The sequence below is a fragment of the Nocardia sp. NPDC056100 genome (genome assembly GCF_042266325.1).
Lineage (GTDB): Bacteria > Actinomycetota > Actinomycetes > Mycobacteriales > Mycobacteriaceae > Nocardia.
Map to the genome: position 1 here is coordinate 518,665 of NZ_JBHJVY010000003.1, position 57,132 is coordinate 575,796.

A 57,132-nucleotide genomic window follows, 5' to 3' on the forward strand; every position below is an offset into this window, starting at 1 on the left:
TCTGCAGGGTGTCGCCGGTGCGACGCTGATGCCCGCCACGCTCGGTCTGATCCGATCCATGTTCACCAACGCGCGCCAGCGCACCCTCGCCATCTCGGTCTGGGGTGCGATGGCGGGTTCCGGTGCGGCCATGGGTCCGCTGCTGGGCGGCTGGCTGCTGGAGCATTTCTGGTGGGGTTCGGTGTTCCTGGTGAACCTGCCGGTGATGGCGCTGCTCATCGTGCTCGGACCGCTGCTGGTACCGGAGTCGAAGGATCCGAATCCGGGCCGCTTCGACCTGATGAGCGCGGGCCTGTCCATGCTGGCGCTGATCCCGATCGTGTACGCGGTCAAGGAGTTCGCCGCGCACGGACCGGCGCTGAATCAGCTGATCGCGGGTGTGATCGGTGTGGTCGCGGGTGTGGTGTTCATTCGCCGCCAGCGCGGGCTGACCGATCCGCTGATCGATCTGGAGCTGTTCCGGCTGCCGCCGTTCCGGGCCGCGGTGCTGACCAATCTGCTGTCCATCTTCGCGCTGGCCGGCGTGCTGTTCTTCGGTTCGCAGTATCTCCAGCTGGTGCTGGGGCGCGCGCCGTTGCAGGCGGGTCTGCTGTTGATCCCGGGCACGTTCGGCAGTATGGCCGGTTCATTGCTGGCGGCGTGGCTGGTCGGTCGCTGGCGTCCGGTGAGCGTGCTGTGCGGTGCGCTGGTGACGGCCGCGGCGGGTGCGTCCCTGTTCTGGCTGCTGGAAGCCGATCCGTCGGCGTCGGTGCTGCCGTTCATGATCGGATTCCTGTTGATCGGCCTGGGTGTCGGTGTGGCGCTGACGGTTTCGGCCGACATGATCATCACCACCGCTCCGGCCGAGCGCGCGGGCAATGCCGCCGCCATTTCGGAGACGGCGCTGGAAGCCGGTGTGGCACTTGGCGTCGCGGTGCTGGGCAGCGGTGTGATGGCCGCGTTCCGGCACGGCCTGGACCTGTCCGCGGTTCCGGCCGCGCACACCGACGCGGCGCGGGAATCCCTGGGCGGTGCGGTGGAAACCGCACGCTCCCTCGGTGAACCGGCGTCGAGCTCACTGCTGGAGGCCGCGCACGGCGCGTTCGTGGACGGCATCCACCTCGCGGCCACCGGCACCACGCTGATCCTGTTGGTCACGGCGGTCATCACATACCGCGCCGCGACGAGCAAGCGCAAGGCGCGTAGCAACTGAAAAAGGCTGTGGCCCGGCTGTTTCCGTGTTCAACGTGAAACATGCCGGGCCACAGCCCTGTTCGCAGGTCCTATTGATCTTTCGCGGGCGGCAGTTCGCGCGGGCCGCGGTATTCCAGTTCCGGGTTGTACCGGCCCGGGATCGCGCCCTGATGCGGTGCGGCGGGCAGCGGATATCCGGGCTCGACGACCTGACCCTGCGGCAGCGCACCGTAATTCGGGTACTGCTGCTGATACGGCTGATCGACCACCTGCGAGGCGACGCGCTGCGCGTACACCTGCTGCGGCGCACCCGGCGGCAACTGGTACCCGTACTGCGGTTGCTGCTGATACATCTGCTGCTGCTGCGCCTGCGCCCCGGAATCCGAGGAATCCACCGTCACCTTGCGGGTCCGCTTGAGCGTGAAGGTGATCTCCTCCGCCTCCTCGAACGCCTGGCGCACGGTGCGCAGCGGATGCGTGGCGGTATCGATGGCATTGGCGACGAAGGACGGCACCAGTGGCCGGATCCAGCGGGCGGCGGTATCGGTGAACGGCACCGTCCCGATGATCGGAAGTTCCAGTCCGCCACCCTTGTTCGCGGGTGCGGGCTGCGGTGCGGGTGCGGGCACCAGTGCCGCGCCCGGGCCGATCGGCGCGAGTCCGCCGCCCTGGCCGAGCTGGGCGGGCAGGTTCGGCGTCGGTGTCACAATCCCCTCCTGGGACACGGAGTCGTCCTTTCGGACCGCGGCCGGAAGCTCATGCTGTGCGGCCCGGTCGAATTCGTCGATGGCGCGCTGTTGCGCGGGTTCGGTGATGCCGATCTGGAAATTGCCGATGGCCGCGATGATGCGGGTGCGCTGGCGCTCCCGGTCGATGGCGGTATCGGCGTGCAGCGCCAGTTTCGCGGCGGTGAGCTGTTGTTCGGCGCGCAGTTTCTCGGCTTCGACGCGGACCTGCGCCTGGGTTTCCGCGATGGCGACCTCGGCGGCCTGTTCGACCCGGTCGGTGGCGGTGCGGGTGGCGATATCGCGGTCGAAAGCCGTTTCGCCGCGCCAGAATCGGAGCAGCAGCGGCAGTAGCGCGAGCACGATCAGCAGCAGTGCCACGGCCAGGCGCAGCACGAACGGCCCGGCGTGATCGGTGGTGTAGTCGTTCATGGCGACCCAGCGCGCGCCGAGTCCGCGATCGCCGTCGGTGTAGGCGTCGGCGCGGGCCGTGCCGAGCGCCTTGTCCTTATCGCTGACCTTGGTATCGAGTCCGTCGATCTTGGCGCGCGCGGCGGTGAGCTGCGCCCGCGAATCGTCGAGCATCTGTAGCGCGGTGCGGGCCTCCGCGCCGTATCCGGGCACCCGGGTAATGCGGGTTGCCGGGCACTGCGGGTCCGGATTGGTCTCGCAGCGCGCGATCACCAGTGCGGTGTCGACATCGGTCTGCGCCTTGGCGATCTGCTGATCCAGGTCCTTGCGATCGGCGCGGGCCTGGTCGAGTTCGGTGCGCGCGGTGATCACGGCGGGCGCGGATTCGACTCCGCGCCGGGAGGTTTCGTCGAGCAGCCGGTTCACGGTGCCGCCGAACAGGACGGTGCAGGCCAATTCGGCGATGACGATGCCGACGAGTACGGCCACTCCGGCGCGGGCGCCGAATTCGGCTCGTGCCCGGCGGCTTTCACCGCGCGCGGGTGTCGACGCGGTGGCCAGCGTGCGAGATACCGCCCCCACCAACAGGGTTGCGATCAGGGCGACCACGATCACCGCGGCCAAGGGCCATTGCGCCGCGCTCGTGGTTAGTGCAGTGATTACCCCGGCTGTCAGCGCGAACAACGCCACCACGGCACCGGTAACCGAATACCCCGTGCGCTCGTGCCGATCGGTGACCCCCGCGTGCGCTCCGCCGAGCCAGGTGAGCAGAACGGTCATGGGAGCTCACATCCTCTAAGTCCCAGGCTTATTCGGGTTCTCTAAACCGTCGCTGATTCGTTGTTTCAGCGTGACAGGAAGGGGGCGGTTACACCGAGTGTGGTGGCTGTGATGTGTCCAGCCTCACATCTGACGGCTTCCCAGCCGTGACGTGGCATTGATCACGCAGGTATCGGCCGCAGAATCCCTGAAGTAGTGACTTACCGCATATTCACTGTTTGCCAGACGTGTGCCAAATCCCACGTTTAAGAAAGATTCCGTACGGTCGGATCATTGCATTGGCTTGTCGCCCGGACCTCCGAACCGCTTCCCGGAGGTCTCCGGAGAATTAGCCGCAGCACGCCCGGTTTGCCGGATGCCCTTGTGGGGAAGTCTGTTTCATTGCAGGTAGGAGGCTGTCCCGGGGCCGCGCCGGGGCACTCGGCCACCTCCCTCGCGCGCGCGGAGAACTATGGGCAAGTCAACTGCGGGTCCCCCGCATGCCTGCTTTACACTGGACAACGCGCAGGTACTGGAGGATCGATGAAGAAGCCCAGCTAGACGCTGGTATTAGTGCAACCTAAGTTGGTTGGGCTCGAGTCCTGACTTATCGTTTGCTCTTACGCCGGATGCGACAAGTTCGGCATATCGCCCCATACCGTCCAGAGGCCCGATCGGTGCTCAGCGTAATAGGCGAGAACGGCGCGGTTGGTAGCTAACACGTAAGCGTTCGGTTACCGCCGAGCACCCGACGAAAAATCGAAACGGGTGAAAACAACTGGAGAGTTGACTGCACGGGACGACCATCAGCGCCGCTGGTCTCCGAACCGCCTGGGCGCAGTCTGACGGAGGCGTTCGACGAAGGCCGCAATTCTTCGAAGGCCTGTTTTTTGTGAAGGCAGAGGCATGACGCAACTTCCCGGCCACAGGTCCCCCACCGGCGGTGCCGGCTATGGGCACGGACCCCGCGGGCTCTATGACCCGGCGAATGAACACGACGCCTGTGGCGTCGCATTCGTCGTCGACATGCACGGCCGTCGTAGCCGCGACATCGTCGACAAGGCTATTACCGCCCTGCTGAACCTGGAGCACCGCGGCGCCGCGGGTGCCGAACCCAACTCCGGTGACGGTGCGGGCATCCTGATTCAGCTCCCGGACAAGTTCTTCCGTGCGATCGTCGACTTCGACCTTCCCGCCGAAGGCTCCTACGCCACGGGTATCGCCTTCCTTCCGCAGGCTCGCCGCGAGGCCGCTCGCGCCGGATACGGCGTCGAGAAGATCGTGCGCGAAGAGGGCCTCGAGGTCCTGGGCTGGCGCGAGGTCCCGATCGACGAATCCTCGCTCGGTGCGCTGTCCCGCGACGCCATGCCCACCTTCCGGCAGATCTTCATCGCCTCGCCGAAGGATGCCGCCGAGCAGCTCTCCGGCATGGATCTGGAGCGCCGCGTCTACGTCATCCGCAAGCGCATCGAGCATCAGCTCGGCAAAGCGGGCGCCGGTGAAGGCAGCGTCGGCAAGGAATCGGTGTACTTCCCGAGCCTTTCCGGTCAGACCTTCGTCTACAAGGGCATGTTCACCACGCCGCAGCTGCGCGCCTTCTACCTGGATCTCCAGGATGATCGCGTGGAGTCGGCGCTGGGCATCGTGCACTCGCGCTTCTCCACCAACACCTTCCCGTCCTGGCCGCTGGCGCACCCCTTCCGCCGCGTCGCCCACAACGGCGAGATCAACACCGTCTCCGGTAACGAGAACTGGATGCGGGCGCGTGAGGCGCTGCTGAAGTCGAACGCCTTCGGCATCGACTCCGAGGGCAACAACCGCCTGGAGAAGATCTTCCCGGTCTGCACCCCCGGCGCGTCCGACACCGCTCGCTTCGACGAGGTGCTCGAACTGCTGCACCTGGGCGGCCGCAGCCTCCCGCACGCCGTGCTCATGATGATCCCGGAGGCGTGGGAACGCCACGAGTCCATGGATCCGGCCCAGCGCGCCTTCTACCGCTACCACTCGTTCCTGATGGAGCCGTGGGACGGCCCGGCCTCGGTGGCCTTCACCGACGGCCGCTTCGTCGGCGCGGTGCTGGACCGCAACGGTCTGCGCCCCGGCCGCATCTGGGTCACCGAGGACGGCCTGGTCGTGATGGCCTCCGAGGTCGGCGTGCTCGACATCGACCCGTCCACCGTGGTGCAGAAGACCCGTTTGCAGCCCGGCCGCATGTTCCTGGTCGACACCGAACAGGGCCGCATCATCAGCGATGACGAGGTCAAGTCGACGCTGGCGAACGAGCACCCGTACCAGGAGTGGCTGGACAACGGCCCGACCAAGCTGTCGGACCTGCAGGACCGCCCGCACGTGCACATGTCGCACGACCGCGTGCTGATCCGCCAGCAGATCTTCGGATACTCCATCGAAGAGCTGAACCTGCTGATCTCGCCGATGGCGCAGACCGGCGGCGAGGCGCTCGGCTCGATGGGCACCGACACCCCGATCGCGGTGCTGTCGGCGCGTCCGCGCCTGCTGTTCGACTACTTCTCGCAGCTGTTCGCGCAGGTCACCAACCCGCCGCTGGATGCCATCCGCGAAGAGGTGGTCACCTCGCTGCGCAGCATGATCGGCCCCGAGGACGATCTGCTGAACCCGGGCCCGGACTCCTGTCGTCAGATCACCCTGACCCAGCCGATTCTGGACAACGACGAGCTCTCCAAGCTCGTGCACATCAACGATGACGGCTCGCGCCCCGATCTGCGTTCGGTCGTCGTGCACGGCCTGTACCCGGTCAAGAAGGGCGGCAAGGGGCTGCGCAAGGCCATCGAGGCTGTGCAGCAACAGGTTTCGACCGCCATCGACGGTGGCGCGCGCATCATCATCCTGTCCGACCGCGAATCCAACGAGAAGCTGGCGCCGATCCCGTCGCTGCTGCTCACCGCGGCCGTCCATCACCACCTGGTGAAGGAGCGCACCCGCACCCAGGTCGGCCTGGTCGTGGAGGCCGGTGACGCCCGCGAGGTGCACCACATGGCGCTGCTCGTCGGTTTCGGTGCGGCCGCCATCAACCCCTACATGGCCTTCGAGTCGATCGAGGACATGCTGGAGCGCGGTCAGCTGCAGATGCCGGGCAGCACCGGCGATCATGCCGAGGACTTCAAGAAGGCCGTCTACAACTACAACAAGGCCGCCGGCAAGGGTGTGCTGAAGGTGATGTCCAAGATGGGCATCTCCACCATCGCCTCCTACCGCGGCGCCCAGCTGTTCCAGGTCGTGGGCCTGTCGCAGGAACTGGTGGACGAGTACTTCACCGGTCTGCGCTCGCCGCTGGACGGTATCGGCCTCGACGACATCGCGGCCGAGGTCGCCACCCGGCACAAGGTCGCGTTCCTGGAGAACCGCAATGAGCGCGCGCACCGCGAGCTCGAGGTCGGCGGCGAATACCAGTGGCGGCGCGAGGGCGAATACCACCTGTTCAACCCGGACACGGTGTTCAAGCTGCAGCACGCCACCCGCTCGGGCCAGTACAAGGTCTTCAAGGAGTACACCAAGCTCGTCGACGATCAGTCGGAGCGCTTGGCCTCGCTGCGCGGCCTGTTCCAGTTCAAGTCCAAGGGCCGCAACCCGATTCCGCTGGACGAGGTCGAACCCGCCAGCGCGATCGTGAAGCGTTTCTCGACCGGTGCGATGAGCTACGGCTCCATCTCGGCCGAGGCGCACGAGACCCTGGCCGTGGCCATGAACCGGCTCGGCGGCCGCTCCAATTCCGGTGAGGGCGGCGAGCATCCGGCTCGCTTCGAGCCGGAGGAGAACGGCGACTGGCGTCGTAGTGCGATCAAGCAGGTGGCCTCGGGCCGCTTCGGCGTGACCGCGCACTACCTGACCAACTGCACCGATATCCAGATCAAGATGGCCCAGGGCGCGAAGCCGGGCGAGGGCGGACAGCTGCCCGCGCACAAGGTGTACCCGTGGGTCGCCGAGGTCCGGCATTCGACTCCGGGCGTGGGTCTCATTTCCCCGCCGCCGCACCACGACATCTACTCGATCGAGGATCTGGCGCAGCTGATCCACGACCTGAAGAACGCGAACCCGCAGGCGCGGATTCACGTGAAACTTGTCGCGGAGCCCGGCGTCGGCACCGTCGCCGCGGGTGTGTCCAAGGCGCACGCGGACGTGGTGCTGATCTCCGGTCACGACGGCGGCACCGGCGCTTCGCCGCTGACCTCGCTCAAGCACGCGGGCGGTCCCTGGGAGCTCGGCCTGGCCGAGACCCAGCAGACGCTGCTGCTCAACGGTTTGCGCGACCGCATCGTGGTGCAGGTCGACGGTCAGATGAAGACCGGCCGCGATGTCATGATCGCTGCCCTGCTGGGCGCCGAGGAGTACGGTTTCGCGACCGCGCCGCTGGTGGTCTCGGGCTGCATCATGATGCGCGTGTGCCACCTCGACACCTGCCCGGTCGGCGTCGCCACCCAGAACCCGGTTCTCCGTGAGCGTTTCACCGGTAAGCCGGAGTTCGTCGAGAACTTCATGCTCTACATCGCCGAAGAGGTGCGCGAACTGCTCGCCTCGCTGGGGCTGCGCACGCTCGACGAGGCCATCGGCCGCGTCGACCTGCTCGACACCACGCAGGCCAAGGAGCACTGGAAGGCCGCCAAGCTGGATCTGTCCCCGATCCTCGACGATGTCGAGACGGCGTTCATGATGCAGGACCGCCGCAACACCAAGGGCCAGGACCACGGTCTGGACAAGGCCCTGGACAACCAGCTCATCGCGCAGGCCGCGGATGCGCTGGAGCGCGGTAAGCCGGTCAAGTTCGACACCAAGATCACCAATGTGAACCGGACCGTCGGCACCATGCTCGGCCACGAGGTGACCAAGCTGTACGGCGGCGTCGGCCTGCCGGACAACACCATCGACATCACGTTCACCGGTTCCGCCGGTAACTCGTTCGGTGCGTTCGTCCCGGCCGGTATCACCCTGCGTGTGCACGGCGACACCAATGACTATGTCGGCAAGGGTCTTTCGGGTGGGCGCATCATCGTGCGGCCGTCCCTGGACGTGCCGGAGGAGTTCGTCGCGGAGCGGAACATCATCGCGGGCAACGTGATCCTGTTCGGCGCGACCAGCGGTCAGGCCTTCATCCGCGGTGTGGCCGGCGAGCGCTTCAGCGTCCGCAACTCGGGCGCCACCGCGGTGGTCGAGGGTGTGGGCGACCACGCCTGCGAGTACATGACCGGTGGCAAGGTGGTCATCCTCGGCGAGACCGGCCGTAACTTCGGTGCGGGCATGTCCGGCGGTATCGCCTACATCTACAACCCGAACGGCACCTTCGAGAAGAACCTCAACGGTGAACTGGTCGACCTCGAGCAGCTCTCCGCCGAGGAGACCTCGTGGCTGCGGGACACCATCTCCCAGCACCGCGACGAGACCGGTTCGGCTGTGGCGGAACGCATCCTGGGCGACTGGTCGCAGCAGGTGAACCATTTCGTGAAGGTCATGCCGCGGGACTACAAGAAGGTCCTGCTGGCCATCTCGGAGGCCGAGAAGGCCGGCCGCGATGTCGACGCGGCGATCATGGAGGCCGCTCGTGGCTGACATGACCTGCACCGGATTTGTTGGGTGCGCCCGCGTTGGCGCGAAAGTTGGAGTCGTAAATGGGTGACGCACAGGGCTTCCTGAAGCACACGAGTCGGGAACTGCCGAAGCGCCGTCCGGTCGAACTGCGCCTGCTGGACTGGAAAGAGGTCTACGAGGAGAAGTTCTCCCACGAGACGCTCCAGAAGCAGGCCAGCCGCTGCATGGACTGCGGTATCCCCTTCTGCCACAACGGTTGTCCGCTCGGGAACCTGATTCCCGAATGGAATGACCTGGTGTACAAGGGTTCCTGGAAGGAATCGTTCGACCGGCTGCACGCCACGAACAACTTCCCGGAGTTCACCGGCCGCCTCTGCCCCGCGCCCTGCGAGGCGTCCTGTGTCCTGGGCATCAACCAGGATCCGGTGACGATCAAGCAGGTCGAGGTCGAGATCATCGAGAACGGTTTCGACGAGGGCTGGGTCACCCCGGTGTACCCGACCCGTCTGACCGGCAAGAAGGTCGCCGTCGTCGGCTCCGGCCCGGCCGGTCTGGCCGCCGCGCAGCAGCTGACCCGCGCCGGTCACACCGTGACCGTGTTCGAGCGTGACGACCGCATCGGCGGCCTGATGCGCTACGGCATCCCGGAATTCAAGATGGAGAAGCGCTTCATCGATCGCCGGATCGCGCAGATGGAAGCCGAAGGCACCGTCTTCAAGACCAGCGTGAACGTGGGCGTCGACATCACCGCCGATCAGCTGCGCGAGCGTTTCGACGCCGTGGTGCTGTCCGGTGGCGCGACCATCGCGCGTGATCTGCCCATCCCGGGCCGCGATCTGGACGGCATCCATCAGGCGATGGAGTTCCTGCCGCTGGCCAACCGCGTGCAGCTGGGCGATCCGATCACCGATGAGGACGGCCTGCCGCGCATCAACGCGCGCGGTAAGAAGGTCATCATCATCGGCGGCGGCGACACCGGCGCGGACTGCCTGGGCACCTCGCACCGTCAGGGTGCGGAGTCGGTCCACCAGTTCGAGATCATGCCGCGCCCGCCCGAGGAGCGCGCCGGTTCCACCCCGTGGCCGACCTACCCGCTCATGTACCGGGTGGCGTCCGCGCACGAGGAGGGCGGCGAGCGCCTGTTCTCCGTCAACACCGAGCGCTTCGTCGGCACCGACGGCAAGGTCACCGGGTTGCAGGCGCACGAGGTGTCGATGGTGAACGGCCGTTTCGAGAAGGTCGAGGGCACCGACTTCACGCTCGAGGCCGATCTGGTGCTGCTGTCCATGGGCTTCGTCGGACCGCAGAAGAACGGTCTGCTCGAGGGTCTGGGCGTGGGCTACGACCAGCGCGGCAACGTCAAGCGCGATAACGACTGGGCCACCACGGTTCCCGGCGTCTTCGTCGCCGGCGATATGGGCCGCGGTCAGTCGCTCATCGTGTGGGCCATCGCCGAGGGTCGCGCGTGCGCGTCCGCGGTCGACAAGTTCCTCGAGGGCGAGACGGCGCTGCCGTCCCCGATCCGCCCGACCGATGTCGCCCAGCGGTGATGTTCGTCCCAGTGTGAGCTGATTTGTGAAGCGGCCGCGGATCTTCGGATCCGTGGCCGTTTTCGTTTGCGCGATGTCTCGTACAGGGTTTTCCGGCCACCGCACAGGCCGCGTCATGAGTGGCGGCACCCTGACCTGACGTGCCGAATAGGGGTCGAAATCGGACAACTTGTCCTGGTCGCGTGGCGCGCGGACAAGGTCACCTTTATTGTTATCGGCGTTGTGTCGCTGATCTCTGTCTTGCGGTCTGGTTTGCGCATCTCATACGGGGCGGTTACTTCGGTTAACCCTGAGTGCACCGGATTGTCATCCGGCGACGACACCATGATCGGGAATCGGGATGGAGAAGTTATCCCGGGCAGGCGTGAACTGGAGCAGTAGTGCGGTTGAAAAGAATAGTCGCGGCTGCGGGGGCAGCGGCGAGCGTGCTCATAACTGGAATCGTGCTGGGCAGTGGTCCCGTTACGGCGGACCCCGGATGCCCGGTCATGTACACCGTGGCCATCCCCGGCACCTGGGAGACCGGTCACGACAAGACCCCCGGCCCCGGAATGCTGTCGCAGGTTACCAACGGGCTACCCGGCGAGGTGGACTACGTGACCTACGCGGCCACCGCCTTCCCCTGGGAGGGTGACGTCTACGGCGCCTCCAAGAAGGAAGCCACCGATAACGCGCGCGGCCTGGTTCAGGCCATGGGGGCGCGCTGCCCGGGCACCAAGATCTCCATCACCGGCTACAGCCAGGGCGCGGACGCCGCGGGCGATCTGGCCGCGGAGATCGGCTCGGGACTCGGTGTGGTGCCGCCGGATCGCATTGCGGCCGTGGCGCTCATATCCGATCCGCGTCGTTCCATCACCGATGTGCAGGTCGGCCCGATCGCGCCCGGTGCGGGTGCGGGCGGTCCGCGCATGGGCGGCTTCGGCTTCATCTCCGATCGCGTGCGCACGGTCTGCGCGGTCGGCGATCTGTACTGCTCCACCGAGGAGAGCGACTTCGTCAGCCGGTTCGCCGGATTCCTGGCGCAGACCTCCGACCCGAACCCGGCCAACCTGTGGCGGTACCAGCTCGAGGTCGGCGCGATCATCAACGATCTGATGGCCCAGGGCGGTATCCCCACCCTGCAGTCGCAGCTCAGCGAGGGTGCGAACGAGCAGCGCGCCCAGCAGTTCGAGCAGTTCTTCCGCACCGGACGGCACACCAGCTACGGCAGTTACGGCGTCGGCGGCGGTCAGACCGCACTGAGCTGGATGCACAACTGGCTCGCCAACGCGGCGTAAGTCGTTCGCTCACAACAGAATACGAAAAGGCCGCTCCCACCATTCCTGGGAGCGGCCTTTCTCGTTGTCTCCCAAGGTTATCCGGCGGAGCCGGTGGCGGGCGGCTGCCAGGGCGCGGGCGGCGGGGTGTTGTCGCCCGGCTGGCCGCCCTGGTTCCAGTCGCGGTCACCGGGGTGGTCGCCGCGATTGCCGCGATGGTGGTGATCGCGATCGCCGTCGTTGTTCTGGCCGGGCCAGTTCTGATCGACCTGCACGGCGGTCGGGGTGTCGGGGGTGGCGGCGGTGGCGGGCAGGGCGACCAGGGCCAGCGGTACGGCGGCCAGGACACCGGCGGCGGCGATGCGCAGCGCCATGCGGCGGCGGGACTTGCGGGGTGACGAGGAGGCGGTCACGGTGGATCCTTTCGCGGGGGCCGGGCCGCGCTTGCGGCTCGTGGTCCCCATACAAGTGGCCGGGCCTGGGAGCGTGGTCCGACGACTCTGGGAATCGACTGCGAGGCCCCCGGGCGGCTCACTCGCGCGGCTGGCGATTCCTCGGCAACAGGTCGAAGACGTGCCCGTTCTCGTTCACCGTGGCGACCGTGCGGCGGCCGGTGCGGGAGTACAGGATTCGGGTGATCGAGCAGTAGTCGATCGGGAAGGTGAGCGGCCGTTCCAGTCCGAGCACGTCCTGCAGCAGCACGTTGATGACGCCGCCGTGCGCGAATGCGACCACGGTGTCGTCATGCTCGGCGGCAGCGGCGATGGCCGCCGCACTGCCGAGGACGCGGCCGCGGAAGGCGTCGCCGTCGATTTGCTCGGGCAGGTATCCGGCCTTGATGCGGTCGTAGACGGCGCGGAATTCCTGCTGCGCGTCCTCGATCGGAATGTAGGCGGGCAGCTCGCGATCGTATTCGGCGAGGCCGTCGATGATTTCGGTGTCCAGGCCCAGCTTCTCGGCGGTGGGCCGGGCGGTATCGCGGGCCCGCAATTGCGGACTGCTGACCACGCGGGCAATGCGATGGTGGGCCAGCGCGCCGGGTACCCGGGCCGCCTGCTCGACCCCGATCTCGGTGAGATCGGGGTCCGCCGGGCCGGTGAGCCCCTGGACGCGTCGCGGCTGGGCGTGGCGGACGAGGATCAACTGCACATCCCCACTCTGCCGCACGCCGCCGACGCGTTCCGTTCGGGGCGGGGAGGGCCTACTGTCCCTGGTTCTTCTTGTTCTGCATCAGGTAGACGATGCCGAGGATCAGCACCACGATGCCGATGCAGCAGACCGCGCCGAAGATCCAGAAGCTGCCACCCTTCTTGGACGACTTCTTCTTGGCGGCGTACTCCATGGTGGAGGTCCAGGTGTCCGGATTGGTCCACACCTGGTGGTCCAGCAGGTTGGCCTGGGTCATCAAGTCCAGGTAGTGCATGTGAAACCCCATCTCATCTATTCGGTAGCCCCCTCCCCGGGACTGCTCACAAGGTTAACGGGCAGTCCCGGTTCTGGGAGTCCACTGTGAATCGGCTGTGAACATCGAAACGTTCACAAGATCGCCGAGACTCTTCGAAACGGGTTACCCCGTACGGGGTTTCACAAGCGGGAAGGGCAGGGTTTCGCGAATACTGCGCCCGGTGATCAGCATGACCACGCGGTCCACGCCGACGCCGAGGCCACCGGTGGGCGGCATGGCGTGCTCGAGGGCCTGCAGGAAGTCCTCATCGAGTTCCATCGCCTCCGGATCGCCGCCCGCGGCCAGCATGGACTGTTCGGTGAGGCGTTTGCGCTGCTCCACCGGATCGGTCAATTCGCTGTAGGCGGTGCCCAATTCGACGCCCCACGCGACCAGGTCCCAGCGTTCGGTAACCCCCGCGATATGCCGGTGCGCGCGCGTCAGCGGGGAGACCGAGGTCGGGAAATCGATGTAGAACGTGGGTTCCTCGGTGCTCGCCTCGACCAGATGCTCGTACATCTCCAGCACGATCTGCCCGGCGTCCCAGCCCAATTGCCAAGTGATACCGGCTTTATCGCAGAGCAGGCGCAGGCGTTCGGCATCGGTCTCGGGACTGATGGTCTCGCCGAGCTTCTCCGATACCGCGCCGTGCACGGTCTTGACCGGCCAGTCGCCGGAGATGTCCACCTCGGTGAGCGTGCCGTCCGGTCCGGGCCGCATGGCCACCATCCTGCCGTTGGCCGCGAGGGCGGCCTCCTGGATGAGCTGGCGGCAGGCGTGCATCATGCGCTCGTAATCGCTGTGCGCCTCATAGGCTTCCAGAATGGTGAACTCGGGATTGTGGCTGTAGTCGACGCCTTCGTTGCGGAAGACGCGGCCGAGTTCGAACACCTTCTCCATACCGCCGACGCAGAGCCGCTTCAGGTACAGCTCGGGTGCGATGCGCAGGTACAGGTCGAGATCGTAGGCATTGATATGCGTGGTGAACGGGGTGGCGTTCGCACCGCCGTGCACCTGCTGCAGTACCGGGGTCTCGACTTCCAGGAATCCCCAGCCGTGCAGGGTGTCTCGCAGCGAGCGCACCACGGCGCTGCGCTTGGCCATCACCTCGCGGATATCGGTGTTGATGGCCATGTCGACGTAGCGCTGCCGCACGCGCGCCTCGGGATCGGCCAGGCCCTTCCACTTGTCGGGTAGCGGGTGCAGGCATTTTCCGATCATGCGCCAGTCGGCGGCGAGCAGGGATAGCTCACCGCTGCGGCTGCGCCCGATCTGACCGCTGACCTCGATGAGATCGCCGAGATCGAAGTAGGTGTCGAAGTCGGCGCTGCGTTCCGCGCCGACCCGGCCGCGGTCGATGACCAGTTGGATCTCCCCGGACCAGTCGCGCAGCAGTGCGAAGCTGACGCCGCCGTAATCGCGAATTCGCAGGAGCCGTCCGCAGACTCGCACCGTGGTGCCCTGCGGGGAGCGGCGCGCGGCGGCGACGGTGTGGGTCGGGGGATAGGCGACCGGATAGGCGTCGACGCCGGAGTCATTGAGTTTGCGCAGTTTGTCCATCCGCACCCGCACCTGTTCGGGGCGGCGCGGTCCGGATTCGGCGAGATCCTCCGGTGGCAGATCGGGCATGCTGCCGTCGGCGTGCAGTCCGGTCATGGTGTCCGGCACCGAGGAGCGCAGACCGGTGTGCGCGGAAGCGTTCTGTTCCTTGCCGATTCGCGGCAGGAAGCCCTCGGCGAGCGCGCTGGCGATGGCGACGCGCGGCAACTGGCGGCGTTCCTCGAACATGGAGAAGCGCGGCACCCAGTCCGGCTGATATTTCACATTGGAGCGGTACAGCGCCTCCAGCTGATACCAGCGCGAGAAGAACATCAGCACCGAACGCCACAGTCGCAGTACGGGTCCCGCGCCGATGCGGCTGCCCTCCTCGAAGACCGCGCGGAAGACCGCGAAGTTCAACGAGATTCGGGTGATGCCGTACTGGTCGGAGGTGAGCGCCAGTTTGGAGATCATCAATTCCATGACGCCATTGGGGCTTTGGCGATCGCGGCGCATCAGATCGAGTGAGACGCCGGTGCGGCCCCACGGCACCAGGGACAGCATGCCGAGCACGCGCTCGTTCGCATCGATGGCCTCGACCAGCAGGCAGTCGCCGTCCAGGGGATCGCCGAGCCGGTCCAGGGCCATGGAGAAGCCGCGTTCGGTCTCGGTATCGCGCCAGAGTTCGGCGCGGTGCATGACCTCGCGCATCTCCTCCGGTTCGACTTCCTTGTGCCGCCGCACGCGAACGGTGATGCCCTGCTTGGCGAGCCGGTTCACGGCCTGCCGGACCTGTTTCATCTCCGGGCCCGCGAGCGAGAAGGTGCGGGTCTCCAGAATCGCCTCGTCGCCCAGGCGCAGCGCGGAAAGTCCGGCGCGCTTATAGGCGGTCGCGCCGATCTCGCTCGCGCCCATCACGGCCGGGGCCCAGCCGTATTGGTCGGCCAGTTTCAGCCAGGCGTCGATGGCGTGCGGCCACGCCTCCTTCAATCCGATGGGATCGCCCGAGGCCAGGCAGACCCCGAGTTCCACGCGATAGGTGACCGCGGCCTTACCGCTGGGCGCGAAGACGACGGCCTTATCGCGGCGGGTGGCGAAGTAGCCGAGCGAATCCTCCACATCCGAGCGTTCGATGAGCCCGCGCAGCGCGGATTCGTCGAGCCCGGTGAGCGCGTTGGTGGCGCGCTGCGAACGGAACAGCACCATCACCGCGGCCAGCAGCGCGATCGCGCCGAACAGGCCGAGCAGCAGGTTCACCAGATGCGGCGGATGCCCGTCGAAGTCCTCGTTGCTGACCAGGATGGCTCCGGTGACCCTCGAGATGGCCCAGAGCGGCCGCTGCTCGTCCGAGGGCAGGCTGCCGGGGAAGAGTTCCACCAGGCCCCAGCCGACCACGCAGCCGAGCGCCAGGCCGCCGAACAGCACGCCGAACGAGCGCAGGATGGTGCCGCCGCGCACCCGCGTGTAGAACTCGCTCCACGCCGCGAGCAGCACACCCATCACACCGAGGTGCACGATCAGCGCGACGAGCGCGTTCACATCGCCCTCGGTGCCGAAGTCCAGTGCGTTGGCGAGCGCGTACGCCGCCATATAGCCGAACAGTAACCACCAGGCGATGCGCTTGCGGCTGGCGGTCGCGCCCGCGAGCAGGCCGACCACCAGCGCCCAGACGAGGGAGGTGTCGGGCGCGTCGAAGTAATAGGTGTCGACGTAGTGCCGCAAACCGGAGGTCAGATAGCGCAGACCGGGCGAAATACTCCACATGGCACACAGGACCGCGAAGACGCCCAGGACCAGCCCCGCAACGTGCGGGACTTCCCGGAGACGCCCGTGTCCGCGATGCGGCACTTCGGGCGACCGCGCGTCGGGTCTGTGTTCGAGTTCCCGGTGCTGCCGGTCCTGCGTCGAAGTCACCGCACCAGTGTGTATGTTGGCGTCGCTCCCGCGCACTCGGAACCCGGTTCGTGTCTTGTTGCGGGTGCCTTACCGACGGGTTGCGGGCCCGATATTTGGTCTCGGGGAACCCGCGGGTGAGGATGTAGCCATGTCGGATCCAGTCGATGTGCCGATCGAGGACGAAGTCATTCGACTCGGCCAATTCCTGAAGCTGGCGAACCTCATCGATTCCGGTTCGGAAGCCAAGAACGTCATCGCGGGCGGCCTCGTCCGGGTGAATGACGAGGTAGAGCTACGCCGCGGCCGCCAATTACAAGCGGGAGACGTGGTCACCATCGCGGGCCACAAAGCCCGCGTCGCCAACTACTGACGCTCCTGTCCGAAGCGCCCCCGTGCGCCCCGGAGCGAACGTGCGCCGGGGCGGGGAAACAGGTCGCTGAGAGTATTCACAGAGTCTCTCGAGAAGCGGGCTTCCGGGTGTCGCTGTTGGGGTTTCAGGGGCGGAGCCCCTGAGAGTTACGAGAGTTGTTCAGTCCTCGGAACGGACGACGACGCCGTCATGGTCGCTGTAGAGCATGTCGCCCGGGGTGAAAGTGATGCCGCCGAACTCCACCGGCACATCCTTCTCGCCCGATCCGGTCTGGGTGCTCTTGCGCGGGTTGGTGCCCAGCGCCTTGACGCCGATGTCCAGCGTCCGCAGGATCGCCGAATCGCGCACCGCGCCGTTGACGATCACGCCGGACCAGCCGTTGTCGACGCCGCGGCCCGCGATGATGTCGCCGACCAGGGCGGTGTGAATGCTCGCGCCGCCGTCGACGACCAGCACCCGGCCGTTGCCCGGCTCGCCGAGGGTCTGCTTGACCAGCAGGTTGTCCTGGAAGCAGCGGATGGTCACGATGCGGCCGGCGAAGGCTTCGCGGCCGCCGAATTGAATGAACTGGGTGTCGCAGCTGCGGATCTCGGGGCCGATCTCATCGGCTAGGTCGGCGGTCGCCACGATGTTTGCTGATTCGGTCACCCGCTTATCTTGTCAGGGCGAAAATACGCAAATCACGCGCGGTGCGGTTCTTGTAGGCGGTGTACGCCTGCGTGGTCTCCTCGAATCGCGTGAAGATCTCGCCCTTGCGCGCCTCGTCCTCGATGAGGCTGGCGCGCACCGGAATCCGCTGTCCCGCGATGGTGACCTCGCCGTCCGGATTGACCAGCAGGTTCCCGGTCCAGGCCGGATGGTGTTCCTGTCCGAAATTGCTGCCGATGACGTACAGCGTGTCCCCGTCGTGCACGTACAGCAGCGGGGTGGTGCGCGGCTGCCCGGATTTGCGCCCGATGGTGGTGAGCAGGATGACGGGCGCGCCGATCGGCCCGAGCACGGTGTATTTGCCGCCGGTGCGCTCGAGGATCCGCCGATCCAGCGGCGTGAGCTTGCGTATCACCAGTGACCCGAGCTTGGTCGCGGCGAACGGACTGGCAACGCGGGAAAGAAGATTGGTGCGCGAACCCCAGATACGGTCCGGAAACTGCTCACTCATGTCCGGAACATTAGTGCCCGCGACGGTGTGCTGTCCGCCCGTCGCGACGGTTCAAGGCTCGTCGTGGCCGCCTCCGCGACCGTGTCCGCGCAGGTAATTCGGTACGCCAGTACCGAGTTGCGGGCGCATACTGAAGTCGGTGGCCGCACCGGAGGAGGACCGGTTGCCATGGTGTACGCGGAGGGCATGAGGTTGGAGTCTGCGATCGACTCGGACGCTGTCGGCGAGACCCGCTCGCTGCTCACGGCGGTCGCGGCACGCTTCGCCGCGGCCTGGGAGCAGGCGGGCCGGCCACCGGAACTGTCCGAATTCCTGCCGCAGGCAACCCAATTCCGCCGCCTGTGCCTGATCGAGTTGATCAAGGTGGATCTGGAATACCGCTGGATCCGCTACGACTTCCCGAAGCGCCTGGCCGAATATCGCCTGGAATACGACGAACTCCGCTCCGGTCCGCTGCCCCCCGATCTGGCCTACGAGGAATTCCACGCGCTGCGCCGTTCCGGTCGCGGTATCGACGAGAGCGGTTATCCCACCGAGGCCGCGCTCACCGAGGTCGCCTGGGGTGAACGCGACTATCGCAGCACCCTGATCGCCAGCCCGCGCGCCCGCGCCGCCCTGGAGGGCATCGAGGTCGGTGACCGCGTCGACGATTTCGATCTGCTGGTCGAATTGGGCGCGGGCGCGTTCGCGAGGGTCTTCCTGGCCCGGCAGCGTTCCATGCAGCGCCTGGTGGCGGTGAAGGTGTCGCAGAATCACGGCACCGAATCCGAGACCCTGGCCCAGCTGGATCACGAGAACATCGTGCGGGTTTTCGATCAGCGTCTGATGGATGAGCGCGAACTCAAACTCATGTACATGCAGTACCTGCCCGGCGGCACGCTGTCGAAGGTGCTGAGCCTGGTGCGCACCCGCCCCGAGGCGGAGCGCGATGGCGGGCTGCTGCTGGAAGCGGTCGATACGGCCATGCGCGACAAGGGCGGATTGGTGCCGAGCGAATCGGCGACCCGCACCGCCATCGCCGCGCACACCTGGCCGGAGACGGTGGCGTGGCTGGGCAGCAGGCTGGCCCGCGCCCTCGACTATTCGGCGGACAACGGTGTGCTGCACCGGGATATCAAGCCCGCCAATGTATTGCTCACCGCGGACGGCATTCCCAAGCTCGCGGATTTCAATATCAGTTTCAGCCTGCACGTGGCGGGGACGAGCCCGCTCGCGTATTTCGGCGGTTCGCTGGCGTACATGTCGCCGGAGCAGCTGGCCGCCTGCCATCCGCAATTGCCGGATACCGCAGAGGATTTGGACGGCCGCTCCGATATCTTCGCGCTCGGCGTGGTGCTGTGGGAGCTGCTCACCGGTCATCGCCCCTTCGACGATGAGACCCGCGCGGGCGATTCGGAATCCTCGCTGGAACGCATGCTGCGCCTGCGGCAGCGCGAGATCGATCCGCAATACCTGGAACAGCTTCCGGCCGACTGCCCGCCGACCCTGCGCCGGGTACTGCTGAAATGTCTTGCCCCGCATCGTGACGACCGCTGGGTGAACGGCGCGGCGCTGGCGCAGCAGCTGGATCTGTGCCTGGATCACCGCGCCCGCGATCTGGTGGATCCGCCGCGAAACAGCTTGCGCGCCAGGGTCGGACCGTGGTCGCTGCTGCTGTTGGTGACGGCCGCGAGTTTCCTGGGCGATTTCCTCGGTATGGCGTACGCGAATCTGCACAACGGCCCGCTGTGGGATATCTGGTTCACCGAGACCGAGCGGCAGCATCTGCAAACGGTGGGTGCGGGTTTGGCGTTGTTCACCACGCCCGCGGCGATCATCGTCACCAATTACCTGTGCCGTCGCGCGTTCATCGTGTGGCGCGGGCTGCGCCGGGGCCGCAGCTATGACCCGGAGATTCTGGCCCGTGCGCGCCGGGACACCCTGGTCAATGGTGATCGGGTGGCACTGCTGGCATTCCTGTGGTGGGTGGTGTCGGCGATCGTGGCGGCGATTTCGCTACTGGTCTATACCGATCTGTCCACGGGTCAGCTGGTGAATCTGACCGCGACACTGCTGGTTTCGGGTGCGGTGGCGGTCGCGTACCCGTTCTTCCTGGTGACGTTCTTCGTGGTGCGCTGTTTCTATCCGCGTTTGCTGACGCACGGTGAGATGGCCGGTGATCAGGACGCGCTGCGCGCGCTGGGCCGCCGCTGCACCCGTTATCTGGCGGTGGCCGTGGCGATTCCGCTGATCGGCGTGGTGACCAGTCTGCTGTTCCTGACCCCGCACGAGGTGTCCCTGGCGATCGGCCCGATCAAATGGCTGTGCCTGGCCGGTGTGCTCGGATTCCTAGGCGACTATTGGCTTTTCCGGCAATTGGAGGCGGATTTGCGGGCGTTCGAGCGCGCGGTGTCCTCGCATTCGGATTTCCGTTGAGCCGCTCGTCAGTTCAGCATGAGCAGTGCGAACAGCAGTAGCCAGAATCCGCCCGCGGCGACTCCGGCGATGGCGAAGCCCTTGTCCTGGCGTTTGGGGTCGATGGCGATCGCGGCCGCACCCAGTGCGACCGCCGGGATGGCGGTGATACCGCAGACGAATCCGAAGAGGCCGAGCATGAACGCGGTGAGCCCCATGCCATTCCACTGCTGCTGCCGATGCTGCCGGTAGTACATCGGGGCATTGCCCGGAATCACCGACATGCCCGGCATCGGCGGCCTGGGCCGCACCACGGGCAACCCCGTGAGCACCATATCGAGGTCGGCGAAGGTGCGGGCGTTGAAGGTCTGCCCTATTCGCTCGGAGAGTTCATCGGCGGTGATCCGGCCGTCGCTGAAACACTGATTCAGGCCCTCGATCACGCGTTCCCGGTCGGCATCGCCGGCTCGCAGTTGTGCGGGATTCCAATACGGTTGCATGTGGTTCTCCGTGAACCCGAAGCGGTATAGGTCTTCTCACCGAGATTAGGCCGGTATCCACGGATCGCACCGCATTCGAGACCGGAACCACAGGGAACGCTCAGGCTCGGCCGTGCCGTTGTTCGTACGACTGTCGTTCGGCGGCTTCACGATCGCGCCGATCGGCGTCCGCGAGCGCCGGATCGAGTCCGTGCTTGATGAGTTTGTTGCGCCGGAACACATAGGTGAGCGCGACCGTGAAATAGATCAGCGGCAGATACAGCAGCGCCATCATGGCCAGGCGCATCCAGAGCGGACCGGGGATGAGCAGGAACAGGCACAGCACCGGAATGATCGGAATCAGAATGCGGAGCAGATAGCGGCGGGTGGCTCCGGGACCGATGACATCGTCGCGCACCCAGTCCGTCATCGACGGTGGCAGCGTGCGGCCGCAGATATAGCCGAGGCGCTGCGCGAGGGTCGGGGTGCTGCGTTCGGGCATGTGCCCAGCATCCCCGCCGTGGCCGAATCGGACAAATATTCGGGGGGTCGGCGGCTTTGGCGACCCCGGGCGATCAGGCGCTGGTGCGTTCTTTGTGGAATGCGGCGACCTGCGTCACCAGGTTGTGCGTCGAGCTCTTCACGGCCAGTTTCACGAACGGCTCGATGGTCTTGCCGAGCAGTTTTCCGGCGATGCCGCCGGGCACCCGGTAGTCGACGATGGCGTCGATGGTGCAGGCTTCGTCGCCCCGGTCGTGGAACAGGAAGGTGGATTCGATCTCGAAGCCCTTGATGGACTTCACCGCGATGGCTTTACCGGGTTCGTGCCGCACGATCTTGATCGTGGAATGCAGTGAGACCGGGCCCAGTCCGATGGTGCCGTCGAAGGTGGCGTCGACGCCCTCGGTCTGCTCGGTCAGCGGCTTGAAGCTGTTGATCTCATTGATGAATTTGGGCAGATTGTTGTAATCGTTGACGTAGGCGAAGGCGGATTCCGCCGAGGCGGTGCAGTCCGCGACGATCTTGACTTCGGTCATGCGCACGACAGTAACCTGTTGCAAATTCATGCGCGGATGATGAGGTGAGCGCCACATTCGGCGCGCGCCGCCGATTCCTACGCGGTCACCGCCAGCGTGCCCGCGACACCGAACACCACCGCCATCAACAGCACTTCGAAAATCGCACGGCGCAAAGAGGATTGCGCGTCCATGCGGTGATCGGCGGCCACCGGCACCCAGGTGCGCCGCCACCGCCAGCCCAGCGCCAGCAGCGCGATGAGGATCACCGTCTTGGCCAGCAGCAGCCGCCCGTATCCGGTGGTCGCCAATTCGGTGAGCCCGCCGACCCGAACCAGGCCGTTCACGATGCCCGTCAGGGTCACCGTGGCGGCCAGCGGCAGCGCCCAGCGCGAATAGCGGGGGAGCAGCACCGCCCACTCACCCCGGGTGCGCACGGTCAGCGCCAGCGCCAGCAGCACCCCGAACCAGGCCGAGGCGGCCAGCGCGTGCACCGCGCCCAGCACCGATCCGAAACTCTGCTGCGACATATGCCCGGTGATCGGGCGCAGTGCCAGGGTCACCGCGGTGAACACCAGCACCAGATCCGCCGTCACCCGATCCGGATTGCGAAAACCGAAGGCGCTGTACATCGCGACCGCGCCGCTGCCGATCAGCAGTGCGATACCGATCTGCCCGCCGCTCACCGTGGTGAGGTAGTCGCCGAACTGTCCCGCGCCCAGCTTCGCGACCCGAATGCCCTGTACCTCGGAGGCTTCCAGCACCAGCATCGCGAATTCCATGACCGCCCAGACCCCCGCGGCGACGGTGAGCAGCCGCCACGGCGGGGACAGGCGTTCGGACAGCCGCGGCAGCGCGGCCGCGCCGAGCACGATCGCGCCCGCGCAGTCGGCGAGCACCCGCACCGGCGCTTCCGCCTGGACGGGATCGTTCGCCGCGAGCGCCCAGGCCAGCGCCCAACCGCACAGTGCGAGCGGAATGACCAGCAGCAGTAGCCATCTCAGTGGACTGTCGCCGGTCGTCCCGCGCTCGCGGCGGCGATCGGTGCCCTCGGACCGGTTCACTGACGCTGCTTGCCCCGCCCGCCCAGCAGTGCGAAGGCCAGCCCGCCGCCGAACAGCACCACCGCGCCCGCGATGAACACCCACAGCGGCACTCCGCCGCCACCGGAACCGCCCGATTTGGCCGAGGAGTCGGCCTTCGGACCGGGAGTTCCGTTGCCCGCCTTGGTGAGCGTGAAGGTGCGGGTGCCGCTGACCGGATGCCCGTCCGCCGAGGTGACCCGGTACGCGATCTTGTAATCGCCGGTCGGGCCGAGCTCGCCGACCTCGATGCTGACCGTCGGGCCCTCCACCTTGGGCTGGCCCTTGGACCACAGGTTGCCGTCCGGTCCGGTGACCGTCATGGACGGGTAGCTCTCCTGCAGATTCTCATTGAAGGTGACGCTCGCCCGCGCGGGGGAGACGTTGATCTGCGAGCCGTTCTCCGGACTGGAGCCGATGGCCGCCGAATGCGCATTCGCCACACCGCCGCCCAGCAGGGCGAAACCGGTGATCAGCAGACCGGTGAGTACACCGGCGAAGAGCTTGCGGCTCATGACTTGCGACCGCGGATGACGCTGCCCAGACCCAGGGCCGCACCGAGCGCGCCCAGCACCAGGCCGATGCCGCCGAGCCAGCGGGCGGTGTTGTCGGTGCCCTTGTCTTCCTTGGCCTCGGTGGTGGTCGCGGCGTGATCGTCGTCGCCGCCACCGGCCGCCAGGGTCAGCGCGGGAGCCGGATGCTCGGGCTCGCTGCCGTCCGGGTTGTCCTTCTGATCCCAGACCACGACCTTGCCGTCGCTGTAGGTCTGGGTGGCAGGGAAGGCGACCTTCTCCTGCTTGGGCAGCGCGACCGACAGCACGAAGCGCTGGAACTGACCGGGCGCGACACCGGCATTGCCGGGATCGGCGGTCCAGGTGACGGCGACGGCCTCACCCTTGTCGTTCTTGTCCACCTTGGCGGTCCAGCCCGGCAGCGGTTCGGTGCGGGCGCTCTTCAAATTCGGCAGCACCACACTGACTTTGGTGGTGGAGGCGGTATCGGATTCGGTCGGCACCTTGAAGGTGGCGACCGCGTACCCGCCCTGCGACGCGCCCGGCGCGTCGACGGTGACATGCGCGGACGCGATTCCGGTGCCCAGCAGCGTCAAACTCGCGGCCGCGACGACCGTGCCGAGCGCGCGCGAAGAGGAAATAAGCATGAGTGAATGGCCTTTTCTGGCAAAGGGTTACGGGTGCGAGGAAGTCACGCCGCAACCGGCGGAGCCCGAGACCCATTGGCCCCCACCGCGAGCCGCCCCAGCGACTCCACCCCCGCGGCCCAGCGAGCAGCCGCGCGCCCGATGACGGGCGCGGCGGGGCGGGCGAGCACCGCTCGAACCGCCTGCGAGACAAGCCCGTACAGCCGCTCGGCCGCCAGAATCAGCACCGCGAACAGCACGGCCGCCACGGCATGCGCCGCGAGCATGACGCCGTCGTTCACGAAATCCATTGCCCCCGAGACGTGCCCGTGATGGGCCGCGCCGCTCAACGCCAGATGGCAGGCCGGTTGCCCGAGCACCATCAGGACGGGCAGCGTGCCGGGGGAGTGCAGTACCGCCGCCGATGCCCCGATCGCGGCACTGACCAGCAGTAACAGGGTCGATCCGGCCGAATCCGGATAGCCGCCGCCCGCGATACCGTGCGCGGCGATCGCGAGCACGGCCATCGCGGCACCGGCGAGACTGCCGCGAAATGCCTTGTGCGGCACCCGCGATGCGGAACCGCGTACGAGGACAGTCCGCGGGCGTGGTACCCGGCTGCCTGCTCGTACGCGGTGCGTCATCGTGGGGTACTGATCAGTTCACGCCGAGGCGGGCGAGCACATCGGCTTCGATACCGGAGAGCTCGTTCGAGATGGAGGCGTGCACGGCGCGCCGCCGCTGCACGGGCATCTGCGCGGCCGTGCGCACGGCGGTGGTCAGGCTCTCCAGCCGATCGCGCGTGGCGGCGACGAATTTCGCGGTATCGGAGTCCTTCGGGTTCTTCTTCTCCAGATCGGTGAGCGTGCTCTCCACATTCGCCAGCCGGGCCTGCAATTTCGCACCCGGACCGGCGAACTCGCCGAGCTGATTCACCCCGACGCCCAACTGCTGCGCCCGCCGCGTATCCAACTGCCCGCGCAACATGGTCGCGCCGCGATAGGCGAGCGGTGCCAGCACCGGCACCAGAATCCGGGCAACTCCCAGATACTTCCGCACCGAGGCCACGCTGAACGGATCCCGCTCGGCCTTGGCGGCCAGCTTCACCGCGGCCTTCTCCTCGGCCTGCAGCTTGGAGATCTCCGCATTGGCGATCTTCCGCTGCAACCGAGCCTCACCCCGATGCTTCTTCCGCTCATTGCGAGCCCCGAGCTTGGCCTCCATACCGGCCTTGTGCTTCAGCGCCTTGGCCTCAGCCCGCCGGCTGACCTTCTTCTTGCGCTTGGTGAACAACCCCATAGATGGCCTCCGTCATGCTGGTTCGCCATGGCAGCACAGGGCCGGGGGAATTGCCTGTCCGCCCATGAAACACAGTTTGACCGCCACCCTATCGTTTCCCCAGCCAACCGAGCGAACACCATGCCCAATCAACGAACCGCCCGCCTCCGCGGTTCGAGGAATGGGGGGACGCTGACGCTAGGTCTCGGGGGCTTCGCCCCCAAACCCCCGCAACGACGCCGAGCGCTGTCCGTCAACTCGCCGTACCCCGCAACGACGCCGAGCGCTGTTCGTGAACTCGCCGTACCCCGCAACGACGCCGAGCGCTGTTCGTGAACTCTCCGCACCCCCGCAACGACGCCGAGCGCTGTTCGTCAACTCTCCGCCCGGCGGGGCGCGGATCCTGGGCCCGAGTTCGGACTCCTCTCCGCCGCCGGGGTCTGCTCGCGTCCCTTCGTCATTGGGGGTTTGGGGGCGGAGCCCCCAAGACTCAGCGTCAGCGTCCCCCCTTCCCTCTGTCGGGGGTTCGGGGGCGGAGCCCCGGAGTGTTTTCGCACCACCCGGGGGTGCGCGCCCCTCGCTCGCATCATCTTCTCCGCGCGCCGAGGGGCGCGGGGGTCGGAGTGTCGGGGGATAGCGCCATACTGCTATCCGTGTATTCGGGCATCGGTGACCATGGCGAGCGGGCCGCGTTTCTTGACGCGCGGGCCTTGATCGGCTGCCGGCACCGGCTGCTTTTGGACTCCTCGCATCCCCAGGTGCTGACCGGAGTTACCGAGGACGCCGGGGTGCAGCAGCGACGGGATGCGGCGGCCGCGCATCGAATTCAGGTGCGGGACACGCTCGTCGGGGGCGATCCGGAGCGCTGGACCGTCATCGACGCCGCCCAGTCGGCGGGCCGTCGCGCGGAGGCGACGATGGCGGCGATGGCGGCGGGCGCGGACCGCATCTGGGGCGGCCTGCTGCCGCAGGAGGCGGACACCGGCCGGCGCGGTGGTTGCGAAATCCTGTGGCGGGACGCGGATCGCGGCGGATACATCCCGATCGTGGTGGTCAATCACAAGGTGACCGATCCGCGGCAGCCGGATCCGGCGGACTTCCATCCGATCACCAGCGGCCTGTACTCCTGGACCCCAAAGCCGGACCGCTACGTCCGCACTCGCCCGCAGCCGCGTGATCAGCAGCGCCTGGCGCACCTGTATCGCATGCTGCAGCGGCACGGCTATGCCAGCCCCGCCCTGGTGGGCGGTGCGATCGGATATGCCTTCGACCGCATCCTGATTCACGATCTGGGCCCCATCCTGGACGATTACGACCGCCGCTATGCCGACCGCATCGCGGTGGTGCGCGGCGAGCTGCCGACGGTCCCGTCGAAGGTCCCCGAATGCCGCCAATGCCCGTGGTGGACCCGCGCTCCCGAGGAGGGCGCGCTCAGCTGTGAGAAGTGGCTGGCCGAACACCGCGATATCAGCCTGGTCGCCCCGGGCGCGCGCGCCGAGGTGCTGCGCCGCCACGATGTGCACACCATCGACGATCTCGCCGCCTGGACGGGCGATGATCCGGACGACTGGCATTTCGAGCCGTTCACCGAAACCATTGTGACCGCGCGTGCTTGGGCCACCGGAGCCCCGCTGGTCCGCCGCGTCGATCAGGTTCGGGTGACCCGCGCCGACGTCGAGGTGGACGTCGATCTGGAGAGCTTCCAGGAGCACGGCGCATACCTGTGGGGCACTCTGCTGGACGGCGTCTACCGCCCTTTCGTCACCTGGGATCCGCTGCCCACCGAGGATGAGGGCCGTTCCTTCGCCGAATTCTGGGCGTGGCTGATGGAAACCCGCGCGCAGGCCGCCGCCGACGGCAAAACCTTTGCCGCCTACTGCTATTCGCGCACCGCCGAGGACAAGTGGCTGTACGAGTCGGCCCGTCGTTTCGCGGGCATGCCCGGCATCCCGACCGAGCGCGATATCCAGAAGTTCGTGGACAGCCCGCAGTGGGTGGACATGTTCCAGGCGGTGTCGGAGCAGTTCATCTGCCCGAACGGCAAGGGCCTGAAGAAGATCGCCCCGGTCGCCGGTTTCTCCTGGCGCGATCCGGAGGCGGGCGGTGAGGCATCCATGAGCTGGTACCGCCTGGCCGTCGCCTACGACGGCGGCGAACCGGACATGTCGCAGCGCACCCGCATCCTGGAGTACAACGAGGACGATGTGCAGGCGACGAAGGTGCTGCGCGACTGGATGACCGATCGGGCCGATGCCGAGGTTCCCGCCATCGCGGATTTCGCGCGACGTAATATCGCGTCGTGACCGAACACGTCGAGCACCTGGAGTTTCAGGCCGAGACCCATCAGCTGCTGGAGCTGATGATTCACTCGGTGTATTCGAATAAAGACACGTTCCTGCGGGAGCTGATCTCGAATTCCTCGGACGCGCTGGACAAGCTGCGCCTGGAATCGTTCCGCGACAAGGATTTGCAGGCCGATATCTCGGATCTGCACATCGAGTTGTCGGTGGATCGCGATCAGCGCGTGCTGACCGTCCGCGACAACGGCATCGGCATGTCCCGTGCCGAGGTGGTGGATCTGATCGGCACGCTCGCCAAGTCGGGAACGGCCACGCTGCGCAAGCAGCTGTTGGAAACCAAATCCGATGCCGCCGCCGAAGAGCTGATCGGCCAGTTCGGCATCGGCTTCTATTCGACCTTCATGGTGGCCGACAAGGTCACCCTGACCACCCGCAAGGCGGGCGAAACCACCGGCACCCGTTGGGAATCCGCCGCGGGCAGCTCCACCTACACGATCGAGGAACTCGACGAGGCCCCGCAGGGCACGTCGGTATCGCTGCACCTCAAGCCCGCCGATGACGAGGACCACCTCTTCGATTACACGATGGAGTGGAAGCTCCGCGAAATCGTGAAGAAGTACTCGGATTTCATCGCCTGGCCCATCCGCATGGATGTGGAACGCACCGTCATGGACGGTGAGGGCGAGGAGCAGACCGAGAAGACGCTCACCGAAACCCAGACCCTGAACTCCCAGAAGGCGCTGTGGACCCGCCCCAGGAGCGAGGTCACCGACGAGGAGTACAAGGAGTTCTACAAGCACGTCTCGCACGCCTGGGATGACCCGCTGGAGGTCATTCCGATGAAGGCGGAGGGCACGTTCGAATATCAGGCGCTGCTGTTCCTGCCCTCGACCGCGCCGTTCGACCTGTTCACCCGTGAGCACAAGCGCGGCGTGCAGCTGTATGTCCGCCGCGTGTTCATCATGGACAACTGCGAAGAGCTGATGCCGGAGTATCTGCGCTTCGTCAAGGGCGTGGTGGACGCACAGGACCTGTCGCTCAATGTCTCTCGCGAGATCCTGCAGCAGGACCGGCAGATCCGGATGATTCAGAAGCGCCTGGTGAAGAAGGTGCTGTCCACGGTCAAGGATTTGCAGAAGGCCGAGGATCAGTCCAAGTACCAGACGTTCTGGCGCGAGTTCGGCCGAGTTCTCAAGGAGGGCATGCTCTCCGACGCCGATAATCGCGAAACCATCCTGGGCGTCTCGTCTTTCGCGTCCACGCATTCGACCGAGGAGCTCACCACCCTCGCCCAGTACGTGGAGCGGATGCCGGAGACCCAGACGGCGATCTACTACATGACGGGCGAGTCCCGCGAGCAGATCGAGAACTCCCCGCATATGGAAGCCTTCAAGGCCAAGGGCCTCGAGGTGCTGGTGCTGACCGATCCGGTCGACGAGATGTGGGTCGGTTCGGTGCCCGAGTTCGCCGGTCAGCCACTGCAATCCATCGCCAAGGGCGAGGTGGATCTGGAGTCGGAGGACGAGAAGAAGGAGTCCGAGGCCCTGCGCGAGGCGCAGGACAAGGATTTCGCCGATCTGCTCGGCTGGCTGACCACCGCCCTGGACGAGAATGTGAAGGAGGTCCGCCTGACCTCCCGCCTCACCACCTCGCCCGCCTGCATCGTGGGTGACGTATTCGATTTCACGCCGCTGCTGGAACGCATGTACCGGGCCTCCGGTCAGGCGCTGCCCGAATCCAAGCGGATCCTGGAATTGAACCCCTCGCACCCCCTGGTCACCGGCCTGCGGGATGCGTTCGCCAAGGTCAAGGATGACGCGGACAAGCCCGCCGACCTCACCGAGACCGCCGAACTGCTCTACGGCACAGCGGTTCTGGCCGAGGGCGGCGAGCTCAAGGATCCGGCGCGGTTCGCCCGGGTGCTCGCCGACCGCCTCACCAAAACCCTCTGACTGGCGGATTTCGGTCATACCCGGTTCGGCGCGATTGTGACGCGCGCGATGATCCGCCGAACCGGGGAACTCGCTGGAACGCCATACGTTGTACTGCTTGGTCGTAAGTTTTTCGTGTTCGTGTCTCACATGCTCGCGCTGAACATCGTGCGGGCGCTTCTCTTGCCAGGCAAGCTGCAAGTCGCCTTCTGATTCGACCCGGTCGCCGTGACCGCGGCGGCCGATGCAACATCCAGCAGGAGAAAGTTATGGTTCAGGGCACCGTCAAGTGGTTCAACGCGGAGAAGGGCTACGGCTTCATCGCCCGCGAGGACGGCCCCGATGTGTTCGTTCACTACTCTGAAATCGAAGGCAACGGCTACCGCCAGCTCGAAGAGGGCCAGGCCGTGAGCTTCGAAATCACCGAGGGCAAGAAGGGTCCGCAAGCCGCGGCCGTCCGCCCCCACTGAGATTTCCGGCAGGGCGCTGAAGCCTCCGCGTCCGCCGACCTCGTGAAATAACAAGGCCCGCACGGTAATCCGTGCGGGCCTTGTGCCGTTTCAACGCTTAACGCGGGGCCATGCGGAGAGCGCCGTCCATGCGGATGGTCTCGCCGTTCAGGTAGTCGTGCTCGGTGATGTACTGCGCGAGCTGCGCGTATTCATCCGGGCGGCCCAGGCGGGACGGGAAGGGAACGCCCGCCTCGAGGCCCTTGCGGTATTCCTCGGTGACACCGGCGAGCATCGGGGTGTCGATGATGCCGGGGGCGATGGTGTTGACGCGAATGCCGAACTGCGCCAGGTCACGCGCGGCCGGGATGGTCATACCGGCGACGCCGCCCTTGGAGGCGGAGTAGGCGATCTGCCCGATCTGGCCCTCGAACGCCGCCACGGAGGCGGTGTTGATGATGACGCCGCGCTGGCCGTACTCGTCGACCGGCTCGGTCTTGGAGATGGCGTCGGCGGCCAGGCGCATGACATTGAACGAGCCGAGCAGGTTCACGGTGATGACCGTGCGGAACAGCTCGAGATCGTGCGGTCCGTTCTTGGACAGGATGCGTCCCGCCCAGCCCACACCGGCGCAGTTGACGACGATGCGCAGTGGCACACCGGATTCCACGACCTTGGCGACCGCGGCGGCCACCTCGTCACCGCTGGTGACGTCGGTCGGGATCAGGGTCACACCGGCCGGGACGCTGTCGCCCGCGCGCTCGATCGACTGGGCCAGGTCCAGGCCGAACACAGTGGCGCCGGCGTCGGCGAGGCGCTTGGCGGTGGCCGCACCGAGGCCGGAAGCACCTCCGGTGACGATGGCGGCGGAGCCGGAAATCTCCACGGTGATTGGTCCTCTCGAACGTGGAGCGCCCTCTCACTGGCCCTCCGTCAATAGGCACTGTAATTTCCGCCCTCCGCTGTCCTCCGCGCGGGGGCTGCGGAAGAAGGTCGTCTGGTTTGCGCAGGCGAAAAGACAACTACCCCGTTTGCGAACATGGGTGTTCGTTGAGTGCTACTGTCGCTGCTATGAACGCCCACGCGGCCCGACGTTCGCGCCGTGGTCTCCTATCTCCCGCCCGGCAGGTCGCCGGGCAACGCATCCTGATCACCGGTGCCGCCCGCGGTATCGGGGCGGCTCTCGCCCGGCAGTTGCATGCCCACGGCGCTTTCGTGGCGCTCCTGGGCATCGAAGAGGGACTGCTGGCCGAGGTCGCCGCCGACTGCGGTGACGCCCCCTGGCGCTACTGCGATGTCGGCGATCCCGCCCAGGTGCAGCGCGTGGTCAACTCGCTCACCGTCGAACTGGGTGGTTTGGACGCGGTGGTGGTGAATGCCGGTATCGCCCGGCAACTTTCGCTGCTGCACGGCGATCCGACGGTGCTGGAACAGACGCTCACCGTGAACGTGCTCGGCGCGTACTACACGCTGCGCGCCGCGGGCCCGCATATCGCGCATCCGGGCGGGTACGTGCTGCTGGTGTCCTCACTGGCCGCCGCCATCCACCTACCCCTGGCCGGTGCGTACAGCGCGTCCAAGGCCGCGGTGGAAGCCCTCGGCGACACCCTGCGGATAGAGCTGCGCCACACCGGCGCGAAGGTCGGCATGGCCTACTTCGCCGAACTCGACACCGATATGACCAGTCGCGGTTTCGGCACCGATGCCGCGCGCAGCATTCTCGGCCGCAGCACGGTCTCGGGCATCGCACCGCTGGGCCCAGCCATCGACGCTATGGAACGCGCCCTGGCCCGCCGCTCCCGCCGGGTGTTCTCGCCGTACTGGGTGGGTGTGGTGCTGAGCTTCCGAGGGGTCGGGCAGCGGGTTGTCGACTACGCTCTGCGGCACGGTGTCGCACCGGGTCTGGAAGTGGCGCGCACCGAACCGGTGGCCTTCACCACCGAGCAGCCCGCCCGCCCGAGCAGAATGAGGAAGCTCGCCTGATGCCCGATTCGGCAGTCACCTCCCGCCAACTGCCCCGCGGCCGCCACGGCCTGCCGCGCGAGACCGTGGTCGCCGCGCAACGCGACCGCATCCTGCTGGCAATGGCCGAGGCGATGGCCGAAAACGGTTATGTCGGAACACCTGTCGCCGCGGTCATCAAACGCGCGGGTGTGTCGCGGGAAACCTTCTACGAGCAATTCCGTTCCAAGGAAGACTGTTTCGAGGCCGCGTACGAGCGCGCGGTGGAACTCATGCTCACCGGCATCCTCGCCGTCACGGGCGCGGAGTTCGATGGGGAAACCCAATCCGAGCGCATCGAACGCGTGCTGGGCGCGTATCTGGACGCCCTCGCCGCCGAACCCGCCTATGCCAGACTGTTTCTCGTCGAGGTGTACGCGGTCGGCCCCGAGGCCATCATCCGCCGCACCAGCCTGCAGGAAACCTTCGTCGCCATGGTCGCGGACATTCTGCGCGCCGACACCGAGGAACAGCGCTTCGCCTGCCAAACCCTGGTGGCCGCGCTCAGCGCCATGGTCACCAATCGCATCGCAGTGGGCGATATCGACGGCCTGCGCGCCCTGCGCGAACCCCTGACCAATCTGGTCCGCCGTGCGGGCGCGCTATTCGGCGAGAGTCCGCTCGACGACTGAATCGGTTGCCGGGGCGGAGTGCTTGCGCCGCAACAGCATCAGCACCGCACCGGCCGCCGCGGGCAGTACCGCGCCGAGGGCGATGTTGCCCAGCGTCCCCAGTTCCGGCGCCAGCGCGCCGAGCAGCGTGACCGCGCCGAAGTACAGGAACAGCAGTCCGGAGCAGAGCGCGATGGCCCGCTCGGGAATGTGCTTGCCGACCGTGACGCCGATCAGAATCGCGAGCCCGCCCGCCGCGACCATGCCCGCGACCGAGCCGATCCACACCGCGATCCAGCCGTTCTTGGTGGCCAATGCCATGGTCGCGAACATGGTGCGGTCGCCGAGTTCGGCGAGCAGAAACGCGGACAGCACAACCAGGAACGCCGACCGCGACTTGGTCTGCGGCGCGACCGTTTCGGCGTCGTCCTCGGGCGCGTTGCCCGGCAGCAGTTCGCGCAGCGTCCACAGGCCGACCGCGATGAGGGTGGCGGCGGCGAAGAACGCGATGAGATCGGTGGGCAGTGCCGCACCGAGGAAGTGCCCGACGCCGACGGCGATGAGGTTCACCAGAATGCTGGCGACGGTGATGGCGCTGAGCACCACCCACCAGCGGTAGCGCAGCGCGAACGTCAGGGCCATCAACTGCGATTTATCACCCAGTTCGGCGAGGAAGAGCGCGCCGAAGCTCAGCAAAATCGTGGTGATCATGAATGTCAGCTCCCAGGTCTCCGGCCTGTCGACTGAAATGCGGGGGCGCTTCAGCCGACATCCGCACCGTGATCGGTTTGGTTTGTCTCGGCCGAAGGTCTCGCCCACCGGTGGATCCCGGTTCGCGCAGCCGGACCCTGGAACGGATCAGTATGTCGACTACACGATTGGGGGCTACTCCCCTTCGCTGCGAACCACCTTATCCGGCAAACCCGGCATGCGCAAACACCTGTAGTCGAAATCGCAATGCGCACAATAAGTTTGGACGCACTGCCGAGAGGTTTCGGGAACCCTTAAGCGGCCAGCAGCATAGCCAGAACCGCGGTATCGGGATCACTGATCGGATCGACGCCCACCCGCGAAACCATCGAGGTCACCGCCCCGTCCATATCGGTTTCCACCCAGGCCGCCCGATGTTCGAGTCCCAGATGCGGCAGCCCCGGCAGCAGCAGCGTCCCGGATGCCGCGCCCGCGCATTCGGGCAGCGACGGCCGCGTCTCGCGCGGCGGATGCAACATGATCAATGCGGGCGGCACACGTTCGGCAAACCTGCCGGGAGCCAGTGCGGCCTCCCCGAGCACGGTCCCCTCGGCGATCACCAGTCCCACCATCCCGGGTTGCGGATCATCGGGCAGCTCTTCCCGCGCCCCGAACACGGTGGTGGTCGGCAACAACCCGGGCAGACTGGCCACCCGCACCGCGAGTACCAGCAGCTGCGCCCATTCCTTGGTGGAGTCGGGCCAGCGCCCCGAAATTACGAACCCATGCAACGACCCATGAGCCTGAAACGGCAACACACCGATCTGATCGCTCATCGCGGCCTCCCGAAGTGAAGAAATCCGGGGCGGCTATGCCCGTCCTAGTAGTACCCGAGTTTGTACCCGGTTATGTCTGGCACACAAGTACCAAAGAGTGCCAGCACCCGGCCGCCACGCCCCCGAACAACACAAAAGCCCCGCGAATCAATCGATTCGCGGGGCTGCTGCGCTGAAAATCCAGGGCTGCGTCCCAGGTTCTCTGCCCACCGGGTCCCCGAACCCGTGATCACGTCGGGCGTGTCTCGGGGTGTCCCGGCAGGGGTGTGGGAGCCGGAGCCCCCACGAAGTCCCGGCCTATCAGCCGAAGATCAGGCCCTTGCCCTGGGTGACGGCGCGCGCGAAACGATCCTGCACGTCCGCCCAGTTGACGACGTTCCAGAACGCGGTCACGTAGTCGGCCTTGACGTTCTTGTACTGCAGGTAGAAGGCGTGCTCCCACATGTCGACCTGCAGCAGCGGGATGATGCCCAGCGGCACGTTGGCCTGCTGGTCGTACAGCTGGAAGGTGAGCAGCTTCTGGCCCAGGGTGTCGTAACCCAGGACGGCCCAGCCCGAACCCTGCAGACCGTTGGCCGCGGCGGTGAACTGCGCGCGGAACTTGTCGAACGACCCGAACTGGTCGTCGATGGCGGCTTCCAGGTCGCCGACCGGCTTGTCGCCACCGTTGGGGGAGAGGTTCTTCCACCAGATGGAGTGGTTGGCGTGGCCACCGAGGTGGAACGCGAGGTTCTTCTCGTTCAGGAAGATGCTGGCGTGATCGCCCGCCTCACGGGCGGCTTCCAGCTTCTCCAGCGCGGCGTTCGCGCCCGCGACGTAGGCGGCGTGATGCTTGCTGTGGTGGATCTCGTTGATCTGCCCGGAGATGTGGGGCTCCAGGGCGCTGTAGTCGTATTCCAGTTCTGGCAGCGTGTACTCAGCCACGATGTCCCTTCCTCAGTGTCGGGGCTGTGTGCCCTCGGCGATTGTGCCCGGCGCACCCAACCATCATTCGTACACCCGCTTCATGGCAACCGGGGTGTCTGCCCCCACATTCCGGTGTACAGCGGGTTATCCCAACCCTTGGACTGCCCGTGATCGCAATCGGGGGTGCGCATGGTGAGGGCCGCACCGCGAGTGACGGTGCGGCCCAGTTCTGCGCCGGGGGCTGTCCGGAAGTTACAGCGGCGGCACGATATTCGGCTTCATGGTGCGCGGATCGCCCGCGTCGTGCGCCTGCCACCAGCGCACTCCGCCCGCGATGAATTCGGTCAGCGGCAGTTCGGCGCCCTGCTGATCGGTGACGACCATGCCGTCGAACCACACCCGCACATCGAGTTCGCGCGGATCGATGCCTTCTTCCTGCGAGATTTCCAGCATGTGCGCGGCCGGGCGGTCATCGAGCACGGTGTCGAAGCTGAGCAGTTTGCGCCACTGGGTCCAGGCCCGGTCGCTGAGGTCGAAGAATTCCCAGCCGTGCAGCGCGCCGCCGCCGAAGCTGCTGACGGCGTCGTGCAGGCCGTCGAGTTCCAGGGGCAGTACGACCGGTTCGAGGTCGTCCCAGCGCTGCCTGCGCAGTGAGGCGGCGACGCGGGTGACCCCGGTCAGGGTCAGGTACAGATCGCAGTCGGCGGGCGGTGGCCCGCTTTCCGGGAGGGTCAGAACGTCGAGTTCCAGCCGTAGTGTTCCGGCCGCCGCGTCGACGTCGATTCCGAGGCAGGTCGCCTCGGACAGTGCGGTGTTGAGTCCGGTGATGTCCAGTCCGTCGAGTAGCCCCCTGCTCACAGTCATAGCGCCAGGCTACCGATCTTGCCTGTACCGGCTGAGGATTTCCGATTTTCTGTAGTGTTGTCGTTTTTTTCGGGAGCGAACGGAACCGATCGGGATCCGCCGCCGTCCAACCAGTTGTCGGGTCGGCCGCTCCGAGACGTGGAGGGGACATTTCGGAACGGTTGACCCGGCATTACGAACCGCACGGCTGGAGATTCCGGACAGTTCTCAACCTGTGGATCAGGTTGTGGATTATGTGGATAACTCGGGACGGAACTCCACGTCCCTCGCGTGCCCGTGGCAGGATCGAAGGCGTGACCAGTCCCCATATTCCCTCGGTTCCGATCGAGGAGGTGCCCGCGGAGTTCGACGCCGCCGAGCCCTGGGCGACCACCGCATCCGCACCCGCGCTGCTGGTGGATGTGCGCGAGGACGATGAATGGCGGCTCGGCCACGCGCCCGGCGCCCTGCACATCCCCCTCGTCGACCTGCCCCCGCGCCTGGACGAATTGGATTACGACGCCCAGATCTACGTGATCTGCCGGCAGGGCGGCCGTTCGGTTCAGGCGGTGCAGTACCTGGAGAGCGTCGGTTTCGAAGCGGTCATGGTCTCCGGCGGCATGGTCGCGTGGCAGCAGGCCGGGCGTGCCCTCACGGGTGACGATCCGGCCGCGGCGAAGATCTACTAGTGAGGTGCAGCCGATGAACGGGGGGAATGTGGCGAATCAGCGATCCACGGTGGTTCAGCCGTGTGCCCGTTGCGGGGCGCGCTGGGCCGTGCAGGGCAAACCGCTGCACTGGTGCCCGCGCTGCCACGGCGTACTGCTCTCGCCCGCGGCCGTGGACGCGCCGCCCGCTCGCCGTAATTACCGCTGGGTGGCCCGCCCGCCCGGCCGCAAAACGCAACCGGCGCAGCCCGTTCGGCAGCCGGTGGCGGCGCAGACCCCGCACTACACGCAGATTCCGCGCTGGGGACTGCAGGACCGCGTCTCCGAGGCGGCCACCACCACACCGGTGGGCAGGCTCGAGGCCCTGGCCGCGCGCGTACCGCGGCTATTGCTCACCACCGCGGTCGTTTTCGGTCTGGCCGCGCTCGCCGAACTGGGCCGGTACGGCATTCTGCTGCGCAATCGCACCCGCCTGATCCCGCCCTGGCAGCTGTGGGTTTCCGATGGCGCGGTGACGGTTTCCGCGATCGCGGCCGCCCTGGTGGCGCTGCTGACCGCGGTCGCACTGGTCGGCTGGCTGGTGCAGGTGCGCCGCACCGCGTATGCCGGTGTGCGCCGGACGGATCCGCGACATCCCGCCGAATTGTTCCTCGGCTCTTTGATTCCCGGCGTGAATCTGCTGTGGCCGGGTGTTTTCCTCACCGAGACGATCCGCGCGGGCGAGCTGGAGCCGCGCCTGCTGCGCGTGGTCCGGATCTGGTGGGCGGGTTGGATTCTCAATGGCGTGCTGGTGGTGGCGGTGACGCTGTACCGGTTCGCGGCCTCCCTGCAGGTGCGGGCGGACGGCGTACTGGTGAGCATGTGGGCCGATCTGGTCGCCGCCGGTGTCGCGGTGCTGACGCTGTGGCTGGTGCGCGCGTTCGCGGGCCTGGACCTGCGCGGTAATCCGCATACGGTCAAGCGCTGGCTGCCCGCGACCACGCCCGCGGTCCCGGTGATCGCGCCGGTGCGGCCCGCGGCCGAGCGGGCTTCGGGTTCCGCCGGGCGCGCGCCGCTGGACGCGGTCGGGAATGATGAGGCGACCGCACCGAATCCGGCGACCGCGAACGCGGCGGCCGACGGCGCGCCGGAATCGAAGCATGAGGAGGTATTGGCGAAGTGAGCCGGGAGAGCCGCGCACCATTCGTGGTGGCGCACCGGGGGGCGTCGGCGGCGCGACCCGAACACACCCTCGCCGCATACGATCTCGCGCTGCAGGAGGGCGCCGACGGCGTCGAATGCGATATCCGACTGACCAAGGACGGTCAGCTGGTGTGCGTGCACGATCGCACCGTCGACCGAACCTCCAATGGGGTCGGCGCGGTCAGCGAGATGACCCTGGACGAACTCCGCGCCCTGAACTTCGGCACCGCCGAGGAACCGTCCCCGGTGCTGACGCTGTCCGAACTCATTGAGCTGGTGCTGGATTGGAAGAGCCGCCCCACCAAGCTCTTCATCGAGACCAAGCATCCGGTCCGCTACGGCGCGCTGGTGGAAACCACCCTGCTCACCGAATTGCAGCGCTACGGCATCGCCGCCCCGGCCTCGGCGGACCATTCCCGTGCCGTGGTCATCTCCTTCGCCGCCACGGCGGTGTGGCGCATCCGCCGCGCGGCGCCCCTGTTGCCGACGGTCCTGCTCGGCGAATCCTCCCTCTACCTCTCGGGCGGCGCGGCCACCACGGTCGGCGCGACCGCCATCGGCCCCTCGGTCCGCACCCTGCGCGAACATCCGGACCTGGTCGACAAGGCCGCCGCCGCGGGCCGCGCCACCTACGTCTGGACCGTCGACGACCCCGAGGACGTCCGCCTCTGCGCCGACCTCGGCGTCAGCTGGATAGCCACCAACCACCCCGGCCGCACCAAGGGCCTGCTCCCCGTCGCCTGATTCGATAAGCCGCACCGCAGCCCGCTCAATCGGACACGGTACGTTTGCCAGCTATGGGTAAGAGCAAGCGCAACAGTCCCAAGCCGGACAGTAACCGGGCGCAGAAGCTGGCCGAGCGCCGCGCCGCGCAGGAGGCGGCGTCGCAGGTCGTGACGCGCCCGTTCGAGGGCTTGGCCGCCGAGTGTGATCTGGTGGCGCTCCGGGAGTTCGTGCCTTCCGCCACCGCGACGTTGAAGTTGTCGCCGAGTGTGGCCGCCGAGCGCGCGGTGACGCTGTCGACGGTGCTGCCGGGCGCGGTGGCCGCGCTGGTGCGCGCCGGTGATGAGCCGGTCGGGTTCGTGGGCACGCAGGTGCAGTTCCAGTCGGATAATCCGGCCGCCGATCTCGCCACCGCGATTCTGTGGACGCAGTCCGCGGAGCCGGGCGATTCGCTCGCGGCCGCGAGTGTCGAAGGCGCGCCGAGCCTTTCGGACGTTCTCGACAACGCCGCGCTGGATCTGACCGTGCATCAGGACTTCAATTGGTGGGTGCCGGAGGGCGTCACCCCGGATCCGCAGGTGGCCGCCACCATCGAGCAGGCCAATCAGGCGATCATGCCGTCGGCCCGCCTGAACCTGGGCGCGGACGCGATCGGCGCGGCCTGGTGGGTGGACGCCGGTGAGAAGGCGCATCTGCGCTGGGTGCGCCCGGAGGACGAGGACGCGCTCATGGTGGCACTGGCGCGCCTGCACGCGGCCGGTGAACTGAACCTGGGTGAGGGTTCGCGTTTCGCGGGCTCGTTCCGCACCCACGGTTTGCTGGTGCCGGTGTTCGATCTGGATCCGGAGCGCCACCCCACCGAATGGGAGCCCGCCGCAAAGGAATTCGGCGCCCGCCTGGCGGCCGCGCTGAAGAACGACGAGCCGATGACCTCGGATATCCGCCGTTCCCGCGACGGCCTGCGCTCGCGCCAGGTCACCCTGCGCTGATAGCGAAAGGCCCGGTCCCGCAAGGGAACCGGGCCTTTTTCGTATGTCCCTAGAGCGAGCCGCCCGCGGTGTGCGGCGAGCCGGACGCGTCCTTCGGCGAGCTCATCTCGCGGGAGACGAAGTTCTCCAGGTCGAACATGTTGGCGCTGGCGCGCTCGGCGACGGTGAGGAGGGTCTTCATGGTCGCCACCTCCTCGACCTGCTCCTTCAGGAACCACTGCATGAACTGCTCGCCCTGGTAGTCGCCCTCTTCGCGGGCGGTCTTGGCGAGCGCCACGATCTGCTCGGTGACCGTCTGCTCCTGGGAGAGCGCGAGCGCGATCGGCTCCTTGGCGTTCTCGAAGCTGGACTTGGCGGCGCTGTTGTCGGCCACCTCGACCACGAAATCCTGATCGAGCAGGTACTGCGCGATCATCAGCGCGTGATTGCGCTCTTCGACGGCCTGCTTGTAGAAGTACTTGGCCAGGACCGGCAGATCGGCGTGATCGAACCACAATGCGATGGCGATGTACTGACGCTCGGCATTGAATTCGTTGCGGATCTGATCCTGCAGCAGGGCGTGGAACTTGCTGCTCTTGGTTTGGGTTCGGCTGGACATGCGGATGACATTAACCCTGGTCAGAGCGCGTGTCATCCAAGTGCAGCCTTATTGAGTACAGCCTTATTGAGGCAATACTTGCCTAATTTCGCTAATTTCCGACGGTGGTGATCAAATCGCTCGGGATGGGTTTATCCGCGGCCAGGGCGTCGAAGAACTGACCCGCCCGGGTCTTGTCCCACAGCAGCACATTGCCGCTGCCGTCCACATCCTCGAACCCACCGACCGGCACGGTTGTCGCTATCGGATTGCCCGCCATCGCCTTGCCGAGCAGGGCGAGGTTCCAGACGTGCGAGCCCTCGTCGACCTTCAAGGTTTTCGTCAAGCCCTGTATCAGCGGCCAGGACCGGAACGGGTTGGCGAGCGTGCCCACGCTGGTCGCCTTCTTCAACAGGGCGCTGAGGAATTTGCGCTGGTTGAGCATGCGATCCAGATCGGCGCGGGCGGTGGCGCGCGAGCGCACGAACCCGAGCGCCTCGGCGCCGTTGAGATGCTGACAGCCCGCCTGCAGGTCGATACCCGCCAGCGGATCGTTGATCGCCTGGTCCAGGCACATATCGATCCCGCCGACCGCGTCGACGATATCGGCGAACCCGCCGAAGCCGATCTGCGCGTAATGGTCGATGCGCAGTCCGGTGGCGAGTTCGACGGTCTGCGTCAGCAGCGGTGCGCCGCCGAACGCGAAAGACGCGTTGAGCTTGTCTTTTCCATGCCCCGGAATGGCCACGTAGGAATCGCGCGGGAGGCTGACCAGCGTCGGCTGCCCGGATTTGGGCAGGTGCACCAGGATGATGGTGTCGGTCCGCTCGGAGCCGACCTCACCGCCGGTGGCGAGCTCCTGTTCCTGCTCCGCGGTGAGCCCGGTGCGACTGTCCGAGCCGACCAGAAGCCAATTCGTCCCGGGCGTGTCGCCGATCCGCCCGGAGTAGCCGGGCAGCGCGTCGATCCGGGTCAGATGCGTATCCACGTAGATGCCCGCCACGATCGGCGTGAGCAGCACGATCAGCAGCAGCGCCGTGATCCACCGGAACCAGTGCCGCTTGCGCTTCGGCTTGGGCCCGCGCGGCGGACGGTCACCGCCGCCGCCTTTACCGCCACCGCGTTTGGGCGGCAGCGCGGGCGGTGGTGGTGGCGGTGAATCCTCGCGGAAGGGTTGCGGAGTCTGCGTGGGTGCGTGCCCCATGGGCGCGGCCACGCGTGTCCGCTCGTACTGGGATGCCCCGCGCTGTCCCGCGCCGGGTGGCTGATTGCGTTGTCCCGCAGCCTGTTCCCGCGGCGCCGGTTGATTGCGCTGTGCCGCACCCGGTTCGCGCCGGGGTGGCTGATTGCCCGGTGCCGCACCCGGATTCCGCTGCGGCGGCTGATTGCGTTGCGGCGGCCGGTTCATGGTGGGCGGGACTTCCGACCAGGCCAGTGCTGGTCTCGGCTCGTCACGCGAGATCTTGTGGGTGGGGCCGTGCGCTCCGGCGGCCGGATCACCCTGGCGCGGATTCGGATTCGGCCGCGCACCCGGATCGCGTGCCGCCGGACCCTGGTTCCGCTGCGGTGGCTGTCCCGCGCGCGGTGGTCCGCCCGGCTGCGCCCGCGGCGGTTGCGGTTGGTTTGCTCCGGGCCGTGCGGGTCCGGCCGGGGGCTGGCTCGCACGATTCGGCGGCGGCTCCCGGCGCATCCGTGCGTGTTGCTGGGGGTCGTCGCCGTTCATCACCGGAACTCTACTGATTCCACCCGCTCGAGGGTTCATTCCAATCGCATTACGGCAGCCAGGAGACGTGTCCGCGCAGTACGGAATAGCCGATGTAGGCGACGGTGTCGATCAGCGCGTGCGCCAGCAGCAGTGGCCAGAGCCGGTTGGTGCGCTGCCAGTAGCGCCCGAATATGAGTCCCATCACCAGGTTTCCGATACCGCCGCCGAGTCCCTGATACAGGTGGTAGCTGCCGCGCAGCAGCGCCGAGGCCAGCAGCGACCGGTTCTCGGACCAGCCCAGCGCCCGCAATCGGGTGATCAGATACGCGACCACCAGCACTTCCTCGGCCGCCGAATTCGCCCAGGCGTTCAACACCAGCACCGGCAGCCGCCACCAATGATCCAGTGAGCCGGGCACGATCGTGACGCTCACCCCGAGCGCGTGTGCCACCAGATACAGTCCGAGCCCGGGAATCCCGATGATCGCGGCCAAGGCCAGCCCCGGCAGCACATCGGCCCGCCACCGCATACGGGCGATGCCGATCAGGCGCGGCCCGATTCCACTGCGCCACAACAGATACACCCCGAGCGCCGCCCACCCGAGCAGCCGCGCCACGCTCAAAAGCTGGAACAGCAGATCGATGGCGGATTGCGCGGCCCGCGACGGATTCAGCGCGACGGTCTGCCCGCCCACCCCGCCCGGCGCGAGCGCGCTCTCGAGCAGCGACAGCGCCGCATTAGCCCCACTCAGCCCGAACGTGACGACCAGGACAATCGCGATCTCGATCCGGATCGCCCGCCGTTCGGCGTCGGTCGATGCGGGCGCGGGCCACGTGGCCGAGGTCTCGGCTCCCGAATTCATGCCGCCAATCTATGCGCGCGACCGAAACCACCTGCGCCGAGCGGGCGGGCGGGGTTCCGTCGTCCCAGCGTGGTTCCGGCCGGGAGTCGGGCCCGGTGAACCGAATTCGGCTAGATGCGGTGCAGGCCGTGCTCGAAAGGGTTGGCCGCCAATGCCTGTACGGCGCGGCTGAGCGATTCGACATCGTGCGCGGGGGTAGGGAAGGGGATGCGGATGTCGTGGTCGGCCTCGACGGCTTCCACGCGCAGTGTGACCCCGTACCGGTCGATGGCGAGCGGATGCACGAGCGCGCCGCGCCGCAGTGCGGGCGGCAGATGCCGGGCGAGCCGGTCGATGACGTCGGCGTGGTCGGCGTGCAGGTGTTGCAGCCACGCGCCTTCCATGGCGCAGAACGGGTCCGGATGCGCCTGCCGGAGTTGTTCGCGCGTCACCGAATCCGCGCCGGAGGTGTCCGCGACGACGGCGGAGTCGACGACCAGCCGCAGCAGGGTGGCGGTGTGGCCGATATCGAGCAGTGCCGGATGCGGGTGGTCCTCGGCGACGGCGGCGGCGAGCGCGCGCTGGGTGTTGCTGGGGACCGCGTGCACCCAGCCGCGCAGCCAGACCAGGGCGCGGACGGGTTCGCGCAGCGGCAGCGGGGCGTGGTCGGTGAGTTCGAGCACGGCGGGCGAGCCGGTATTGCCGCAGGTCATAACCAGTACGGCCGCAACCGAATTGGACGGTACGGCGATGACGATGTCGCCGCACTGGCGCAGCAGATGCACCGAGGTCGGTACCGGGTCGAGGCCGGGCACGGCCAGCATCGCGCTCTCGGCGTGGGCGCAGGCGCTGTGCACGCGCTCGGCGGTGTGGGGCGCGACGACCGGAGCCGTGTTGGTCATGCCTACCTCCATGATGAATTAGGTAAACCTAAGCTAAGTCAGAGTGTGATCTTGCGCAACCCATCGACTCAGTACGGTTGACCCCGTGCCGCATGATTCCGCCCCCGCCCCCGAACCGGTCATCCTGCAATTGAGCGTCCCCGGGAAACCCGCCGTGCAGGGCATAACGGACGGCCTTATCCGTCCCATCAGCGCGAATCCGGCCCCGGCCGAGGTGCTCGACCTGAGCGTCGACGATGTGGCGGTCGCGGAATTCCTGGTCCGAATCGCGCACGGCGACACCGGTTTCGTGGCCCGCACCGATTCCGGCGAACGCGCCCTGGCGATCGTCGCCGCCACCGTCGCGGCGCTCATGGGCGAGGACATACCGACCGCTCTCGCCGCCCCGGACCTCCCCTTCCTGTCGGGTCTGAAACAGCCCGCCGTCGAAGCGCTGCGCACCGTGCTGCTCGCCATCGAGACATCAGATCCGGACGCCGTCACCGCGGGACTGCGCGCGCTCCAGCCTTAGGGGTAGGTAAGGGAGTGATTCAAAATAGGGAGTTGCTCAGCGTGCGCAAGTAGTGTCTAGACCGTGCCGCGCATCGCCTATTTCGGGCCGTCGGGAACCTTCACGGAGATGGCCCTCGCAAAACTCGAGTCCACCGGAACCTTCGGCGGGCCGGTCGAGCGTGTCCCCGCCCCGAGTCAGGGCGCGACCATCGAACTGGTGCGCGCCGGGCAGGTCGACGGTGCGGTGGTGCCGATCGAATCCTCGGTGGACGGGTCGATCGCGCCGACGCTGGACGCGCTGGCGCTGGGTCCCCGGTTGCAGATCATCGCCGAGACCGAACTGAATGTGGCGTTCACGATCCTGGCGCGGCCGGGTATCGAACTCTCGCAGGTGCGGCGGATCGCCGCCTATCCGATCGCGGCCGCGCAGGTGCGCATCTGGTTGGCGCATCGGTTGCCGGAGGCGGAGATGTTCACCTCGGCCTCCAATGCCGCCGCCGCCGAGGACGTGGTGGCCGGGCACGCGGACGCGGCCGTCTCGACCGCGCTCGCGGGTGAGCGCCTGGGTTTGGCCGCGCTGGCGACCGATGTCGCCGATGTGGATTCGGCGGTGACCCGTTTCGTACTGGTCGCGCCGCCGCAGCCCGCGCCGCCGCGCACCGGGGTGGACCGCACCTCGATCGTGCTGGAGCTGGCGAACGAACCGGGTTCGCTCATGCGCGCGTTCGCCGAATTCGCCACCCGCGGAATCGATCTCACCCGTATCGAATCCCGCCCGACGCGAACGGGCATGGGCACGTACCGCTTCTACCTGGACTGCGTCGGCCATATCGATGACACCGCGGTCGCCGAGGCGTTGAAGGCGTTGCACCGCACCGCCGCCCGGATCCGGTTCCTCGGCTCCTGGCCCGCGACCTCGGCCACCGGTGCTCCGCCGCCCGCCGATGAACCCGCGGCGGCCTGGCTGGCAGACCTGAAGAAAGGGGTGGCCGACCTGTGACCGGCAAGCTCATCCTGGTGCGACACGGCGAGACCGAAGGCAATGTCGCCAAGATCCTGGACACCAGGCTTCCCGGCCTGCCGCTCACCGAACGCGGTGTGGCGCAGGCGAAAACCTTCGGCGCGAACCTGTCGACGCCGCCGCGCCGCCTCTTCTCCTCCGAGGCCCTGCGCGCCCGCCAGACCGGCGGCCATATCGCCGACGCCACCGGCGTGAAGCTGGAAACCCTGGAGGGTATGCAGGAGGTTCAGCTCGGCGACCTCGAGGGCCTGAACACCCGCGAAGCGCACGAAACCTTCCAGGACGTCTACCACGCCTGGCATTTCGGCGATCTGAGCCAGCGCGTCCCCGGCGGCGAGACCGGCATGGAAGTGCTGGACCGCTACGTCCCCACCCTGGAACGCCTACGCGACGAGTATCTCTCCGACGATGACTCCGACGATGTCATCCTGGTCAGCCACGGCGCGGTAATGCGCCTGGTCTCCCGCGAACTAGCCTCGGTCCCAAGGCTTTTCGCCGCCAACAACCACCTCGACAACACCGACACCATCGAGCTCCTGCCGCACTCCGACGGCACCTGGGAATGCACCCGCTGGGGCCGCTACCTCCCACCCTTCGGCGAGGACACCGCCCCCACCGGCGACGACCCCATGGGCTGACCGCCTGCCCCGACAGGCCGCGATGGCGCACAAACCCCCGACAGGGTTGAGGGCGCAGACACGGGGTGGGGCGACGTGGTGGACTAGCTGGGTGCCCGGAACTTCGGAAACTCCTGGCGCAGAGGCAAACCGGCGATCAGATCCTGTAGCGCTGTGCGCAGACGGGCCGGTGTGCCCGTTGCGAGCGATGTCCATTTGGTGCCGTCGTCGGCGGTGCTGGCGGTGGCGAGGAATCGGCCGTGCCGGGTGTTGAAGACGGCGATGTGATTGTCGGCGGTGTCGCGGGTGCCGTCACCGTAGATGACGCCGGCGATCTCGGCGTGCGAGTCGACCTGAACCAGTGCGGAGGCAAGGGTTTTCGCGTCGCGCGGCGGTTTGCCGACCTCGGCGAGGCGGTTCGCGGTGGTGGTGACATCGCCCGCATCGTCGAAGATGGGGGCCAATTCCGCTGTGGGCGCGTTCATTCCGTCGAGCTCGAGCGGGTCCGCGGGCCCGAGGGCAGCCATGACCGTGCCCGGCAGATCGTGCCCGGCGGTATCGATGACGTAGGAGTGCGGGCCGCGCAGCGCGACGACTTCGATATCGTCGCCTTTGGCCAGGCAGAACCGGTTGACCTGGCCGTTCACGTACCAGCGCAGGGCGATCACCCAGTGCGGGCGGTAGAGCACGCGCAGCCGCTCGGCGAGTTCCGGATGCACCTGATCACCGTCGAGCAGATCGCGTTCGGCCAATGCCGTCGCCGCGGCATGCATGGCCGTGTCGTGATCGGCGGCATTGTCGTATCGCCCCATGGCATTCAGCACCACGGGCAGCTCATCGAACTCCAAAGCCTCCTGGAGATACTGCATTTCGTCGAGCGAGAGCGTGACCGACCGCAATAGCGACGGACCGCGCCCCGCGCCGAGCACGGTCACCGCTGCGCCGCCGAATCGCCGACCGCTGTCACCGGACCGGTGCTGACCCTGCTCACCGGGCATCCATCGCATCGCCGCCGATCACCGCGGGCGCGATGACCCGGCCGTCGGCGAAGTGTTCCACCGAGCGCCCGTAGTCATGCCCGTCGTAGGTCTCGTCCTCATCGCGCTGTGCCTGATTGCCCAGCAGCGGACTGGAATTCGAGGCGCGCACGGGTGCGGCGGATTGCGCGGCGGGCGCGACGCTCACCGGTTCGGCGACGGCCACGGGGGCCGCCGGTGCGCCACTCGGCATTCCGGTGCCCGCACCCCAGCCTTCGGGCAATTTCAGTGCGCCGCCACCGTTTCCGATGCTCACGCTCGTACCGCCGCCACCGAAGGAAACCGCGCTGGTGCTCACTCCGGTCACGCCCGCGCCCACGGTGGCAAGGCCCGCATCGCCGACGCCGGGCATGGCGGTCCCGATATGACCCGGCGCAAGCCCATTGGCCACGGCTGTGATCGCGGTGCTCGCGACATTGCCGACGGTGGTCGCACCGGAGGTGGCCACGGTCCCGGCCACCTCGGCCGCCTGGCTCATGGCGCTGAGGACCGCGGGGTTGTTCGCCAGCCCGGCCGCGGCGGCCAGCGCGGCCTGCACCGGATCGCCGGAGCCGTCGCCGAAACCGCTTGCGCCATTGACGGATCCGGCCCCCATGGCGATGGCGGGCGGCATGAAGAATTCCCCGGGCGTGGTGACGAGCGCGGTGGTGGCGGCCTCGTAGGTCTCCATGACCAGCGCGGCGCGGATATCGAGCGCGAGTTTCGCGGCCTCGGCCGCTTCGGCGGTGCCGTTGAGCGCGCCACCGGTGGAATGCGCCGCCACCCGCGCGGCTTCGACGACCGCGATCTCGGGCAGGCTCGGCATGACGATCGACGCCACGGTGTACGCGGTCACGTTGGCGGCGGCCTTGGCGGCCATGGCCGCGGCCAGCACGCTCTGCTGTTCGGACCACAGGGTGAATCCGGTGAGGCGGCCCAGCACGTTCAGTCCGTTGATGCCCTGGAGCCCGACCCCGACCTCGGCCATGACCCGGGCGACGGTGGTGGTGGCGTCGACCCAGGCGGCGGTGAGCCCGCCCCAGGCGGTGCCCGCGGCCGCGATCGGTATGGCGTGCGCCCCGGCGTTCAAGGTGACGGAGTTCAACTCGGCCATGCGGGGGAGCCAGAAGACCCCGGTGATGCCCAACGTCATTCGAGTGTTCCCCTCTACACCTGGATGGCGGCGATACCGGCCGCGCGCACCGCGTCCTGCACCAGGTACTGGGCGAGCTGGGTGCGCAGGGTGGCGGCGGCGTGATGCAGTTCGAGTACGGCCTGGGCGGTTGCCCGATCGTGGCTGAATGCCGCCTGATTGAAGTGTGCGGCGGCCAGGAAGGAGACTTCCTCGGTGCCGGAGGGCAGTACGTGGGTGGCGGGTGCGGTGAAAGCGGATGCCGCCGAGAGTCGTTCGGCGAGCAGGTCGAGCTCGAGAGCAGCGGCGAGAATGACCTCGGGCTGCACGAGGACGTGGCCGACCATGAAGCGACTCCCCTCCTGGTGTGTGGAACAGACAGCGGTACCGGCTATGAATTCTTGGACGCACCGGTTAGCTGAATGGTTCCCCGCAACCCCGGATCAGCCCCATCCCAGCTGATGAAGGCGGTCGTCGTCAATCCCGAAGTAGTGCGCGATCTCGTGAATCACTGTGATTGCCACCTCTTCCACCACCTCTTCTTCGCTGTGGCACATACCGAGGATGGCCTCGCGATAGATGGTGATGGTGTCGGGTAATGCGCCCCCGTAGTGGCTGAAGTCCCGTTCGGTGAGCGCTATCCCGTGATAGAGCCCGAGCAGGTGCGGGTCCTCGTCGCTGCGCGGTTCGATGAGAACCACCACATTGTCGATGGCCTTGGCCAGCTCGGCCGGAATCAGGTCCAGTGCGTCACCGACGAGCTCTTCGAAGCGCTCGTCGGACATGGTTACCGACACGGTGCGCCGTTCTGTTCGATCACCGCGGCTGCGGGATGACCGGCGGCGCCGCGCCCGGTAGCGGCGGCGGGGTGTAGCGGCCGTTGTTCGGCGGCGGCACCGGTGCCTGGCCGTCGATGAGCAGATCGCCGCGCGCGGAACCGGTGATGGTGGCGAAGCCCTCCTGGTCCGCGCCCTTGCCGATCAGGCAGTTCAGGCTCTGACTACCGGCCAGCCAGCTGCGGGTGTCCAGGAAATCCCAGAACAGCGTGAGGGTCTTGTTGCGCAACGCGTCCGGTGAGCCGAGGTAGTCGGTGGAGTCCTTGGCGCACTGGTCCTCCATGACCTTGTCCTGATCGTCCTTGCTGGGCGCGCCGTTCGGGAAGCGCGCGCCGAGGTCGACGGTGGAGACGATCTCGAAGGCGTGCGGTTGCGCGCAGTCGACCGGATCGGTGGGCAGGTTGCGGGCGATGCCCACGCACGTGCCGACGTCGAACACCTTGGACTGATTGACGTTCCGCACGCTGCCGGAGATGGGATGCGTCGCGGTGCCCGCGCTGCCGGTGACCTGCAGGCCGCAGCGCAGCGTGCGCTCGCCCGCCTTCCAGCCCGCTTCGCCCGGATTGATCAGGCCGACGACGAATTTGCCGCGCGGATCGAATTTGCCGCCGAGGTAGCTCTGCGCGGCGCTGACGCAGTGCTCATCGCGCAGTTCGGAGAAGCGCAGTGAATCGGGAAAGCGTGAGCCCGGCCCGAATTCGCGGCCCGGGTACTTGCTCAGATCGACATCGGCGGTGACCTCGAACAGGTGCTTGCTGCCGCAGTCGACCTTCACCAGATCGCTGGCATTGCTCTTGCTCCAGCTCAGGCAGTCGCCCTGTTTGGCGGTGCCGAAGGCCGCGCCCGCGACCGCCCCGGTGGGCTGCGCTCCGCCCGGGGTGTGCGCCTCGACCCGCCCGGAGTCGAAGCCGGAGACGACCATGGTGATGAGCGCGGCGACCACCGCACCCACCGCGACGGCGAGCAGCCCCCAGCGCAGCGTGGGCGCGGACAGCGGACCGTCCGTACTCAGCTTCGATCGCAGCCCGGACAGCGGCCCCGACCGCCCAACCGACGAACCTGACCGACCGGAGGGACCCGGCCGCCCGGAGGGATCCGGCTGACCGTACGGATCCGGCTGACCGGACGATGGACCCGACCTGCCCGCCCGCCGTGACCCCCCTTTTCGGGGACCAGCGGGTGGCCACGCGGGCTGCTTCTGCGGAGGCACTCGTTCGTCGGACATCGCCGTCCATCATGTCAGCGCGGCATCGCCCCCGCCATGTCCCACTGAACTTCGCACCCCGACGCGCCGGTTCCCGGCGTGGGAACCGGCGCAGCACACCGTATTTACCCCGCGATCGCTATCCGGCGATGAGGTCGGCGGCCTTCTCACCGATCAGCACCGCGGGCGCGTGGGTATGCCCGCGCGTGATGATCGGCATGACCGACGTATCGGCGATACGCAGCCCTTCGACCCCGCGCACCCGCAGTTCCGGATCGACGACGCCGGTGGAGTCCGAACTCATCCGGCAGGTGCCGACCGGGTGGTAGAGCGTGTGCGAATGCGCGTCCAAACACCGCTTGAGCACCTCGTCCATCGGCGTGCTCGCGGGCATCTCGGGCTGCATGAGCTCTCCGATGTGCTCCTTGAGCGCGGGCTGCGAGGCGATTTCGACGCAGGTGCGCAGTCCGGCCATCAGCGTGATGCGGTCGTTGATCTCCGAGACGTACTTGGGATCGATGCGCGGCGCGACGAACGGATCGGTGGAGGTGAGCGTGATCTCGCCGAGTGATTCGGGCTTGAGCAGCACCGCCGCGAAGGTCAGCGCGTGCCCGTCGGGTTCGCCGAGTCCCTCGCCGATGTAGGGCGCGGGCGCGAAGATCAATTCCAGGTCCGGCAGGTCCAGATCCGGGCGGCTGCGCACGAATCCGTATGCCTCACCGACATTGGAGGTGAGCTGTCCGCGCCGCCGCAGCAGGTAATTGCCCAGTTCGAGCAGGTTCTTGTCCGCGCCGTAGAGGCTGCCCGCCTTGGTGCGATACACGATGGGCGCGGCCAGATGATCGCGCAGATTGCGCCCGATCTCCGGATTGTGGTGCCGCACCGGGATTCCCAGCGCGGTCAGCTGATCCACGGGTCCGATACCGGACAGCATGAGCAGCTGCGGTGTGTTGATCGCCCCGCCGGACAGGATGACCTCGCGTTTGGCGTGCAGCTGTTTGGTCTCCCCGCCGATCCGGTACTCGACGCCGACCGCGCGATTGCCTTCGAACAGCACCTGCGTGACATGCGCGTCGGTGATCAGCGTCAGATCCCGGTGCCGTTGCAGCGCGGGCCGCAGGTAGGCGTCGGCCGTGCTCCATCGCGCCCCGCGCTTCTGGCTCACCATGGTCTGCGTGAACCCTTGCGGCACATCGGCATTCGCGGTCTCGAGGGTGAATCCGGCCTGGGTCGCGGCGGTCAGGTACTCCTGGGTGATGGCCCGCGGACTGCGTTGCGGCGAGATGTACAGCGGTCCCTCGCCGACGTTGCCCTCCGGCCCCTCGACGGTTTCCATGCGCTGGAAATAGGGCAGCACCTGCTCGAATGACCATCCGGGCCCGGCGTGCTCGGCCCATTCGTCGTAGTCGGCGGCGAAGCCGCGCACCCACATCATGGCGTTCATCGATGAGGAGCCGCCGAGCATTTTGCCGCGCGGCCAGTACACCTGGCGGTCGTGCAGTTCGGTTTGCGGTTCGGTGCGATAGTTCCAGTCGTTCTCGCCCTGGAAGAGCTTGGAGAATCCGGCGGGGATGTGCACGAATTTATCGCGGTCGGCGCTGCCCGCTTCGACGACGGCGACGCTGACGCCGGGCCGGTCACTGAGCCGAGCGGCCACGGCCGCCCCGGCGGATCCGGCGCCGACGACGATGAAATCGACTGTGCTCGGCGTGTATTGGGGCATGGGGACTCCTCGGGAGGTCTGGCGAGGGATACGTGCGCGGGCGCAGCGGCGTTCCGCCCGTACCCATGACCCAACTCTGGTCGATCCTGTGAATGAGGGCGACCGGAACGCGGGAATCGGGCGGAAACTGGCGCTGACGCATTTGTCCGGTCCTGGACCTAAGGGAAATTCGCTGGCCCCGCCCCGATAGGCTGGGCCGCATGATCGACCTTCGATTCCTGCGGGAGAACCCGGACGTGGTCCGCGCGTCGCAGCGGGCTCGCGGCGAGGACCCGGCCCTGGTGGATGCCCTGCTCGCGGCCGATACGGCGCGACGCGCGGCCGTCGCCAATGCCGATGGTCTGCGCGCCGAGCACAAGGCGCTGGGCAAGAAGGTCGGCAAGGCGTCTCCGGAGGAGCGTCCGGTACTGCTGGCGCAGGGTCAGGAGTTGTCGGCGAAGGTCAAGGAGGCCGAGGTCGCCGAGAACGCCGCCGATGCCGTGCTCGATGCGGCGCAGCGCGCGCTGTCGAATGTGGTGCAGGAGGGCGCGCCGGCGGGCGGCGAGGACGATTACGTCGTGCTCGAGCATGTCGGCACCCCGCGCGAATTCGATTTCACCCCGAAGGATCACCTGGAATTGGGTGAATCGCTGGGCATCATCGATATGGAACGCGGTGCGAAGGTTTCGGGTGCGCGCTTCTATTTCCTCACCGGTTATGGCGCGCTGTTGCAGCTGGGCCTGTTGCAGCTGGCGGCGCAGCGGGCCACCAGGAATGGTTTCACCATGATGATTCCGCCGGTGCTGGTGCGCCCGGAGATCATGGCGGGCACCGGTTTCCTGGGTCAGCACGCGGCGGAGATCTATCACCTGGAAGAGGACGACCTGTACCTGGTCGGCACCTCGGAGGTTCCACTGGCGGGCTATCACTCGGGCGAGATCCTGGATCTGGGCGCGGCGAACGCCAAGCGCTACGCGGGCTGGTCATCGTGTTTCCGGCGCGAGGCGGGCAGCTACGGCAAGGACACCCGCGGCATTATTCGCGTGCATCAGTTCGACAAGGTGGAGATGTTCGTCTACACCCGCCCCGAGGACGCGGACGCGGAGCACAAGCGCCTGCTGGCCTGGGAGCAGGAGATGCTTGCCGCCATCGAGGTGCCGTATCGCGTCATCGATGTGGCCGCCGGTGATCTGGGCAGCTCGGCCGCGCGCAAATTCGACTGTGAGGCTTGGGTTCCGACCCAGGAGACCTATCGCGAACTCACCTCGACCTCGAATTGCACGACATTCCAGGCGCGCCGCCTCAATGTCCGCTACCGCGATGAGAACAACAAGCCGCAAACCGCCGCCACCCTGAATGGCACGCTCGCCACCACCCGCTGGATCGTCGCGCTGCTGGAGAATCATCAGCAAGCCGATGGCTCGGTCCGGGTCCCGGCGGCGTTGGTCCCGTTCGTGGGTGTCGAAGTGCTCGAGCCGATCCGGTGAGCAAATATCAACTCACCGTTTAGGCTGGGCAGCGTGCGAGGAATCGGGTCTCGCGGCGATACCCGAACGCGGGTGCGGACGGCTTCGGCGCTGGCGACGGCAATGGTCATGGCTCGAACCACCGGTGCGTTCTACGTCATGGGTGGTGTGCTTGGTCTGGTGATCACGGCCGTCGCTCCGGGTGATGAGGGCAATCGGCCGCTGGTGGGTAGTGCGGCGCTGGTGGCATTGCTGCTCGGGGTGAGTCTGCTGTTCTGGGGCCCGCGCATGCCGCATTACGTGCATCACGGCTATGTGGCGGTGGCCACGGTGCTGGTGACCGTTGCGGTGCATTGGTTTCCGAATACCGTCGGCGCGATCAGTCTGGCCGCGTTCTATGTATTCGTGGCGTGTGATGCCGCGATTTTCTTCGCCTGGAAATGGCTCGGCGCGCATCTGGTTTTCGCGGTGCTGTGTTGTTTGTGGGTGGTGCCCTCGCGCGGTCTGCCGTGGTGGTCGGGTTTGATTCCGGCGGGTATCACCATCGGAATCGGCATTGTGGTCGGCATTCTCACGCGGATGGCGTCGGACGCGGATATCGATGTGCTGACGGGTCTGCTGAATCGGCGCGGTTTCGATCGCGCGCTGGCCAATGCCATCGGGCACGCGCAGCGCACCGGTCAGGCATTGTCGCTGGTGCTGGTGGATCTGGATCGTTTTCAGAAGATCAATGATCATCTCGGGCATCGCGCGGGTGACGCGGTCCTGCAGCGGGTGGGTGACACCTGGCAGAAATTGCTGACCCCGGAGCAGCGGCTGGCCCGCTACGGCGGTGACGCTTTCGCACTGCTGCTGCCGAATTCGACCGAGCAGGCCGCGATTCTGCTGACCGAGCAATTGCGCGCCGCGGTGACTACGGGTTGTTCCGCGGGTGTCACCTCGTGGCAGCCGGGTGAGTCGGGTTCGCTGCTGGTGAGCCGCGCCGACGTGGGCCTGTACCGGGCCAAGCAGGCGGGCCGCAATCGCACGGTGCTGGAGTCGTCGCGGCAGTTGCCGCTGGCGGTGGAGCTACGCGAGGCGATCGATCGCGGCACCCTGGATGTGCAGTATCAGCCGATCGTGAGCCTGTCCGACGGTGCGACCCGTGCGGTCGGGGTGGAGGCGCTGCTGCGCTGGTCCTCGCACGCGCAACCGGATGTGACCACCGAGGGCCTGATCCGGGTGGCCGAGGAATACGACCTCATCTCCGATCTGGACGAGCTGGTATTGCGCCGGGCGTGCGCCGACGCGATGCGGTTGCAGGAGACGTTCGCCCAGCTTGATCTGACGCTGAACGTGAATGTGAGCGGCCTGGAATTGGCCGAATCCGCCTATGCCGACCGGGTTTCCGGAATTCTGGCCGATACCGGCTGGCCCGCGGATCAATTGGTCCTGGAAGTGACCGAGAGCGAGATCGCCGCCGAATCCGAGACCGCCATCGCGAATCTGCACAAGCTGCGCGAGACCGGCGTCCGCATCGCCATCGACGATTTCGGCACCGGCTATTCGTCCTTGAGCCGTCTGGCCACGCTGCCCAGCGACATCCTGAAGGTGGATCAGTCCTTCGTGGCCGCCATCCGCTCCGATTCCCCGGCCCCGCCGCTGCTGGGAGTCATTGCGGCGCTGAGCAAGTCATTGGACCTGCAGGTGATCGCGGAGGGTGTGGAGACCGAATACCAGGCCGCGGTGCTCACCGAACTGGGTTTCGCGCTGGCGCAGGGGTACCACTACAGCGATTCGCATCCGGTGTCCGAGCTCATCAACGATCTCAATGACCGGCACGGTCTGGTCGGGGTGGGCCGCACCGAGCACGAGGTGAACACCAACGGCTGGATTCCGGTCGACAATCCGTTTGACGGGGGAGCGCCGGGCGCGCAGAGTTGATCTCATGCGCATGCTCGTCTACGCCTGTTGATCCCGGCTCGCACTCCTAGGTAATCGCCGCGCCGATCCGGTGCGCGGTCTCACGCTGCGCGCGGTGCTGTTCGCGCTGACGGCGGATCTGATTCCGTATTACGCCCTGTACGCGCTGCTGTTCGCCGACCACGGTCTGAGCACGGCGCAGATCTCCTCGCTGCTGGCCATCTGGTCGGCGACCTCGTTCCTGCTGGAGGTGCCCTCGGGGGCGTGGGCCGATACGGTATCGCGCCGCGGGCTGCTCATTCTTTCCGGTGTCCTGCTCACGGCCGGTTTCCTGGTGTGGACGCTGTTGCCGTCGTATGCGGGTTTCGCGGCGGGCTTCGTGCTCTGGGGCACCGCGGGCGCACTGCGTTCGGGCACCTTCGAGGCGCTGATCTATGACGATCTCGCCGCCCGTGCCGCGACCTCGGCGTATCCCCGGCTGATGGGTTACACCCGTGCGGCCGCCGAATCCGCCGCGCTCGCGGGCATTCTCGCGGCCGCGCCGCTGTACGCGTGGGGCGGTTACGCCCTGGTCGGCTGGTCGAGTGTGGTGCTGGCGGGCATCCACGTGCTGTCGGCGGTGGCACTACCGAGTGCGCCGAAGGTGGTATCCGCTTCGGACGTAGAGGAATTGGAGGAGGAGCCCGATGCCGCGCCGGCTGCGCTCTCAGCAGCGTCGACTCCGGCCGGTATATCGCGATATGCGCACATGTTGCGTTCCGGACTTCGAGAGTCACTGCATGTCAGGGTGATTCGGCGCGGTGTGATCCTGGTGGCGCTGTTGAACGGCATCACCGCGTTCGACGAGTACTTCGCGCTGCTCGCCGACCACGCCGGTGTCTCGCCGTCGATATCGGCGGTGCTGGTCGGTGTGACCGTCGCGGGCGCGCTGGCGGGAGCCGCTCTGGCCGGTCGCACCGAAAGCGTTTCGGCGCGGGCCTTTTCGATCGCGATGGGCATCGCCGGCTTACTGTTCATCGGCGGCGCGCTGCTGTGCGGTCTCGCCACCGCGCACCCCGGTGTCGTCTATCCCCTTGTCGCGGTGGGTTTCACCGCCATCGCGATCGCGTACGGCATCGACTACAACGCCGATGTGCTGGCCTCGGCTCGGCTCCAGGACGCCATCGAGGGTCCGGCCCGGGCCACCGTCACCTCGGTGTCCGGCCTGGTCACCGAGGTGATCGCGCTGATCGTCTTCATCTTCGCCGGTGTGGCGGCGGCCTGGCTGCCCATTCCGGTGCTGGTGGCGGCGCTGGGCACCCCGCTGCTGTTGATCGCCGCGCTGCTGCCGACCTGGCTGCCGGGTGGGGAGGGGGTCAGACCACCGACGGCCGATTGATGCTGGACCGCAGCACATCGCCCTGTTCGGCGAAGCGCCGGGCGAGTTCGTGGCGCGCGTCGGCGTCGCCCATCGAATTGTTCACGCAGAAGCGTCCTTCGGCGACGGTCAGCAGTTTCACATTGACCAGCCGGATTGGTGACAGCGGTCCGGGTACGGTGCCGGGTAGCTCATCGCCGATCAGGCCGAGCATGACCACCAGCGCACCGTCCTCATCGAGATAGGTTCCGGTCGCGGCGCGCGGCAATTGCGCGTTCTCCAGTTGAATGGTGATGACCCCGTACTGCTCCAGCATGTCCGAAACCCGGAATCCATACTGCGCCACCAGATTCGACACCGTCATCACGGTCTGCCCCAACCAGGAGGTCGCCACCGAAATGGTATCGCTGTCGGCGGGAATGTCCGGCGATATCCCGAACACCTCCAATTCGTACCCATTCGTCGGATCCGAGTTCTCCCATTCGGTGGGGTCGGCCAGCCCGCTACTGGCGACCAGCAGCGCGTCATCGCGCCGCGAAATGGCGTGTGCCTGCCGCAATGCGGGCCACTGCGGCCCGCCCATGAACGCGGGATTGATCAAATGCGCGATCACATCACTATCGAGCCGCCCCCAGGAATTCCACGCTTCATCAAGTACCCGATAGGTTTCGGCGTCGTGCGTATCGCCGATTGTTGATTCGGTCACGCAACGACCGTAACCGACCCACCCCGCCCCGGGCCATTCTCAGCTTCGTTCCCGCGCAACACATCTCGCCATTCCGGCCGGGCTGTGGAAAAGCCGGGCGGTCGGCACGGGGAGGATTGAAGTGTGACTGGGCGACGGCGAGCGGGATTGGTGTTCGGGGGTTGCATCGGCGCGGGTGTGGCGGTGCAGGCGCGCGTGAACGGTGAGTTGGGGGAGCGCCTGGGCGATGGTGTCGCCGCCGCGGTCATCAGTTTCGGGTCCGGGTTGCTGGTGGTGGGTGCGATCGTCGTGCTGAGCGC

53 protein-coding genes (2 of these 53 cut by a window edge) are annotated in these 57,132 nt (G+C 67.1%); 22 read left to right on the forward strand and 31 right to left on the reverse strand.

From position 1 onward, the window contains the following. Positions 1-1,192 carry the 3' portion of an MFS transporter gene (locus ACFC0O_RS24550; RefSeq protein ID WP_375963799.1) on the forward strand. It extends 365 nt beyond the left edge of the window, so 1,192 of the gene's 1,557 nt are visible here — the last part of the coding sequence; the start codon falls outside the window, past its left edge; the stop codon is at positions 1,190-1,192. Positions 1,193-1,262: 70 nt separating this feature from the next. Here the strand turns inward: ACFC0O_RS24550 and ACFC0O_RS24555 are convergent, their stop codons facing one another. After that, on the reverse strand, positions 1,263-3,089 hold the full coding sequence (locus ACFC0O_RS24555; RefSeq protein ID WP_375961573.1) for a DUF4407 domain-containing protein: 1,827 nt from the start codon (positions 3,087-3,089) through the stop codon (positions 1,263-1,265). Positions 3,090-3,974: 885 nt separating this feature from the next. Here ACFC0O_RS24555 and gltB point away from each other — a divergent pair. The 3 genes from gltB (at position 3,975) to ACFC0O_RS24570 (ending at position 11,454) form a co-directional block, all read left to right on the forward strand. After that, positions 3,975-8,648, forward strand: coding sequence for a glutamate synthase large subunit (gene gltB, locus ACFC0O_RS24560; RefSeq protein WP_375961575.1), 4,674 nt, complete (start codon positions 3,975-3,977; stop codon positions 8,646-8,648). Between the two features lie 59 nt (positions 8,649-8,707). Next, positions 8,708-10,177 (forward strand): glutamate synthase subunit beta, encoded by a 1,470-nt coding sequence (locus ACFC0O_RS24565; protein WP_375961577.1) that lies wholly within the window; start codon positions 8,708-8,710, stop codon positions 10,175-10,177. Positions 10,178-10,608: 431 nt separating this feature from the next. Further along, on the forward strand, positions 10,609-11,454 hold the full coding sequence (locus ACFC0O_RS24570) for a cutinase family protein (RefSeq protein WP_364637952.1): 846 nt from the start codon (positions 10,609-10,611) through the stop codon (positions 11,452-11,454). 77 nt (positions 11,455-11,531) lie between these two features. On the opposite strand, the gene ACFC0O_RS24575 is transcribed toward ACFC0O_RS24570, so the two are convergent. The 4 genes from ACFC0O_RS24575 to lysX all read right to left on the reverse strand — a co-directional run bounded on the left by ACFC0O_RS24575 (position 11,532) and on the right by lysX (position 16,330). Beyond that, complete coding sequence (locus ACFC0O_RS24575; protein WP_375961580.1) at positions 11,532-11,846, reverse strand: hypothetical protein; 315 nt, start codon at positions 11,844-11,846, stop codon at positions 11,532-11,534. Positions 11,847-11,964: 118 nt separating this feature from the next. Further along, entirely contained in the window at positions 11,965-12,582 is a 618-nt protein-coding gene (locus ACFC0O_RS24580; protein WP_375961582.1) for a histidine phosphatase family protein, read from the reverse strand. Between the two features lie 52 nt (positions 12,583-12,634). After that, positions 12,635-12,868: a hypothetical protein gene (locus ACFC0O_RS24585; protein WP_375961585.1), complete on the reverse strand. Its 234-nt coding sequence runs from the start codon at positions 12,866-12,868 to the stop codon at positions 12,635-12,637. Between the two features lie 132 nt (positions 12,869-13,000). Further along, positions 13,001-16,330 carry a bifunctional lysylphosphatidylglycerol synthetase/lysine--tRNA ligase LysX gene (lysX, locus tag ACFC0O_RS24590; RefSeq protein ID WP_375961587.1) on the reverse strand — a complete coding sequence of 1,110 codons (3,330 nt, stop codon included), beginning with the start codon at positions 16,328-16,330 and terminating at the stop codon, positions 13,001-13,003. A gap of 130 nt (positions 16,331-16,460) precedes the next feature. Here lysX and ACFC0O_RS24595 point away from each other — a divergent pair, with 130 nt between their 5' ends. Beyond that, the gene (locus tag ACFC0O_RS24595) at positions 16,461-16,682 is read left to right on the forward strand and encodes an RNA-binding S4 domain-containing protein (RefSeq protein WP_364636898.1); all 222 of its coding nucleotides are present in this window, start codon (positions 16,461-16,463) and stop codon (positions 16,680-16,682) included. A 159-nt stretch (positions 16,683-16,841) separates the two neighbouring features. Here the strand turns inward: ACFC0O_RS24595 and rraA are convergent, their stop codons facing one another. Both rraA and ACFC0O_RS24605 read right to left on the reverse strand, forming a co-directional pair. Beyond that, complete coding sequence (rraA, locus tag ACFC0O_RS24600; RefSeq protein WP_364636900.1) at positions 16,842-17,330, reverse strand: ribonuclease E activity regulator RraA; 489 nt, start codon at positions 17,328-17,330, stop codon at positions 16,842-16,844. A 4-nt stretch (positions 17,331-17,334) separates the two neighbouring features. Continuing rightward, positions 17,335-17,841 (reverse strand): nitroreductase family deazaflavin-dependent oxidoreductase, encoded by a 507-nt coding sequence (locus tag ACFC0O_RS24605; protein WP_364636902.1) that lies wholly within the window; start codon positions 17,839-17,841, stop codon positions 17,335-17,337. Between the two features lie 186 nt (positions 17,842-18,027). Here ACFC0O_RS24605 and ACFC0O_RS24610 point away from each other — a divergent pair, with 186 nt between their 5' ends. Then, positions 18,028-20,256: a serine/threonine-protein kinase gene (locus ACFC0O_RS24610; RefSeq protein WP_375961591.1), complete on the forward strand. Its 2,229-nt coding sequence runs from the start codon at positions 18,028-18,030 to the stop codon at positions 20,254-20,256. Positions 20,257-20,264: 8 nt separating this feature from the next. On the opposite strand, the gene ACFC0O_RS24615 is transcribed toward ACFC0O_RS24610, so the two are convergent. The 8 genes from ACFC0O_RS24615 to ACFC0O_RS24650 form a co-directional block, all read right to left on the reverse strand. Further along, complete coding sequence (locus ACFC0O_RS24615) at positions 20,265-20,735, reverse strand: DUF1707 domain-containing protein (protein WP_375961594.1); 471 nt, start codon at positions 20,733-20,735, stop codon at positions 20,265-20,267. Positions 20,736-20,835: 100 nt separating this feature from the next. Further along, on the reverse strand, positions 20,836-21,216 hold the full coding sequence (locus ACFC0O_RS24620) for a DUF5313 family protein (RefSeq protein ID WP_364636908.1): 381 nt from the start codon (positions 21,214-21,216) through the stop codon (positions 20,836-20,838). A gap of 73 nt (positions 21,217-21,289) precedes the next feature. Beyond that, the gene (locus ACFC0O_RS24625; protein ID WP_364636910.1) at positions 21,290-21,751 is read right to left on the reverse strand and encodes an SRPBCC family protein; all 462 of its coding nucleotides are present in this window, start codon (positions 21,749-21,751) and stop codon (positions 21,290-21,292) included. A gap of 77 nt (positions 21,752-21,828) precedes the next feature. Continuing rightward, positions 21,829-22,794 (reverse strand): copper resistance D family protein, encoded by a 966-nt coding sequence (locus tag ACFC0O_RS24630; RefSeq protein WP_375961598.1) that lies wholly within the window; start codon positions 22,792-22,794, stop codon positions 21,829-21,831. Further along, positions 22,791-23,327, reverse strand: a complete 537-nt coding sequence (locus ACFC0O_RS24635; protein WP_375961601.1) for a copper resistance protein CopC — start codon at positions 23,325-23,327, stop codon at positions 22,791-22,793. The genes ACFC0O_RS24630 and ACFC0O_RS24635 overlap by 4 nt, the downstream gene beginning before the upstream one ends. Then, complete coding sequence (locus tag ACFC0O_RS24640) at positions 23,324-23,971, reverse strand: YcnI family protein (protein ID WP_375961603.1); 648 nt, start codon at positions 23,969-23,971, stop codon at positions 23,324-23,326. The genes ACFC0O_RS24635 and ACFC0O_RS24640 overlap by 4 nt, the downstream gene beginning before the upstream one ends. A gap of 44 nt (positions 23,972-24,015) precedes the next feature. Beyond that, positions 24,016-24,477, reverse strand: coding sequence for a hypothetical protein (locus tag ACFC0O_RS24645; RefSeq protein ID WP_375961606.1), 462 nt, complete (start codon positions 24,475-24,477; stop codon positions 24,016-24,018). Positions 24,478-24,607: 130 nt separating this feature from the next. Continuing rightward, a complete protein-coding gene (locus tag ACFC0O_RS24650; protein ID WP_375961609.1) occupies positions 24,608-25,249 on the reverse strand; it encodes a DUF6474 family protein in 642 nt (213 codons plus the stop codon). Between the two features lie 632 nt (positions 25,250-25,881). Here ACFC0O_RS24650 and ACFC0O_RS24655 point away from each other — a divergent pair. The 3 genes from ACFC0O_RS24655 (at position 25,882) to ACFC0O_RS24665 (ending at position 29,929) form a co-directional block, all read left to right on the forward strand. Further along, entirely contained in the window at positions 25,882-27,531 is a 1,650-nt protein-coding gene (locus ACFC0O_RS24655; RefSeq protein WP_375961611.1) for a TM0106 family RecB-like putative nuclease, read from the forward strand. Further along, entirely contained in the window at positions 27,528-29,480 is a 1,953-nt protein-coding gene (gene htpG, locus ACFC0O_RS24660) for a molecular chaperone HtpG (RefSeq protein ID WP_375961613.1), read from the forward strand. Before ACFC0O_RS24655 ends, htpG begins: the two co-directional genes overlap by 4 nt. 248 nt (positions 29,481-29,728) lie before the next feature. Further along, positions 29,729-29,929 carry a cold-shock protein gene (locus ACFC0O_RS24665; protein ID WP_033085228.1) on the forward strand — a complete coding sequence of 67 codons (201 nt, stop codon included), beginning with the start codon at positions 29,729-29,731 and terminating at the stop codon, positions 29,927-29,929. A gap of 97 nt (positions 29,930-30,026) precedes the next feature. Here the strand turns inward: ACFC0O_RS24665 and ACFC0O_RS24670 are convergent, their stop codons facing one another. Further along, a complete protein-coding gene (locus ACFC0O_RS24670) occupies positions 30,027-30,794 on the reverse strand; it encodes an SDR family NAD(P)-dependent oxidoreductase (protein WP_364636926.1) in 768 nt (255 codons plus the stop codon). A 185-nt stretch (positions 30,795-30,979) separates the two neighbouring features. Between ACFC0O_RS24670 and ACFC0O_RS24675 the strand changes: the two genes are divergently transcribed. Continuing rightward, complete coding sequence (locus tag ACFC0O_RS24675; protein ID WP_375961617.1) at positions 30,980-31,891, forward strand: SDR family NAD(P)-dependent oxidoreductase; 912 nt, start codon at positions 30,980-30,982, stop codon at positions 31,889-31,891. Then, positions 31,891-32,541: a TetR/AcrR family transcriptional regulator gene (locus tag ACFC0O_RS24680; RefSeq protein WP_364636930.1), complete on the forward strand. Its 651-nt coding sequence runs from the start codon at positions 31,891-31,893 to the stop codon at positions 32,539-32,541. The genes ACFC0O_RS24675 and ACFC0O_RS24680 overlap by 1 nt, the downstream gene beginning before the upstream one ends. On the opposite strand, the gene ACFC0O_RS24685 is transcribed toward ACFC0O_RS24680, so the two are convergent. The 4 genes from ACFC0O_RS24685 to ACFC0O_RS24700 form a co-directional block, all read right to left on the reverse strand. Continuing rightward, positions 32,512-33,231, reverse strand: coding sequence for a TMEM165/GDT1 family protein (locus ACFC0O_RS24685; RefSeq protein ID WP_375961620.1), 720 nt, complete (start codon positions 33,229-33,231; stop codon positions 32,512-32,514). The two genes, ACFC0O_RS24680 and ACFC0O_RS24685, sit on opposite strands and share 30 nt — an antisense overlap. 293 nt (positions 33,232-33,524) lie before the next feature. Continuing rightward, the gene (locus tag ACFC0O_RS24690; RefSeq protein WP_375961622.1) at positions 33,525-34,046 is read right to left on the reverse strand and encodes a peptidase; all 522 of its coding nucleotides are present in this window, start codon (positions 34,044-34,046) and stop codon (positions 33,525-33,527) included. Positions 34,047-34,346: 300 nt separating this feature from the next. Continuing rightward, complete coding sequence (locus tag ACFC0O_RS24695; protein WP_364636936.1) at positions 34,347-34,970, reverse strand: superoxide dismutase; 624 nt, start codon at positions 34,968-34,970, stop codon at positions 34,347-34,349. A gap of 234 nt (positions 34,971-35,204) precedes the next feature. Further along, positions 35,205-35,816, reverse strand: a complete 612-nt coding sequence (locus ACFC0O_RS24700) for a hypothetical protein (RefSeq protein ID WP_364636938.1) — start codon at positions 35,814-35,816, stop codon at positions 35,205-35,207. A 293-nt stretch (positions 35,817-36,109) separates the two neighbouring features. Here ACFC0O_RS24700 and ACFC0O_RS24705 point away from each other — a divergent pair, with 293 nt between their 5' ends. From ACFC0O_RS24705 to ACFC0O_RS24720, 4 genes are read left to right on the forward strand one after another with little or no spacing between them, the layout of a single operon-like run. Next, positions 36,110-36,484: a rhodanese-like domain-containing protein gene (locus tag ACFC0O_RS24705; protein ID WP_364636940.1), complete on the forward strand. Its 375-nt coding sequence runs from the start codon at positions 36,110-36,112 to the stop codon at positions 36,482-36,484. 13 nt (positions 36,485-36,497) lie between these two features. Further along, positions 36,498-37,625 (forward strand): DUF4328 domain-containing protein, encoded by a 1,128-nt coding sequence (locus ACFC0O_RS24710; RefSeq protein ID WP_375961626.1) that lies wholly within the window; start codon positions 36,498-36,500, stop codon positions 37,623-37,625. Next, positions 37,622-38,389, forward strand: coding sequence for a glycerophosphodiester phosphodiesterase (locus ACFC0O_RS24715; RefSeq protein ID WP_375961628.1), 768 nt, complete (start codon positions 37,622-37,624; stop codon positions 38,387-38,389). Before ACFC0O_RS24710 ends, ACFC0O_RS24715 begins: the two co-directional genes overlap by 4 nt. Positions 38,390-38,442: 53 nt before the next feature. Continuing rightward, positions 38,443-39,357, forward strand: a complete 915-nt coding sequence (locus ACFC0O_RS24720; RefSeq protein ID WP_375961630.1) for a DUF5926 family protein — start codon at positions 38,443-38,445, stop codon at positions 39,355-39,357. A gap of 49 nt (positions 39,358-39,406) precedes the next feature. Here ACFC0O_RS24720 and ACFC0O_RS24725 read toward each other — a convergent pair whose 3' ends face one another. The 4 genes from ACFC0O_RS24725 to ACFC0O_RS24740 form a co-directional block, all read right to left on the reverse strand. Next, complete coding sequence (locus tag ACFC0O_RS24725; protein WP_375961632.1) at positions 39,407-39,955, reverse strand: ferritin; 549 nt, start codon at positions 39,953-39,955, stop codon at positions 39,407-39,409. Between the two features lie 91 nt (positions 39,956-40,046). Beyond that, complete coding sequence (locus ACFC0O_RS24730) at positions 40,047-41,657, reverse strand: LCP family protein (RefSeq protein WP_375961634.1); 1,611 nt, start codon at positions 41,655-41,657, stop codon at positions 40,047-40,049. Between the two features lie 49 nt (positions 41,658-41,706). Further along, the gene (locus ACFC0O_RS24735) at positions 41,707-42,501 is read right to left on the reverse strand and encodes a CPBP family intramembrane glutamic endopeptidase (RefSeq protein ID WP_375961636.1); all 795 of its coding nucleotides are present in this window, start codon (positions 42,499-42,501) and stop codon (positions 41,707-41,709) included. 110 nt (positions 42,502-42,611) lie between these two features. Then, positions 42,612-43,382 carry a DUF2470 domain-containing protein gene (locus tag ACFC0O_RS24740; RefSeq protein ID WP_375961639.1) on the reverse strand — a complete coding sequence of 257 codons (771 nt, stop codon included), beginning with the start codon at positions 43,380-43,382 and terminating at the stop codon, positions 42,612-42,614. Positions 43,383-43,467: 85 nt separating this feature from the next. Between ACFC0O_RS24740 and ACFC0O_RS24745 the strand changes: the two genes are divergently transcribed. From ACFC0O_RS24745 to ACFC0O_RS24755, 3 genes are all read left to right on the forward strand, one after another. After that, a complete protein-coding gene (locus ACFC0O_RS24745) occupies positions 43,468-43,893 on the forward strand; it encodes a hypothetical protein (protein WP_375961641.1) in 426 nt (141 codons plus the stop codon). Positions 43,894-43,956: 63 nt separating this feature from the next. Next, a complete protein-coding gene (gene pheA, locus ACFC0O_RS24750) occupies positions 43,957-44,874 on the forward strand; it encodes a prephenate dehydratase (RefSeq protein ID WP_375961644.1) in 918 nt (305 codons plus the stop codon). Further along, positions 44,871-45,533, forward strand: coding sequence for a histidine phosphatase family protein (locus ACFC0O_RS24755; protein ID WP_375961646.1), 663 nt, complete (start codon positions 44,871-44,873; stop codon positions 45,531-45,533). The genes pheA and ACFC0O_RS24755 overlap by 4 nt, the downstream gene beginning before the upstream one ends. A gap of 83 nt (positions 45,534-45,616) precedes the next feature. Here ACFC0O_RS24755 and ACFC0O_RS24760 read toward each other — a convergent pair whose 3' ends face one another. The 6 genes from ACFC0O_RS24760 to ACFC0O_RS24785 all read right to left on the reverse strand — a co-directional run bounded on the left by ACFC0O_RS24760 (position 45,617) and on the right by ACFC0O_RS24785 (position 51,423). Then, positions 45,617-46,519, reverse strand: coding sequence for an ESX secretion-associated protein EspG (locus tag ACFC0O_RS24760; protein WP_375961649.1), 903 nt, complete (start codon positions 46,517-46,519; stop codon positions 45,617-45,619). After that, positions 46,500-47,681 carry a PPE domain-containing protein gene (locus tag ACFC0O_RS24765; RefSeq protein ID WP_375961652.1) on the reverse strand — a complete coding sequence of 394 codons (1,182 nt, stop codon included), beginning with the start codon at positions 47,679-47,681 and terminating at the stop codon, positions 46,500-46,502. Before ACFC0O_RS24765 ends, ACFC0O_RS24760 begins: the two co-directional genes overlap by 20 nt. Before the next feature lie 14 nt (positions 47,682-47,695). Beyond that, entirely contained in the window at positions 47,696-48,007 is a 312-nt protein-coding gene (locus tag ACFC0O_RS24770) for a PE family protein (RefSeq protein ID WP_364636966.1), read from the reverse strand. Positions 48,008-48,103: 96 nt separating this feature from the next. Then, positions 48,104-48,445, reverse strand: coding sequence for a metallopeptidase family protein (locus tag ACFC0O_RS24775; protein ID WP_375961656.1), 342 nt, complete (start codon positions 48,443-48,445; stop codon positions 48,104-48,106). A gap of 31 nt (positions 48,446-48,476) precedes the next feature. Continuing rightward, positions 48,477-49,721, reverse strand: a complete 1,245-nt coding sequence (locus tag ACFC0O_RS24780; protein WP_375961659.1) for a septum formation family protein — start codon at positions 49,719-49,721, stop codon at positions 48,477-48,479. A gap of 118 nt (positions 49,722-49,839) precedes the next feature. Beyond that, positions 49,840-51,423: a GMC family oxidoreductase gene (locus tag ACFC0O_RS24785; protein ID WP_375961662.1), complete on the reverse strand. Its 1,584-nt coding sequence runs from the start codon at positions 51,421-51,423 to the stop codon at positions 49,840-49,842. A 200-nt stretch (positions 51,424-51,623) separates the two neighbouring features. On the opposite strand from ACFC0O_RS24785, the gene serS reads away from it, so the two are divergent. The 3 genes from serS (at position 51,624) to ACFC0O_RS24800 (ending at position 56,148) form a co-directional block, all read left to right on the forward strand. Further along, complete coding sequence (gene serS, locus ACFC0O_RS24790) at positions 51,624-52,889, forward strand: serine--tRNA ligase (protein WP_375961665.1); 1,266 nt, start codon at positions 51,624-51,626, stop codon at positions 52,887-52,889. Between the two features lie 33 nt (positions 52,890-52,922). Continuing rightward, a complete protein-coding gene (locus ACFC0O_RS24795; protein ID WP_375961668.1) occupies positions 52,923-54,791 on the forward strand; it encodes a putative bifunctional diguanylate cyclase/phosphodiesterase in 1,869 nt (622 codons plus the stop codon). Between the two features lie 70 nt (positions 54,792-54,861). Beyond that, positions 54,862-56,148 carry an MFS transporter gene (locus ACFC0O_RS24800; protein WP_375961671.1) on the forward strand — a complete coding sequence of 429 codons (1,287 nt, stop codon included), beginning with the start codon at positions 54,862-54,864 and terminating at the stop codon, positions 56,146-56,148. Here ACFC0O_RS24800 and ACFC0O_RS24805 read toward each other — a convergent pair. After that, on the reverse strand, positions 56,126-56,833 hold the full coding sequence (locus tag ACFC0O_RS24805) for a hypothetical protein (protein WP_364636978.1): 708 nt from the start codon (positions 56,831-56,833) through the stop codon (positions 56,126-56,128). The genes ACFC0O_RS24800 and ACFC0O_RS24805 overlap by 23 nt on opposite strands. 123 nt (positions 56,834-56,956) lie before the next feature. On the opposite strand from ACFC0O_RS24805, the gene ACFC0O_RS24810 reads away from it, so the two are divergent. Continuing rightward, positions 56,957-57,132, forward strand: the 5' portion of a protein-coding gene (locus tag ACFC0O_RS24810; protein WP_375961674.1) for a DMT family transporter. Its footprint extends 772 nt past the window's final position; the window shows 176 of its 948 coding nt (coding positions 1-176); it begins with the start codon at positions 56,957-56,959; its stop codon lies off the right edge, out of view.

Coding starts and splice junctions, on each gene's coding strand:
- ACFC0O_RS24615 (WP_375961594.1), bottom strand. CDS start 20,735: ATGCAACCGTATTGGAATCCCGCACAACTGCGAGCCGGCGATGCCGAC.
- ACFC0O_RS24620 (WP_364636908.1), bottom strand. CDS start 21,216: ATGCCCGAACGCAGCACCCCGACCCTCGCGCAGCGCCTCGGCTATATC.
- ACFC0O_RS24780 (WP_375961659.1), bottom strand. CDS start 49,721: ATGTCCGACGAACGAGTGCCTCCGCAGAAGCAGCCCGCGTGGCCACCC.
- serS (WP_375961665.1), top strand. CDS start 51,624: ATGATCGACCTTCGATTCCTGCGGGAGAACCCGGACGTGGTCCGCGCG.
- ACFC0O_RS24680 (WP_364636930.1), top strand. CDS start 31,891: ATGCCCGATTCGGCAGTCACCTCCCGCCAACTGCCCCGCGGCCGCCAC.
- ACFC0O_RS24735 (WP_375961636.1), bottom strand. CDS start 42,501: ATGAATTCGGGAGCCGAGACCTCGGCCACGTGGCCCGCGCCCGCATCG.
- ACFC0O_RS24765 (WP_375961652.1), bottom strand. CDS start 47,681: ATGACGTTGGGCATCACCGGGGTCTTCTGGCTCCCCCGCATGGCCGAG.
- ACFC0O_RS24760 (WP_375961649.1), bottom strand. CDS start 46,519: ATGCGATGGATGCCCGGTGAGCAGGGTCAGCACCGGTCCGGTGACAGC.
- ACFC0O_RS24595 (WP_364636898.1), top strand. CDS start 16,461: ATGTCGGATCCAGTCGATGTGCCGATCGAGGACGAAGTCATTCGACTC.
- ACFC0O_RS24770 (WP_364636966.1), bottom strand. CDS start 48,007: ATGGTCGGCCACGTCCTCGTGCAGCCCGAGGTCATTCTCGCCGCTGCT.
- ACFC0O_RS24740 (WP_375961639.1), bottom strand. CDS start 43,382: ATGACCAACACGGCTCCGGTCGTCGCGCCCCACACCGCCGAGCGCGTG.
- ACFC0O_RS24610 (WP_375961591.1), top strand. CDS start 18,028: ATGAGGTTGGAGTCTGCGATCGACTCGGACGCTGTCGGCGAGACCCGC.
- ACFC0O_RS24720 (WP_375961630.1), top strand. CDS start 38,443: ATGGGTAAGAGCAAGCGCAACAGTCCCAAGCCGGACAGTAACCGGGCG.
- ACFC0O_RS24640 (WP_375961603.1), bottom strand. CDS start 23,971: ATGCTTATTTCCTCTTCGCGCGCGCTCGGCACGGTCGTCGCGGCCGCG.
- ACFC0O_RS24635 (WP_375961601.1), bottom strand. CDS start 23,327: ATGAGCCGCAAGCTCTTCGCCGGTGTACTCACCGGTCTGCTGATCACC.
- ACFC0O_RS24585 (WP_375961585.1), bottom strand. CDS start 12,868: ATGGGGTTTCACATGCACTACCTGGACTTGATGACCCAGGCCAACCTG.
- ACFC0O_RS24785 (WP_375961662.1), bottom strand. CDS start 51,423: ATGCCCCAATACACGCCGAGCACAGTCGATTTCATCGTCGTCGGCGCC.
- gltB (WP_375961575.1), top strand. CDS start 3,975: ATGACGCAACTTCCCGGCCACAGGTCCCCCACCGGCGGTGCCGGCTAT.
- ACFC0O_RS24775 (WP_375961656.1), bottom strand. CDS start 48,445: ATGTCCGACGAGCGCTTCGAAGAGCTCGTCGGTGACGCACTGGACCTG.
- ACFC0O_RS24685 (WP_375961620.1), bottom strand. CDS start 33,231: ATGATCACCACGATTTTGCTGAGCTTCGGCGCGCTCTTCCTCGCCGAA.
- ACFC0O_RS24650 (WP_375961609.1), bottom strand. CDS start 25,249: ATGGGGTTGTTCACCAAGCGCAAGAAGAAGGTCAGCCGGCGGGCTGAG.
- ACFC0O_RS24690 (WP_375961622.1), bottom strand. CDS start 34,046: ATGAGCGATCAGATCGGTGTGTTGCCGTTTCAGGCTCATGGGTCGTTG.
- ACFC0O_RS24605 (WP_364636902.1), bottom strand. CDS start 17,841: ATGAGTGAGCAGTTTCCGGACCGTATCTGGGGTTCGCGCACCAATCTT.
- ACFC0O_RS24725 (WP_375961632.1), bottom strand. CDS start 39,955: ATGTCCAGCCGAACCCAAACCAAGAGCAGCAAGTTCCACGCCCTGCTG.
- ACFC0O_RS24675 (WP_375961617.1), top strand. CDS start 30,980: ATGAACGCCCACGCGGCCCGACGTTCGCGCCGTGGTCTCCTATCTCCC.
- ACFC0O_RS24565 (WP_375961577.1), top strand. CDS start 8,708: ATGGGTGACGCACAGGGCTTCCTGAAGCACACGAGTCGGGAACTGCCG.
- ACFC0O_RS24555 (WP_375961573.1), bottom strand. CDS start 3,089: ATGACCGTTCTGCTCACCTGGCTCGGCGGAGCGCACGCGGGGGTCACC.
- ACFC0O_RS24710 (WP_375961626.1), top strand. CDS start 36,498: ATGAACGGGGGGAATGTGGCGAATCAGCGATCCACGGTGGTTCAGCCG.
- ACFC0O_RS24665 (WP_033085228.1), top strand. CDS start 29,729: ATGGTTCAGGGCACCGTCAAGTGGTTCAACGCGGAGAAGGGCTACGGC.
- ACFC0O_RS24645 (WP_375961606.1), bottom strand. CDS start 24,477: ATGGCCGTGCTCGCGATCGCCGCGCACGGTATCGCGGGCGGCGGCTAT.
- ACFC0O_RS24625 (WP_364636910.1), bottom strand. CDS start 21,751: ATGACCGAAGTCAAGATCGTCGCGGACTGCACCGCCTCGGCGGAATCC.
- ACFC0O_RS24730 (WP_375961634.1), bottom strand. CDS start 41,657: ATGAACGGCGACGACCCCCAGCAACACGCACGGATGCGCCGGGAGCCG.
- ACFC0O_RS24700 (WP_364636938.1), bottom strand. CDS start 35,816: ATGACTGTGAGCAGGGGGCTACTCGACGGACTGGACATCACCGGACTC.